This is a genomic window from Streptomyces vulcanius, from assembly GCF_042653945.1.
Taxonomy (GTDB): Bacteria; Actinomycetota; Actinomycetes; order Streptomycetales; family Streptomycetaceae; genus Streptomyces; species Streptomyces mangrovi.
On record NZ_JBHSFK010000026.1, the window covers coordinates 1 to 55701 of the forward strand.

53 protein-coding genes and 2 pseudogenes (1 of these 55 only partly in view) are annotated in these 55701 nt (G+C 71.6%); 25 read left to right on the forward strand and 30 right to left on the reverse strand.

Features of this window, described 5'->3' with window-relative positions:
* Positions 1-97: 97 nt before the first annotated feature.
* Positions 98-1015 (reverse strand): annotated as a pseudogene (locus ACFPIH_RS33425) (NADP-dependent oxidoreductase); the annotation flags it as partial.
* A gap of 169 nt (positions 1016-1184) precedes the next feature.
* On the opposite strand from ACFPIH_RS33425, the gene ACFPIH_RS33430 reads away from it, so the two are divergent.
* The 5 genes from ACFPIH_RS33430 to ACFPIH_RS33450 all read left to right on the forward strand — a co-directional run bounded on the left by ACFPIH_RS33430 (position 1185) and on the right by ACFPIH_RS33450 (position 5585).
* The gene (locus tag ACFPIH_RS33430) at positions 1185-1790 is read left to right on the forward strand and encodes a sulfite oxidase-like oxidoreductase (RefSeq protein WP_381166758.1); all 606 of its coding nucleotides are present in this window, start codon (positions 1185-1187) and stop codon (positions 1788-1790) included.
* A complete protein-coding gene (locus ACFPIH_RS33435) occupies positions 1783-2538 on the forward strand; it encodes a ferredoxin reductase (protein ID WP_385878143.1) in 756 nt (251 codons plus the stop codon). Before ACFPIH_RS33430 ends, ACFPIH_RS33435 begins: the two co-directional genes overlap by 8 nt.
* A gap of 112 nt (positions 2539-2650) precedes the next feature.
* Positions 2651-3238, forward strand: a complete 588-nt coding sequence (locus ACFPIH_RS33440; RefSeq protein ID WP_381166762.1) for an Rv1733c family protein — start codon at positions 2651-2653, stop codon at positions 3236-3238.
* Positions 3239-3324: 86 nt separating this feature from the next.
* Positions 3325-4293: an acetylxylan esterase gene (locus ACFPIH_RS33445; protein ID WP_381166764.1), complete on the forward strand. Its 969-nt coding sequence runs from the start codon at positions 3325-3327 to the stop codon at positions 4291-4293.
* A gap of 125 nt (positions 4294-4418) precedes the next feature.
* On the forward strand, positions 4419-5585 hold the full coding sequence (locus tag ACFPIH_RS33450) for a serine hydrolase domain-containing protein (protein ID WP_381166766.1): 1167 nt from the start codon (positions 4419-4421) through the stop codon (positions 5583-5585).
* A 6-nt stretch (positions 5586-5591) separates the two neighbouring features.
* Here the strand turns inward: ACFPIH_RS33450 and ACFPIH_RS33455 are convergent, their stop codons facing one another.
* The gene (locus ACFPIH_RS33455) at positions 5592-6323 is read right to left on the reverse strand and encodes a class I SAM-dependent methyltransferase (protein ID WP_381166768.1); all 732 of its coding nucleotides are present in this window, start codon (positions 6321-6323) and stop codon (positions 5592-5594) included.
* Positions 6324-6392: 69 nt separating this feature from the next.
* On the opposite strand from ACFPIH_RS33455, the gene ACFPIH_RS33460 reads away from it, so the two are divergent.
* Positions 6393-6800 carry a nuclear transport factor 2 family protein gene (locus ACFPIH_RS33460; protein ID WP_381166770.1) on the forward strand — a complete coding sequence of 136 codons (408 nt, stop codon included), beginning with the start codon at positions 6393-6395 and terminating at the stop codon, positions 6798-6800.
* Positions 6801-6802: 2 nt separating this feature from the next.
* On the opposite strand, the gene ACFPIH_RS33465 is transcribed toward ACFPIH_RS33460, so the two are convergent.
* Genes ACFPIH_RS33465 through ACFPIH_RS33485 form a run of 5 tightly spaced genes read right to left on the reverse strand, consistent with a single transcriptional unit; the run spans position 6803 to position 12724 of the window.
* Positions 6803-8695: a hypothetical protein gene (locus ACFPIH_RS33465; protein WP_381166772.1), complete on the reverse strand. Its 1893-nt coding sequence runs from the start codon at positions 8693-8695 to the stop codon at positions 6803-6805.
* Positions 8696-8744: 49 nt separating this feature from the next.
* Positions 8745-9506, reverse strand: a complete 762-nt coding sequence (locus ACFPIH_RS33470) for an SDR family NAD(P)-dependent oxidoreductase (RefSeq protein ID WP_381166774.1) — start codon at positions 9504-9506, stop codon at positions 8745-8747.
* Positions 9503-10804 (reverse strand): histidinol dehydrogenase, encoded by a 1302-nt coding sequence (hisD, locus tag ACFPIH_RS33475; RefSeq protein ID WP_381166776.1) that lies wholly within the window; start codon positions 10802-10804, stop codon positions 9503-9505. The genes ACFPIH_RS33470 and hisD overlap by 4 nt, the downstream gene beginning before the upstream one ends.
* Positions 10805-10832: 28 nt before the next feature.
* Positions 10833-11756, reverse strand: coding sequence for a VOC family protein (locus ACFPIH_RS33480; RefSeq protein WP_381166778.1), 924 nt, complete (start codon positions 11754-11756; stop codon positions 10833-10835).
* Positions 11753-12724, reverse strand: a complete 972-nt coding sequence (locus tag ACFPIH_RS33485) for a fumarylacetoacetate hydrolase family protein (RefSeq protein WP_381166780.1) — start codon at positions 12722-12724, stop codon at positions 11753-11755. Before ACFPIH_RS33485 ends, ACFPIH_RS33480 begins: the two co-directional genes overlap by 4 nt.
* Before the next feature lie 228 nt (positions 12725-12952).
* Between ACFPIH_RS33485 and ACFPIH_RS33490 the strand changes: the two genes are divergently transcribed.
* The 8 genes from ACFPIH_RS33490 to ACFPIH_RS33525 all read left to right on the forward strand — a co-directional run bounded on the left by ACFPIH_RS33490 (position 12953) and on the right by ACFPIH_RS33525 (position 20690).
* On the forward strand, positions 12953-13258 hold the full coding sequence (locus ACFPIH_RS33490; RefSeq protein ID WP_381166782.1) for an antibiotic biosynthesis monooxygenase family protein: 306 nt from the start codon (positions 12953-12955) through the stop codon (positions 13256-13258).
* Positions 13259-13291: 33 nt separating this feature from the next.
* The gene (locus ACFPIH_RS33495) at positions 13292-14416 is read left to right on the forward strand and encodes an FAD-dependent monooxygenase (protein ID WP_381166784.1); all 1125 of its coding nucleotides are present in this window, start codon (positions 13292-13294) and stop codon (positions 14414-14416) included.
* Positions 14413-15447, forward strand: a complete 1035-nt coding sequence (locus ACFPIH_RS33500; RefSeq protein WP_381166786.1) for an amidohydrolase family protein — start codon at positions 14413-14415, stop codon at positions 15445-15447. Before ACFPIH_RS33495 ends, ACFPIH_RS33500 begins: the two co-directional genes overlap by 4 nt.
* Positions 15444-16412 (forward strand): cyclase family protein, encoded by a 969-nt coding sequence (locus tag ACFPIH_RS33505; protein WP_381166788.1) that lies wholly within the window; start codon positions 15444-15446, stop codon positions 16410-16412. Before ACFPIH_RS33500 ends, ACFPIH_RS33505 begins: the two co-directional genes overlap by 4 nt.
* An 8-nt stretch (positions 16413-16420) precedes the next feature.
* Positions 16421-17785 (forward strand): FAD-binding oxidoreductase, encoded by a 1365-nt coding sequence (locus tag ACFPIH_RS33510; RefSeq protein ID WP_381166790.1) that lies wholly within the window; start codon positions 16421-16423, stop codon positions 17783-17785.
* Between the two features lie 5 nt (positions 17786-17790).
* The gene (locus tag ACFPIH_RS33515) at positions 17791-18747 is read left to right on the forward strand and encodes a fumarylacetoacetate hydrolase family protein (RefSeq protein ID WP_381166792.1); all 957 of its coding nucleotides are present in this window, start codon (positions 17791-17793) and stop codon (positions 18745-18747) included.
* 149 nt (positions 18748-18896) lie between these two features.
* Positions 18897-19871, forward strand: a complete 975-nt coding sequence (locus ACFPIH_RS33520; RefSeq protein ID WP_381166794.1) for a LysR family transcriptional regulator — start codon at positions 18897-18899, stop codon at positions 19869-19871.
* A gap of 39 nt (positions 19872-19910) precedes the next feature.
* Positions 19911-20690, forward strand: a complete 780-nt coding sequence (locus ACFPIH_RS33525; protein WP_381166796.1) for an SDR family NAD(P)-dependent oxidoreductase — start codon at positions 19911-19913, stop codon at positions 20688-20690.
* 15 nt (positions 20691-20705) lie between these two features.
* On the opposite strand, the gene ACFPIH_RS33530 is transcribed toward ACFPIH_RS33525, so the two are convergent.
* The 5 genes from ACFPIH_RS33530 to ACFPIH_RS33550 form a co-directional block, all read right to left on the reverse strand.
* Entirely contained in the window at positions 20706-21632 is a 927-nt protein-coding gene (locus ACFPIH_RS33530; RefSeq protein ID WP_381166798.1) for a hypothetical protein, read from the reverse strand.
* Between the two features lie 137 nt (positions 21633-21769).
* Positions 21770-23287: an MFS transporter gene (locus ACFPIH_RS33535; RefSeq protein WP_381166800.1), complete on the reverse strand. Its 1518-nt coding sequence runs from the start codon at positions 23285-23287 to the stop codon at positions 21770-21772.
* Positions 23284-23709, reverse strand: coding sequence for a VOC family protein (locus ACFPIH_RS33540; RefSeq protein WP_381166802.1), 426 nt, complete (start codon positions 23707-23709; stop codon positions 23284-23286). Before ACFPIH_RS33540 ends, ACFPIH_RS33535 begins: the two co-directional genes overlap by 4 nt.
* Positions 23710-23715: 6 nt before the next feature.
* Positions 23716-24486: an SDR family NAD(P)-dependent oxidoreductase gene (locus tag ACFPIH_RS33545; protein WP_381166804.1), complete on the reverse strand. Its 771-nt coding sequence runs from the start codon at positions 24484-24486 to the stop codon at positions 23716-23718.
* A gap of 82 nt (positions 24487-24568) precedes the next feature.
* Complete coding sequence (locus tag ACFPIH_RS33550) at positions 24569-25765, reverse strand: cytochrome P450 family protein (protein ID WP_381167514.1); 1197 nt, start codon at positions 25763-25765, stop codon at positions 24569-24571.
* A gap of 427 nt (positions 25766-26192) precedes the next feature.
* Between ACFPIH_RS33550 and rho the strand changes: the two genes are divergently transcribed.
* Together rho and ACFPIH_RS33560 are read left to right on the forward strand one after the other, a co-directional pair.
* Positions 26193-27335: a transcription termination factor Rho gene (gene rho, locus ACFPIH_RS33555; protein ID WP_381166806.1), complete on the forward strand. Its 1143-nt coding sequence runs from the start codon at positions 26193-26195 to the stop codon at positions 27333-27335.
* A 156-nt stretch (positions 27336-27491) separates the two neighbouring features.
* Positions 27492-28277, forward strand: a pseudogene (locus ACFPIH_RS33560) (D-alanyl-D-alanine carboxypeptidase family protein); the annotation flags it as partial.
* An 83-nt stretch (positions 28278-28360) separates the two neighbouring features.
* Here the strand turns inward: ACFPIH_RS33560 and ACFPIH_RS33565 are convergent.
* The 15 genes from ACFPIH_RS33565 to ACFPIH_RS33635 all read right to left on the reverse strand — a co-directional run bounded on the left by ACFPIH_RS33565 (position 28361) and on the right by ACFPIH_RS33635 (position 44593).
* A complete protein-coding gene (locus tag ACFPIH_RS33565; protein ID WP_381166808.1) occupies positions 28361-29770 on the reverse strand; it encodes a glycosyltransferase 87 family protein in 1410 nt (469 codons plus the stop codon).
* A complete protein-coding gene (gene mptB, locus ACFPIH_RS33570) occupies positions 29767-31164 on the reverse strand; it encodes a polyprenol phosphomannose-dependent alpha 1,6 mannosyltransferase MptB (RefSeq protein WP_381166810.1) in 1398 nt (465 codons plus the stop codon). Before mptB ends, ACFPIH_RS33565 begins: the two co-directional genes overlap by 4 nt.
* Before the next feature lie 133 nt (positions 31165-31297).
* Positions 31298-32227: a glutaminase gene (locus ACFPIH_RS33575; protein WP_381166812.1), complete on the reverse strand. Its 930-nt coding sequence runs from the start codon at positions 32225-32227 to the stop codon at positions 31298-31300.
* Between the two features lie 45 nt (positions 32228-32272).
* Complete coding sequence (gene aspA, locus ACFPIH_RS33580) at positions 32273-33682, reverse strand: aspartate ammonia-lyase (protein ID WP_381166814.1); 1410 nt, start codon at positions 33680-33682, stop codon at positions 32273-32275.
* Positions 33683-33785: 103 nt separating this feature from the next.
* A complete protein-coding gene (locus ACFPIH_RS33585) occupies positions 33786-34802 on the reverse strand; it encodes an asparaginase (protein ID WP_381166816.1) in 1017 nt (338 codons plus the stop codon).
* A gap of 44 nt (positions 34803-34846) precedes the next feature.
* On the reverse strand, positions 34847-36286 hold the full coding sequence (locus ACFPIH_RS33590; RefSeq protein WP_381166818.1) for an amino acid permease: 1440 nt from the start codon (positions 36284-36286) through the stop codon (positions 34847-34849).
* A complete protein-coding gene (locus tag ACFPIH_RS33595) occupies positions 36283-36960 on the reverse strand; it encodes a FadR/GntR family transcriptional regulator (RefSeq protein ID WP_381167516.1) in 678 nt (225 codons plus the stop codon). Before ACFPIH_RS33595 ends, ACFPIH_RS33590 begins: the two co-directional genes overlap by 4 nt.
* Before the next feature lie 160 nt (positions 36961-37120).
* Positions 37121-37957 carry an undecaprenyl-diphosphate phosphatase gene (locus ACFPIH_RS33600; protein ID WP_381166820.1) on the reverse strand — a complete coding sequence of 279 codons (837 nt, stop codon included), beginning with the start codon at positions 37955-37957 and terminating at the stop codon, positions 37121-37123.
* A gap of 92 nt (positions 37958-38049) precedes the next feature.
* Positions 38050-38415, reverse strand: a complete 366-nt coding sequence (gene crcB / locus ACFPIH_RS33605; protein WP_381166822.1) for a fluoride efflux transporter CrcB — start codon at positions 38413-38415, stop codon at positions 38050-38052.
* On the reverse strand, positions 38412-38792 hold the full coding sequence (locus ACFPIH_RS33610) for a DUF190 domain-containing protein (protein WP_381166824.1): 381 nt from the start codon (positions 38790-38792) through the stop codon (positions 38412-38414). The genes crcB (ACFPIH_RS33605) and ACFPIH_RS33610 overlap by 4 nt, the downstream gene beginning before the upstream one ends.
* On the reverse strand, positions 38789-39244 hold the full coding sequence (crcB, locus tag ACFPIH_RS33615; protein ID WP_381166826.1) for a fluoride efflux transporter CrcB: 456 nt from the start codon (positions 39242-39244) through the stop codon (positions 38789-38791). The genes ACFPIH_RS33610 and crcB (ACFPIH_RS33615) overlap by 4 nt, the downstream gene beginning before the upstream one ends.
* A gap of 56 nt (positions 39245-39300) precedes the next feature.
* Entirely contained in the window at positions 39301-40281 is a 981-nt protein-coding gene (locus ACFPIH_RS33620) for an SMP-30/gluconolactonase/LRE family protein (protein WP_381166828.1), read from the reverse strand.
* Positions 40282-40437: 156 nt separating this feature from the next.
* Positions 40438-40725 (reverse strand): helix-turn-helix domain-containing protein, encoded by a 288-nt coding sequence (locus ACFPIH_RS33625; protein WP_381166830.1) that lies wholly within the window; start codon positions 40723-40725, stop codon positions 40438-40440.
* 146 nt (positions 40726-40871) lie between these two features.
* On the reverse strand, positions 40872-42431 hold the full coding sequence (locus ACFPIH_RS33630) for a glycosyl hydrolase 53 family protein (RefSeq protein WP_381166832.1): 1560 nt from the start codon (positions 42429-42431) through the stop codon (positions 40872-40874).
* Positions 42432-42571: 140 nt separating this feature from the next.
* Positions 42572-44593, reverse strand: a complete 2022-nt coding sequence (locus tag ACFPIH_RS33635) for a beta-galactosidase (RefSeq protein WP_381166834.1) — start codon at positions 44591-44593, stop codon at positions 42572-42574.
* A gap of 161 nt (positions 44594-44754) precedes the next feature.
* On the opposite strand from ACFPIH_RS33635, the gene ACFPIH_RS33640 reads away from it, so the two are divergent.
* The 6 genes from ACFPIH_RS33640 to ACFPIH_RS33665 all read left to right on the forward strand — a co-directional run bounded on the left by ACFPIH_RS33640 (position 44755) and on the right by ACFPIH_RS33665 (position 49849).
* Positions 44755-46074: an ABC transporter substrate-binding protein gene (locus ACFPIH_RS33640; protein ID WP_381166835.1), complete on the forward strand. Its 1320-nt coding sequence runs from the start codon at positions 44755-44757 to the stop codon at positions 46072-46074.
* A complete protein-coding gene (locus ACFPIH_RS33645; RefSeq protein WP_381166837.1) occupies positions 46071-46994 on the forward strand; it encodes a carbohydrate ABC transporter permease in 924 nt (307 codons plus the stop codon). The genes ACFPIH_RS33640 and ACFPIH_RS33645 overlap by 4 nt, the downstream gene beginning before the upstream one ends.
* Positions 46991-47896 carry a carbohydrate ABC transporter permease gene (locus tag ACFPIH_RS33650; protein WP_381166839.1) on the forward strand — a complete coding sequence of 302 codons (906 nt, stop codon included), beginning with the start codon at positions 46991-46993 and terminating at the stop codon, positions 47894-47896. Before ACFPIH_RS33645 ends, ACFPIH_RS33650 begins: the two co-directional genes overlap by 4 nt.
* Positions 47893-48927: a LacI family DNA-binding transcriptional regulator gene (locus ACFPIH_RS33655; protein WP_381166841.1), complete on the forward strand. Its 1035-nt coding sequence runs from the start codon at positions 47893-47895 to the stop codon at positions 48925-48927. Before ACFPIH_RS33650 ends, ACFPIH_RS33655 begins: the two co-directional genes overlap by 4 nt.
* Positions 48928-49044: 117 nt before the next feature.
* A complete protein-coding gene (locus ACFPIH_RS33660) occupies positions 49045-49395 on the forward strand; it encodes a VOC family protein (RefSeq protein ID WP_381166843.1) in 351 nt (116 codons plus the stop codon).
* Between the two features lie 64 nt (positions 49396-49459).
* Positions 49460-49849 (forward strand): MarR family winged helix-turn-helix transcriptional regulator, encoded by a 390-nt coding sequence (locus tag ACFPIH_RS33665; protein WP_381166845.1) that lies wholly within the window; start codon positions 49460-49462, stop codon positions 49847-49849.
* Between the two features lie 61 nt (positions 49850-49910).
* On the opposite strand, the gene argG is transcribed toward ACFPIH_RS33665, so the two are convergent.
* The 3 genes from argG to ACFPIH_RS33680 form a co-directional block, all read right to left on the reverse strand.
* Positions 49911-51365, reverse strand: a complete 1455-nt coding sequence (gene argG, locus ACFPIH_RS33670; protein ID WP_381166847.1) for an argininosuccinate synthase — start codon at positions 51363-51365, stop codon at positions 49911-49913.
* A 72-nt stretch (positions 51366-51437) separates the two neighbouring features.
* Positions 51438-52526 (reverse strand): hypothetical protein, encoded by a 1089-nt coding sequence (locus ACFPIH_RS33675; RefSeq protein WP_381166849.1) that lies wholly within the window; start codon positions 52524-52526, stop codon positions 51438-51440.
* Between the two features lie 69 nt (positions 52527-52595).
* Positions 52596-53456 carry a LysR family transcriptional regulator gene (locus tag ACFPIH_RS33680; RefSeq protein ID WP_381166851.1) on the reverse strand — a complete coding sequence of 287 codons (861 nt, stop codon included), beginning with the start codon at positions 53454-53456 and terminating at the stop codon, positions 52596-52598.
* A gap of 331 nt (positions 53457-53787) precedes the next feature.
* On the opposite strand from ACFPIH_RS33680, the gene ACFPIH_RS33685 reads away from it, so the two are divergent.
* The 3 genes in view from ACFPIH_RS33685 to ACFPIH_RS33695 are tightly spaced (each overlapping or abutting the next) and all read left to right on the forward strand, a layout consistent with a single transcriptional unit that may run on beyond the window.
* Positions 53788-54471, forward strand: a complete 684-nt coding sequence (locus ACFPIH_RS33685; protein WP_381166853.1) for an alpha/beta hydrolase — start codon at positions 53788-53790, stop codon at positions 54469-54471.
* On the forward strand, positions 54468-55307 hold the full coding sequence (locus tag ACFPIH_RS33690; protein WP_381166855.1) for a sulfurtransferase: 840 nt from the start codon (positions 54468-54470) through the stop codon (positions 55305-55307). Before ACFPIH_RS33685 ends, ACFPIH_RS33690 begins: the two co-directional genes overlap by 4 nt.
* Positions 55304-55701 carry the start of an ABC transporter permease gene (locus tag ACFPIH_RS33695; RefSeq protein WP_381166857.1) on the forward strand. It continues 460 nt past the right edge of the window, so 398 of the gene's 858 nt are visible here — the first part of the coding sequence; the start codon lies at positions 55304-55306; its stop codon lies beyond the right edge, outside the window. The genes ACFPIH_RS33690 and ACFPIH_RS33695 overlap by 4 nt, the downstream gene beginning before the upstream one ends.

Here is a 55701-nt window from a genome sequence, read left to right on the forward strand (position 1 = left end):
CGCCCCCGACCCCGGCTTCGGCCCCGAGCCCGACCCCGACCCCGACCCCGACCTCAGTCTCGGCTCCGACCCCCGACCCGGCCTCGACCCCGCCCCCCACCTCGATCACGATCTTGCCCTGCGCATGCCCGTTCTCCACCTCGCGCAGCGCCTCGTCCGCGCGGTCCAGCGGGAAGGTGCCGGTGACGTGCGGGTCGAGGTCGCCGGTGGCGACGAGGGCCGCGACGGCGTCCAGGACGGCCGCGTTGCGGGCCCGGGCCACACGGGCGCCGCCCAGCGCCTCGACCTCCTCGGGCGACGCGCCGGCGGTGATCAGCTTCGCGCGGTCGGTCACCAGGGCGGCGGCAGCGTGCAGCACCTCGCCGCCGACGAGGTCGTAGACGCCCGCCACGCCCTCCGGGGCGGTCGCCCGCGCCCGCTCGCCCCAGCCCGGCCCCGACGTGACGTGGACCGCGCCCAGCGCCTCCAGGAGGGCCTTCTTGCCCTCGCTCGCGACGCCCACGACCCGCAGTCCGAGAGCCCGCGCGATCTGTACGACCGCCACGCCCACGCCGCCGCCGGCGCCGGTGACCAGCAGGGTCGACCCGGCGGGCAGGGCGAGCTGGTGGACGCCGTCGTAGGCGGTCGCGGCGGCCACCGGGAGGGTCGCGGCGTCCGCGAAGGACAGGGCGGCGGGCTTGTGCGCGGTGATGCCGGCCGCGAGCAGCGCGTACTCGGCGTAGCCGCCCGCGACGGCGGTGCCGAACACCTCGTCGCCCGGCGCGAAGCCGGTGACACCCTCACCGGTCTGCTCGACGACGCCGGCCACCTCGCTGCCCAGCACGGAGGGGAACACGCGCTCGGCGGTGTCGCCGGGGCGCCGGTAGCCCTCGCGCAGCTTCCAGTCGACGGGGTTCACGCCCGCCGCGCGCACGGCCACGAGCACCTCGCCGGGGCCGGGGCTGGGCCGGTCCACGTCCACGAACGCCTCGGTCTCCGGTCCGCCGTACCGCGTGAAGACGTACGCCTTGGGCATCTTCTTCCTCACTCTCCTTGCGCTGGCTCCGGGGCACCGGCCCCGGCACCGATGGCAAAGGAGCGGCGCGGTACCGCTATTCCCGGGTGCGCGCAGAGTTCATACGGCCGCAATGATGGGGGCTCTGACCAGGGACGGAGCACCCTCGACGACAGCGTACGGTTGAAGCATGAACGTCACCCGAGGCTTCACGGGGCGCGCCCGTGTCGACAACCCCGGACTTCCGCCGGGCCAGTACGACGCCGGCGACGACTGGCCCGTACTCTCCGCCGAGGTCACGCCCGACCTCACGCCGGCCGACTGGACCTTCCGGATCGACGGGCTGGTCGGGGCGCCCCGGACCTGGGACTGGGACGAGGCGCACACCCTGCCGGGGTCCGCGTACGAGGGCGACATCCACTGCGTGACCAGTTGGTCGAAGTTCGGCGTGCGGTTCGGGGGCGTCTCCCTGGACGCCTTCCTGGACGTCGTACGCCCGCACGCGTCCGCGACGCACGCCGTCGCCTACTCGCACACCGGGTACAGCACCAACCTGCCGCTCGCGGACCTGACCGGCGGGCGGGCCTGGATCGCCTGGGAGTACGACGGGAAGCCGCTGGCGGCCGAGCACGGCGGCCCGGCGCGGCTGCTGGTGCCGCACCTGTACTTCTGGAAGAGCGCCAAGTGGGTCGCGGGGCTGCGGCTGCTCGACCACGACGAGCCGGGGTTCTGGGAGCGGAACGGCTATCACGAGCGGGGCAACCCCTGGGAGGAACAGAGGTACTCCGGTGACTGAGACCGCCACGCCCGCGACCCGGTTCGCCGTGCCCGGCCGGATCGCGGTGTCCCAGCGGGCCGCCTCCGTCTGGCAGACGGCGACGCTCACGGAGATCCGCCGTGAGACCCCGCACGCGGCGACCTTCCGGTTCGCGGTGCCCGCCTGGGCGGGGCATCTGCCCGGCCAGCATCTGATGCTGCGGCTGACCGCCGCCGACGGCTACACCGCGCAGCGGCACTACTCGATCGCCTCCGCGCCGGACGACGAGGGGCATGTCGAGCTGACCCTGGACCAGGTCGAGGGCGGCGAGGTGTCAGGCTGGTTCCACACCGTCGCCCGGCCCGGTGACCGGGTCGAGGTGCGCGGCCCGCTCAGCGGCTTCTTCGCCTGGCCCGGCGACCGGCCCGCGCTGCTGATCGGCGCCGGCTCCGGCGTCGTACCGCTGATGTCGATGGTCCGGCACCGGCGGGCGCGCGACCTGGACGTACCGCTGCGGCTGCTGGTCGACACGCGCAGTCCCGAGGAGCTGATCTACGCGGCGGAGTACGGCGCGGAGACCACGCCCGTGTTCACGCGGAGCGCGCCGGAGGGGGTGCCCGTGGGGCGGCTGACGGCGGCGCGGCTGGCGCCGGCGCTGGCCGAGCGGCCCGCGGGCGGCTGGGAGGCGTACGTGTGCGGGTCCAACGCCTTCGCCGAGCACGCCTCGCGACTGCTGGTCGCGGCCGGGCAGCCGGTGGACCGGATCCGGATCGAACGCTTCGGCTGAGCGGTCCCGCCGCTTCCCGTAGGGGCTTCCCGTGGGGCTTCCTGTTGGCGGTCTTACTCCATTGGGGGTACCACTTTGGTGTGGGCACTCGCATCACGCGAGGAGGTCCGACATGGGAGATCGGGTACGCGGCTGGCGCTGGCGGAACAATCCGCTGCGGCGCCGGTCGGACGTCGTGGAGGCGTGGACCGCGCTGGCGGTCGCCGTGCTGCTGCTGGTCGCCGTGCCGCTGACCGGCGCGGTCGCCGGTTGGTGGGCCCACGACGACGCGCGGGCGGTCGTGGCGGAGCAGCGGGCCGAACGGCACCGGGTGCGGGCCGAGGTCGTCGGCCGGATGCCGGAATCGCTGCCCTCGGCGGACGGCGTCCGGGAGCGCATGTACAGCGTGAAGGTGCGCTGGACGCCGCCCGGCGAGAAACCGCAGACGGCGACGGCCAGGGTGCCGGAGGGCACGCGCCGGGGTGACACGGTGACCGTGTGGTTCGACGCGCGGGGTCGGAGCGTGGCGCCGCCGGCCAACAGCACCGTGGTGTGGCAGCACACGGTCACGATGGGCGTGTGCGCGGCGGGCGGGACGGCCGCCCTGGTACTGCTCGGGCACGGAATCGTCCGCCGGGTGGCGATGCGGCACCGGCTCACGGAGTGGGACCGCGAGTGGGCGCGCTACGAGCCGGAGTGGACCCGGCGCAGGCCCGCGTGAAGCCGCTGACGGGGTCTGGCGAGGGCGTACACGGGCCACGTACGGTGTGATCATTCGTATGGCCACTTAACAAAAGGCGGTCCCTCATGGCCTTGTTCGACCTGCCCGTCGATGAGCTCCGCGAGTACCGCAGCGCCTCCACCGAGCCCGAGGACTTCGACGCGTTCTGGGCCAAGACGCTCCTGGAGGCGCGCGGGCACGACCTGGACGCCCGCTTCGAGCCCGTCGACACAGGGCTGAGCACGGTCCAGGTGTACGACGTGACGTTCGCGGGGTACGGCGGCCATCCGGTGAAGGGCTGGCTGAAGGTGCCAACCGGGGCGGACGGACCGCTGCCGCTGGTGGTGGAGTTCATCGGGTACGGCGGCGGGCGCGGGCTGCCGCACGAGAACCTGCTGTGGGCGTCGACCGGCCGCGCCCACTTCGTGATGGACACCCGGGGCCAGGGCAGCGCCTGGGGCGGCGGGGGCGACACCGCCGACCCGGTGGGCGGCGCGCCGGCGTACCCCGGTTTTATGACGCGGGGCATCGACGCGCCCGAGAACTACTACTACCGGCGGGTGTACACGGACGCGGTGCGCGCGGTTGAGGCGGCCCGCTCGCACCCGCTGGCCGACGCGAGCCGGACCGTGGCGCTCGGCGGGAGCCAGGGCGGCGGCATCACGATCGCGGTCGGCGGTCTGGTGCCGGACCTGGCGGCGGTCGCGCCGGATGTGCCGTTCCTGTGCGACTTCCCGCGCGCCGCGGTACTGACGGACCGTCACCCGTACCGGGAGATCGGCCTGTTCCTCAAGACGCACCGCGGCCGCGGCCAGGACGCGCTGCGCACCCTCTCCTACTTCGACGGCGTCCACTTCGCCTCGCGCGGCAGGGCCCCCGCGCTGTTCTCGGCGGCCCTGGAGGACCAGACCTGCCCGCCGTCGACCGTGTTCGCCGCGTTCAACGCGTGGGCGGCGCAGGACAAGGCGATCGAGGTGTACGACTTCAACGACCACGAGGGCGGCGGCCCCTACCAGGAGGCGGCCAAGGTGCACTGGCTGCGCTCGTACGCCTGAGCCCCCCTCCACACACAGAGTCCTGTCGCCACCGAGTCCTTCCCTCCGGTCCGACCAGTCGGTATGTTCGGCGTGCCCGGGTCGCAGCGTCGCGGTCCGGGGTTCCGGCGGACGACGGAGGATCCATGTCCGAGCACGTGCCACAGGTTCACGGCCACTGCGACGAGCGGTTCGCGGCGGTGCGCGCCGCGTTCGAGGAGAACTTCCGGGAGCGGGACGAGCTGGGCGCCGCGGTGACCGTCACGGTCGACGGGGTGGCGGTGGCGGACCTGTGGGGCGGCTGGGCCGACGCGGCGCGCACGCGCGCGTGGGAGCGGGACACGGTGGTCAACGTGTGGTCGACGACCAAGGGCCCGACGGCGCTGTGCGCGCACATCCTGGCCGACCGCGGTCTGCTCGACCTCGACGCGCCCGTGGCCGCCTACTGGCCGAAGTTCGCCGCGGCCGGCAAGGAGGGTGTGCTCGTACGGCATCTGCTGTCGCACCGCGCCGGACTGTCCGGGCTGCGCGAGCCGCACACCCTGGAGCAGCTCTACGACTGGGAGTTGACCACGGCCCGCCTCGCCGCCATGGAGCCCTGGTGGGAGCCCGGCACTCGGTCCGGCTATCACGCGTTCACCTACGGCTTCCTGGTCGGGGAGGTCGTACGGCGGGTGTCCGGGCTGCTGCCCGGGGCCTTCCTGGAGCGGGAGGTGACCGGCCCGCTCGGCGTCGACTTCACCGTCGGGCTGCCGGAGAAGGAGGCCGGGCGGGCGGCCGAGCTGGTGCATCCGCCCGCCGCGTCGTCGAGCGAACAGGCAGCGATCTTCGCCCAGTTGGCGCCCGCGGCGATCGCCGCCCTGGCCAACCCGCTGCTCGGCGCCACCCAGGCCAACTCGCCCGGGTGGCGGGCGGCCGAACTCCCGGCGGCAAACGGGCACGGCACCGCGCGGGCGGTCGCCGCGCTGTACGGGATCATCGCCGGACGCGGCTCCTACGACGGCCGTCGCGTCCTGTCCGCCGAGGCGGCCGAGCGGGTGCGCGAGGGGCAGGGCAGCTGCCGGGACCTGGTGCTGGGCGCCGGGTTCGAGCACGAGACGGAGGTCGCGCTGGGTGTGTGGCTGAGCGGCGCCAACGGCTCCTACGGCCCCAATCCGCGCGCGGTCGGCCACGACGGCTTCGGCGGTTCCTGCGGGCTCGCCGATCCGGAGGCCGGGGTGTCGCTGGGGTACGTGATGAACCGGATGGGGCCGCGCATCGCGGACGATCCGCGGAAGATGGCGCTCGTGGAGGCTCTGTACAGCGCGCTGTGAGCGTTTTCAGCCGAGCAGGGGCCGACGGGCCTCGACCATGCGGACGCGTGGGCTTCCGTCGCTCCTGGTCCCGAAGTCGGGCAGCGCGCGGAGGTCCACCCGGAACCCGGCGCGCTCCAGCTCCCGTCGCACCTCGCCGAGTCTGAAGGCCCGGTAGTACATGACGAACGGCGGTCGCCACAGGGCGTTGCGCACCCGCATCACCGCGTCGAAGCCGAGGAGCATCCAGAAGGCCGCGCCGGACGGCGGGGGCGGCGCGAGCACGGGGAACGCGAACCGCCCGCCGGGCCGCAGCACACGGTGCACCTCGGCGAACAGCGCGGGCAGTTCACGGGGCAGGAAGTGCCCGAACGCGCCGAAGCTGACGACGAGGTCGAACGCGTCCGTGAAGGGCAGTGCCCGGGCGTCCGCCCGCACCCAGGACGTCCGCGGCCCCGTGACCGGCGCCCGCCGGCGGGCCTCGTCCAGCATGCCCGCGCTGAAGTCGACACCGGTCGTGCTGCGCCCGCACACGGTCGCCAGGACGTCCATCCCCGCGCCGGTGCCGCAGCACAGATCGAGGCCGTCGTCGTAGGGGCCGGTCTCCTTCAGGGCCGCGGCGACGGCGGTCAGGACGGAGTCCGGGGTGCGGAAGGGGGTGTGGTCGAACTTCGGCGCGAGGAGGTCGTAGCCGTGCTCGACGGACGACAGCGCCTGGACGGCGAGTTCGCGCAGCGTGGGGCCTTCGGGACTGAACATCTCCCTCAGCCTACGGCGGCACCGGTGGCTATGCTCGGGCGACTGACCGACTAGAGGTGGGGTGATCCGATGCGCGCGTTCCGTGAGGCGGTCGAGGCCGGCGACATCGACGCGGTGGAGGCGCTGCTCGCCGAGGACGTGGTGTTCACCAGCCCCGTGGTGTTCAAGCCCTACCCGGGCAGGGCGATCACCGCGGCGATCCTGCGCGCGGTGTCCCAGGTCTTCGAGGACTTCCGGTACGAGGGTGAGCTCGAGGGCGGCGAGGGGCGCGACCACGCCCTGGTGTTCGCCGCGCGGGTGGGCGAGCGTGAGCTGACAGGCTGCGACTTCATCCATCTCGACGAGGACGGGCTGATCGACGAACTGACGGTCATGGTACGGCCGTTGTCGGGCGCCCAGGCGCTCGCGGCGGCGATGGGCGCGCGGTTCGAGGAGATCGCGAAGGAGGCGGAGGCCCGCTCGGCCGCCGCCTCCTGACATCAGGCGACGGTGAGCTTCAGGGCGCCGGTGTAGGTGCTGCCGGGGGTGAGCGCGGTGACCGTCCCGTCGACCGTCAGGGTCACCGCCTTGCCGCGCGGGGCCTTGACGGCCGCGTCGGCGGCGAGGGTCAGCGAGGTCAGGTACGAGGTGCCGGTGACCGTCCAGGTGGAGCCGTCGGCCAGCGCCACGACCACGCCGTTGTTGACGGCGGCCTGGACGGTGTTGGTGACGATGCCGAGTTCGTAGAACGTAGAGGCGTCGATGGACGGCACCCGGTGTTTGGCGGCGGTCGCCGAGATCACGCCCTCGACCGAGGAGTCCGTGAAGGTGAGGACCATGTTCTTGCCCTTGCGCATGCCGTTGTAGAAGTCGCCCTTGAGCTTGATGGCGGTGAAGGTGGCGGCTCCGTCGGTGGTGTGGGCGGCGGTGACGTCGAAGGAGGCGTCCTTGCCGGGGTCGGTGGTGGGCTCGGTGTAGACGCCGATGTTCATCATCCTGCCGTCGACGGGGACCGGGCCCGGGTCGTCCAGCTCGATCATCTGCAGGATGACGCCGTCGCGCGGGCTGAGCCGGGTGCCGTCCGAGCCGTCGACCGAGATGGCCGTCTGCTGGCCCTTGTTGAGGAAGGTGGCCCGCTCGGAGTCGACCACCGTGCCGCCGTCGAGGGTGAGGGTGCCGGCGCCGAAGAACATGTAGCCGAAGTGCCCGGAGTGCACGACGGTACGGCGCACCGGGATGCTCGCCAACTCGGCCATGGTGAGCCCGAGTTCGAGTTCGGTGTTGAGGGCGGCGACGGCCGCGCGGGTGCTGGCGCCGTAGTGCACGACGGCGGCGGGGCCCGCGATGATGGTCGCGTAGCTGCCGACGTCGAACCGGGAGCCGAGGACGCGGACGGTGGCGTCGCCGATGGCGTAGGTGCCGTAGCCGTACTCGCCGGTGTTGCCGACGTGGCTGTTGACGGCGGTGAGCTTGAGCCCGCTGCCGCCCTCGACCGACAGGGCTCCCCACGTCTCCGAGAACACGGTGGAGTTGAGATAGGTGGCCGTGCTGTTCGCGCCGATCAGGTTGGTGGCGCGGACGTTGCCGTCGAGGCCGAGCATCCAGGGCACCGACTCCATGTACGGCGTCTCGACGGTGGCCTGGTAGTCGGCGGGCAGCACGCCGTTGCGGCAGTGGACGGAGGAGTTCTTCACCACGACGTTGGCACCGTCGTTGGCGATGACGCCGGTGCGGACCACGCCCTTGTTGGTGATGCGGGCCCCGTCCACGACCAGTTTGGTGGCCGGGCCGTCGCCGACCACCGCGGCGCCGTAGCCCGCGAAGTCGCAACGCCCGTTGCCCGTCAGGGAGATGACAGGCCGCTCCAGCGTGTAGGTGGCGTCCTGGACGTACACGCCGTCGAAGCACTCGCCGGTCGAGGTGATCGACACGCTCCGGGCCAGGGTGTCGGTGAGCTTCCCGCCGAGCACGGCAGCCAGGACGGACCTGTCGCGTACGACGCCGTCAGCGTCGACGTAGAGGGCCTGCCGGAAGGGGAAGGTGAGGGTCTCGTAGGTGACGTCGTTCGCGGTGGCCACGGTGAGGACGACGGCACCGCGGTAGGTTCCGGGCTTTACGAGGGTCGCCGTGCCGCCGGTCTCGGTGAGTGCCTGCCCGGTCTCCACGCCGTCCACGGTGAGGGTGAGGCGGTACCCCTCGGGGGCGGCGAGTGTCCCGCCGTCGGCGATCGACAGCCTGCTCAGACGAGTGGTCGCGGCGACCTCGTACGTCTCGCCGGAGCCCACCGTGAGCTGCCGTCCCGACCTCACCGGCGCGGCCTGGACGGCGCCCACGGGGACCAGCAGGGCGCCGGCCGTGGCGGTGCCGGCGATCAGGAGAGAGCGTCGGGTCATCAGCGTCATGGCATGCCTTTCAGAAGGGAGTGGGGGGAGGAGGCCGGGCTCAGGCCGGTGCGATCATCCCGGCGGACAGGTCGATGTCCGCTCCGCACAGGCCCGGCATCGCGAGCATCGCCAACAGGGCCCGGGCGACCTCGGTTTCCTCGACGAGACGGCCCAGGGCCGCGCGGGAGGCGAAGTCGTGTTCGGCCTCCTCGACCGTGCAGCCGGTCAGTTCGGCGGTGAGCCGGAAGTTGCGGTCCATCCGCGGGCCCCGGACCGGTCCGGGAGAGAGGGAGTTGACGCTCACGCCCGAGGGGCCCACCTCCCCCGCCAGGGTCCGGGTCAGGCCGAGCAGGGCCATCTTCGAGGCCGTGTACGGAGTGCGGTTCAGCAGCGGGCGTTTCCCGCTCACCGAGGCCACGTTGACGACATCGCCCCGGGCCGCCGCCAGCATCGGCGGCAGGAAGGCCCGGCACATCAGGTACACCCCGCGGACGTTGACCGCGAAGACGTCGTCCCACTCGTCGGGCTCGACGTCGACGAGGGGCCGGACCGGTCCTGCCACGCCCGCGTTGTTCACCAGCAACGAGATGTCCTCGTCGGCCAGTTCGGCGGCCAGCGCACGGACCGAGCCGGGGTCGGAGACGTCGCACAGCGCGGTACGGGCTTCGCCGCCGACCAGGTGTGCGGTCTCCGCGAGCGGCCCCTCGGTCCGCCCGGTGAGGATCACCCGCGCCCCGGCTCCGGCGAGGGCGAGCCCGAACGCCCGCCCCAGTGGCCCTCCCCCGCCCGTGACCAGCGCCGTCCGCCCGTCGAGCCTCATGCGGTGTTCCAGGGCAGCTCGTCCCCGGCGGCGCGGGCGGCGCGTACGTCCCCGGAGCGGGCATGGCCCTCGAACAGCTCCACGCGGGAGGCCCGCCCGCACAACCGGCCCAGCAGTGCCTGGGACCCGGTGTCGGTGACCTCCTGGTAGGTGACGGTCTTGAGGTACTTCCCCACCCACAGGCCGCCGGTGTAGCGGGCGGCACCGCGCGTGGGCAGCACGTGGTTCGTGCCGATGACCTTGTCGCCGAAGGAGACGCAGGTGCCCTCGCCGAGGAACAGCGCGCCGTACTGGCTCATCCGCTCCAGCGCGAGGCGGGGTTCGGCGGTCAGCACCTCGACGTGCTCGAACGCGAAGTCGTCGGCCAGTTCGTAGAGTTCGTCGAGGGAGTCGACGACGTGCACCTGCCCGTGGTCGCGCCAGGCGGGTTCCGCGAAGTCCCGGGTGGGCATGCCCGGCAGCAGACGCTCGACCTCGGTGATCGTCCGCTCGGCGACCTCGCGGGAGGTGGTGATGAGCACGGCCGGGGAGTCGGGGCCGTGCTCGGCCTGGGAGAGCAGGTCGACCGCGCACACGAACGGGTCGGCGGTGTCGTCGGCGAGGACGAGGATCTCGGTCGGCCCGGCGAACAGGTCGATGCCGATCTCCCCGAAGAGCTGCCGCTTGGCCTCGGCGACGTAGGCGTTGCCGGGCCCGGCGATCAGGTTCACCGGTTCCATGGTGTCGGTCCCGACGGCCATCGCCGCCACCGCCTGCACCCCGCCGAGCAGCCAGATCTCGTCCGCTCCCGCGAGATGCATCGCGGCGACCGTGGCAGCGGGGATCTCGCCCCGGATGGGCGGCGTACAGGCGACGACACGCGGAACGCCCGCGACCTTGGCGGTCACGATCGTCATATGGGCGGAGGCGGTGAGGGGGTAGCGTCCGCCGGGGATGTAGGCGCCCGCCGCGCGGACCGGGATGTGCTTCTGGCCCAGCCGTACACCCGGCAGCGTCTCCACCTCGAACTCCCCGAGGGAGTCCAGCTGGTGGCGGGCGAAGGAGCGGACCTGGTCCTGGACGAAGCGGATGTCGTCGATGACCTGCTGGGGCACCGAGGCGACGATCTTCTCGACCTCCTCCTCACTCAGCCGGAAGGAGTCGGGGCTCCACCTGTCGAACTTCTCCGAGTACGCGCGCACCGCCGCGTCCCCGCGCTCACGGATGTCCGCGATGACTGCGGTCACGGTCGCCCGCACCTGGTCGAGGGAGGCGGTGACCTCCGCCTTGGGCACGGCGTGCTTCAGGATCTCTGCCACAACTGCGGCCTCTCTACGAATGGTTCGGTCAGACCGGCGGAGCCTGGAAGAGCACGTCGGGGTCGTTGAACTGCTCCTTGGCGACCGACTCGCTCATCGGGTCGGCGGTGCCCCACTGGTCCTGGGTGACCGGGTCGTCCACGTCGTGCCGGCCGGGGTGCCACAGGTCCTCTTCGAGGACGGCGAGTTCGGTGGTGTACTCCACGGTGTTGCCGTGCGGGTCGTGGAAGTACGAGAAGGTGTTGTCGCCCGCGAGATGCCGGCCCGGCCCCCAGGTCAGCCGGGTCCCGGCGCGCAGCGCCCGCCCGGTGCCGCGCATGTACTCCTCGACGCCCCGCATCTCGAACGAGGCGTGGTGCAGGGAGACATGGGGGCCGCGCGCGATGGCGAAGGAGTGGTGCAGGGGGCTGCACCGCAGGAAGTACATGAGGTCGCCCATGTGCGTGGAGTACAGGGTGTCGGTGAGCCGGAAGCCGAGGTGGGTGACGTAGAAGTCCCTGAGTCCTTCCGGGTCACGGGAGTTGACCACGCAGTGGGAGAGGCGCACGGGGACCGCCTCGCGCTCCTCGATCTTCCGGTGGACGCGGGTGGCGACGTCGGCCGACACCTCGACGACCCTGCCGTCGGGGTCGAAGAACCGAAGGCCGTAGCCACCGCCCGGCGTGTCCAACGCCCTTGGCTCATGGATGAGTTGGACACCCGCCCGACCGAGCCGCACGGCCAGTTCGTCGACGGCGTCCACGGAGGCCGCCCCGAACGCCACCAGGTCCATCCGCTTGCGCTCGTCCCTGCGGATGCGGACGACGTACTGCTCGGGGCTGCCCTCGGCGGCGAAGAAGGCGAGACCGCCGTCGTTCGCGACCTCGGTCAGGCCCCAGGTGCCGCCGTAGAAGGCGCGTTGGCGTTCGAAGTCGGGTACGGCCAGGTCGACATGGCGCAGATGGGTGATCATGCTTGGCTGCTCCTGACGGTGTTGCGCTGCTGTCCCAGACCGGTGATCTCCGCCTCGATCAGGTCCCCGGGCTTCAGGAACACACCCCAGTGCGCGCCGTTGCCGGCCGGGGAGCCGGTGAGCAGCAGGTCGCCGGGGCGCAGGGTGGTGGTCGTGGAGACGTACGCGATCAGGCGCGGGATGTCGAAGATCATGTCCTTCGTCGACTCGTCCTGCCGGACGATCCCGTTGTGCCGCAGGGTGATCCGCAGGTCGCCCGGGTCGCCGACGAAGGCGGCCGGTACGAGGAAGGGGCCGGTCGGCAGGAAGGTGTCGGCGTTCTTGGCGGTGAACCAGTCGGTGCCGATGGCCTTGAGGTCGGGCCGGTAGAGACGGTCGCGGGTGGTGAGGTCGTTGCAGACGGTGTACGCCGCCACGTGGTCGTACGCGTCCGCCTCCGCGATGTTCCGGCCCGCCTTGCCGATGACGAGGGCGAGTTCGAGCTCCCAGTCGTGCTGCTCGCCGAGCGCGGGGAGCACGATGTCGTCATAGGGGCCGCACATCGCGCGCGGGGAGCCGAGGAAGACGTACGGGACCCCGCTGCGGATCCGTTCGTCCATCATCCGCTCGGCGTCGGCGCGGGCGTCCTCGGGGGTGGCGCCGTGCAGGCTCTCCTTCTCGGCGGCGACCAGATCGACCACGTGCTTGCGGTAGTTGGCGCCGCTCTGCAGGATCTGTCCGGGTTCGATGGGCGCGAGCACGTCGAGGTCCGGGAGGTCGTGCCAGGTGCCGTCGGTCCGGGCGGCGAGGGCGGTGAGCCGGGGCAGCCGGCTGTCCCAGTCCTCGACCAGGGCGCGGACGGACGGCACCAGGTCGGACAGGTCACGGACGCGGGCTCCGGTGACCAGGCCGGGGAAGGGTGCCCGGCCGGCCCGGAAGGTGCCGAGCGCGAAGGGCCCGGCGTGGGTGGGAAGCGGATCGTCTGGCACGGGCGGCTCTCCTCGTACGGCTCGACGGATTGCCCCTGACGCTAGGCAGCTCGCGCCGGGTGCGGAAATGGACGTTGGCGATGCCTGCCATCACCGGCGCTCTCACCTCTCAGCTGCGCTTCCATCGCCGTACGGGATGGATGACGTCCCCCTTGGCGATGCCTCGATCCGTTGACCCCGCACCGGCCGCCGATCAGGCTCGGAGCCACCCCGAACCGAGGAGAACCCGTGGTTGTCGAGCACGCCGAGCTGACCGTCGAGGAAGGCCGGGAGGAAGCGTTCCAGGAGGTCTTCGGCAAGGCTCGCGAGGTGCTCGCCGAGGCGGACGGATTCCGCTGGGCCGAGCTGCTGCGGGGCGAGGAGCGCCCTGGGACCTTCCTGCTGCTGGTCGGCTGGGACTCGGTCGAGGCGCACACGGTCGGCTTCCGCGAGTCGGAGCGCTTCGGGCGCTGGCGGGCCCTGGTCGGGCCGTTCTTCGCCGCGCCTCCGGCCGTCGAGCACTTCCGTGAACTCGGCGCCCGCTTCGCCGGCTGATCCCGTCCGCCCCGATTACCGCAAGGACCTCCCATGCCCGTACAGAAGGTGCTCGTCGTCGGTGGCGGCATCACCGGAAGCGTGCTGTCGCTCGCCCTCGCCCAGCGTGGCGCCGACGTCGAACTCGTCGAAATCTCCCCCCGGTGGTACGGCGTGGGGCACGGAATCACCCTCCAGGGGAACGCGCTCAAGGCGCTGCGGACCGTCGGTGTCCTGGACCGGGTCCTGGAGCGGGCCGTGCCCTTCGACCGGATGCGGCTGCGGAGCGCGGACGGCGGACTGCTCGTCGAACTGCCCACGCCGCACACCGGGGGCCCCGACCTGCCGTCGACCGCGGGTGCGCTGCGGTCGGATCTGCAGGACGCACTGTGTGACGCCGTGCGCGCGCACGGCGTCACCGTGCGCCTGGGCCTCTCCGTCGACCGGCTGGAGCAGGGCCCCGAGCGGGTGGACGTGACGTTCACCGACGGCACCACCGGGCGCTACGACCTGATGGTCGGCGCCGACGGGATCAACTCCCGGATGCGCGATCTGATCGGGATCGGCACCAGACCCGCCCCGGTCGGCATGTCGATCTTCCGGGTGGTCGCCCGGCGGCCCCCGGAGATGGACTGCGCGGAGGTGTACTACGGCGGCCCGCGCTTCAAGGCCGGCTACAGCCCGATCTCCGCCGACCACTGCTACGCCTATCTCCTCGACGAGAACCTGGACGCGTCCCTGGTCGGGCCGTGCGCCCCGCTGGCGCTGATGCGGGAGCGCGGCGCCGGCTACGGCGGTCTGTGGGGGCGGATCATCGCCTCGCTGCCGGAGGACACGGCCGTCGACTACCGCTGGATCGAGGCGGTGCTGGTGGACGAGGACTGGTACCGGGGCCGCACGGTCGTCGTCGGCGACGCCGCGCACGCCTGTCCGCCGCTGATCGCGCAGGGCGCCGCGATGTGCATGGAGGACGCGGTGCTCCTGGCCGAGCTGGTCACCGGGGCGGAGCCGCCGGAGAAGGCGCTGGCGCACTTCATGGCGCGACGGCTGCCGCGGGTGCGGATGGTGCTGGCGAACTCCCTCCAGCTGGCCGAGTGGGAGATCCACCCGGACACGCCCGGCGCCGACCCGGCCCGGATCATGTCGGAGACCCTGGACTCGCTGACGGCGGCGGCATGAGCGCCGTGCCAAGGGTGCCGGTAGTGCCGAGGGTGCCGGTGGTCGACTTCCATGGCCATCTCGCCGTGCCCGCCGCCGAGGCGCTCGTCGCGGGGACCCCCGGGCTCGCTGCCGAGACGGCCGCCGAACAGCGTGCCCACTCCCCCGCCTCGCTGGCCGTCAATCTGGCCCAACTGGGGCGGCTGCGAGCGAAGTTGACGGACGTGTCCGCGCGCCTTGCCGACCTGGACGCGATGGGTGTCGACGCGCAGGTGGTCGGGCCGATGCCGATGCACCACTACTGGACGGGCCGGGACACCGCGGAGCGGCTGGCCACCACCGTCAACGAGGCGGTCGCCGCGCACTGCGCCCGGGCACCCGAGCGGCTGTACGGACTCGGCACCGTCCCGCTCCAGCACCCCGAGCCGGCGGTGACGCTGCTGGAGCGGGCCGTCGACGGGTACGGGCTGCACGGCATCAGCGTCTCGACGACCGTCGACGGCCGGGAGCTGGCCGACCGGGCGCACGATCCGGTGTGGCGGGCGGCCGAGGCGCTGGGGGCCGTCGTTTTCGTGCATCCCTGGGGGTGCTCACTCGGCGAGCGGCTGGCCACGCACTACCTGGGCAACACCGTCGGGCAGCCAGTGGAGACGGCGGTGGCCCTCTCGCACCTGATCTTCACCGGCGTCCTGGACCGCTTCCCCCGGCTGAAGCTCGTGGCCGCGCACGGCGGCGGCTATCTGCCGACGTACATCGGGCGCTCCGACCACGCCTGGCGGGTGCGGGAGGACGCGCGCGGGTGCGCCGAGCCGCCGAGCGCCTATCTGCGGCGGCTGTGGTTCGACTCGCTCGTCTACACCCCGCGCGCGCTGCGCCATCTGGTGGCGGAGGTGGGGGCGGACCGGGTGGTGCTCGGTACGGACCACCCCTTCGACATGGGTGTGGACGATCCGCTGGCCCGGCTGGACGCCGCCGGGTTCGCCCCGGCCGACCGGGCGGCGATCGCCGGGGGCAACGCCCTCGACCTGCTGTTGAAAGGACGGAACGCATGACTCTCGGTCCCATTGAGGAGGAACTCGCCAAGGCCCGTGCCGCGTACCGGAATTGGGGCCGCTGGGGCGAGGACGACGTGCTGGGCACGCTCAACTTCCTCGACGACGCCATACGGGCCCACGCCGCCGGTCTGGTGCGTCGTGGGCGGTCCTTCTCCCTCGCCCTGGAGTTCAACGAGTCGGGTCCGCAGCGCGGGTTCCGGGGGCGGATCAACCCCGTGCACTACATGAAGGACACCGGGTCGGACGCCGCCGCCGGCACCCAGGGCTTCCCGCACGGCTTCGGCGGGGCCGACGACCATGTGGTGATGCCCCTTCAGGCGTCCACGCAGTGGGACGGGTTGGGCCATATCTTCGACAACAAGCAGGCGTGGAACGGCCGTTCCTGCACGATCGTGAACGGCGACGGCGACACGGTCACCGGCATCGAGCACATGCGGGACGCCTTCACCGGACGCGGCGTCCTGCTGGACGTCGGCCGCGCGGTCGGCGACGAGCACAGCGAACTCCCGGACGGCTTCCCCGTCCTGGAGGAGCATCTGCGGGCCACGATCGAGGCGCAGGGCGCCACCTCGTCGGTCCGTCGCGGTGACCTGGTCCTGGTGCGGACCGGCCAGCTCGGCCGGGTCCGGCGGCTCGGCACGTGGGGCGGCTACGCGGCCGGGGACGCGCCCGGCCTGTCCTTCAGCACGCTGGGCTGGCTGCACCGCACGGAGATCGCCGCCATCGCCTCCGACACCTGGGGGCTCGAGGTACGGCCCTACGAGTTCGCCGCGCCGGCGATGTCCCCGCTGCACCAGATCGCCATCCCCAACATGGGGCTGCCGCTGGGTGAGATGTGGGACCTGGAGGCGCTGGCCGAGGACTGCGCCGCCGACGGGGTGTACGAGTTCCTGCTGGTCGCGGCACCACTGCCGGTGACCGGGGCGGTCGGCGCGCCCGTCAACCCGATCGCGATGAAGTGAGGGCGCGCGTGAACAGGTTCTCCGGCACCCTCCATCTCCCCGGCGACGAGGACTTCCAGGAGGTGTGCTTCGGGCGGGTCTTCAACGCACGGCGCCCGACGGGCCGTACACCTGCCGCGGTGCTTCAGGCGCGGACCGAGGACGACGTCGTCGAGGGCGTACGGCTCGCCCTGGAGCGGGGCTGGCAGGTCGCCGTACGGTCCGGCGGGCACAGCTGGGCCGCCTGGTCGGTGCGCTCGCACGCGCTGCTGATCGACCTCGGGGGTTTCCGGGAGCTGGCGTACGACCCCGGCACCGGGATCGTGACCGCCACGCCCAGCGTCAAGGGCGGCGACGAACTCAACCCGTATCTCGGTGAGTTCGGGCGCTTCTTCAACGGCGGGCACTGCCCCTCCGTCGGCATCGGCGGCTTCCTGCTCCAGGGCGGGCAGGGCTGGAACGCGCGCGGCTGGGGCTGGGCGGCGGAAAACGTCGTGGCGATCGACGTCGTCACCGCCGAGGGCGAGCTGGTGCGTGCCGACGAGCAGCACAACAGCGACCTGTTCTGGGCGGCGCGCGGCGCGGGCCCCGGCTTCTTCGGCGTCGTCACCCGCTTCCATCTGCGCACCCGCCCGCTGCCCAGGCATCTCGCGCACACGGTCCACGCCTACCCCCTGAGCCTCTTCGACGAGGTGATGACCTGGCTGCACGGCATGCACCACACCGTGTCGGACCTGGTGGAGATCGTCGCCCTCACCCAGACCCCGGCCGGAGGCAACGGGCCGGTGCTCCTTGTGACGGGCGTGTCGATGACCGACACCCCCGAGCAGGCCGCCGAGGCGCTGGCCCCACTGCACGCCAACCCCTACGCCGAGCACGCCCTGTTCCGTGTCGAGGCCGAACCCACCACCCTCGCCGAACAGTTGGCCAACCAGCGGACCGCCAACCCGGAGGGCCACCGCTATCTCGTCGACAACGCCTGGCTGACCGGCCCGGCGGGGCGGGTGGTCCCCGCGATCCGGAAGGCGTTCACCGAGCCCCCCACCCCGGGGACCTTCACCATCTGGTTCTCCATGGCCCCGCTGCGCCAACTCCCCGACATGGCCTTCTCGTTGCAGTCGGAGATCTACTGCGCCACCTACGTCGTCCACGACGACCCGGAGCGCGACGCCGAACTGCGGACCTGGCTGGACGAGGCGATGGCGGCGATGCGGCCGGTGACCGCCGGACAGTACCTGGGCGACTCCGACTTCACCGTGCGCCAACTGCGGTTCATGGGGGACGCGCAGTGGCGGCGGCTGAAGGAGATCCGGGCCGTCCGCGACCCCAAGTCGGTGTTCGCGGGCTACCTCAGCGCCGGGACCGTGACCAACACCAACCACTGGGAGCAGTGAGAGCGATGCGTTTCGCGACGTACGAGTACGAGGGCGCGGAGCGCGCCGGAGTGGTGCGGGACGGGGTCGTCCATCCGCTGCCCGAGGGGATCACCGTCCTGACGCTGATCGAGCAGGCGGTACTGCACGCGGCGGGCGCCGAAGCCCTCGAGACCCCCAGTGAGTTGACGGTGGATCAGGTGCAACTGCGACCCCCGCTGTCGCCGCCGTCGATCCGGGACTTCGTGGGCTTCGAGGCGCACATCGAGGGCGTGTCCAAGTCGCTGGACGGTCTGGAGCATGTGCCCGAGGAGTGGTACCGGGCGCCCAACTTCTACTTCACCAACCCGCACGCCGGCCATGGCGCCCAGGACGACGTGGCCGTCCCGGCGGGGTGCTCGGTGCTGGACTTCGAGCTGGAGGTCGGGGCGGTGATCGGACGCGCCGGGCGCGACCTCACGCCCGAGCGGGCCCGCGAGCACATCGTCGGCTATCTGGTCTTCAACGACTGGTCGGCGCGCGACCTGCAGAAACCGGAGAAGAACCTGGGCCTCGGCTTCTCCAAGGGCAAGGACTTCGCCAACACGCTCGGCCCGTACCTGGTGACCGCCGACGAGGTCGAGGACCGGCGCGACCCGGACGGCTTCCTGGACCTGGAGATGACCGCCACCCTCAACGGGGAGCTGATCGGCCGGGACACCCTCGCCAACGTCTCCTGGACCTTCGAGGAGATGGTCGCCTACGCCTCCCGGGACGCCTGGGTGCGCCCCGGGGACGTCCTGGGCTCGGGCACCTGCGGCTGGGGCGCGCTGGCGGAGCACTGGGGCCGGCTCGGGGAGCGCCTCCCGCCACCGCTCACGCCCGGCGACGAGGTGGAGCTGACGGTGGAGCGGCTGGGCACCCTGCGCAACAGGGTGGTGGCGGGCCGTACGGACGTCTACCTCCCGCGAGCGCGCAAACGGGGCCGGACGCCTCGGCCGTAGACGGGGGTGAGCTGCGGGTATCCCCGGGTTCGATGGCTGCTATCGGATCGCTGTGAGTTGTGTCCCGGAGTCTTCCTCGCCGCGCGGCCGGTGGTTACGCTCCGGTCCACCGAGCTTCAAGGACGTGGCGCGGCCGGAAGGGGACACACATGGGTCTCGGAGCGATCGACCTGAATCTTCTGGTGGCGCTGGAAGCCCTCCTGGAGGAGAAGAACGTCACCCACGCGGGGGTGCGGCTCAACACCAGCCAGTCCGCGATGAGCGGCTCGCTGGCCCGGCTGCGCCGGCACTTCAACGACGAGCTGCTGATCCGGGTCGGCCGCGAGTACGAGCTGACACCGCTGGCCGAGCGGCTGCTGCCCGTCGTGCAGGCGTCCCTGCACAAGGCGGAGGAGGCGCTGTCGCTGACCCGGCAGTTCGACCCGGGGCGCAGCCGGCAGCGGTTCTCCGTGGTGATGTCGGACTACGTGATGACGGTGTTCGTGGAGCCGCTGCTGCGGGCCATCGCCCTGGAGGCGCCCGGGGTGCGGATCGACTTCCATCCGATCGTGGACGGTCAGCTGGAGACCGAGACGCATCTGCGCTGCCACGACCTGATGATCGTGCCGCTCGGCTATCAGCTGCCCGGGGTGAGCGAGGCGGTCATGCACGACCGGTTCGTCTGTCTCGTCGACCCGGGCAATCCACGGGTCGTGGACGGGCGGCTCGGGCTGCGCGACCTGGCGGAGATGCCGCATGCGGCCTGTTCCATCGGCAAGAGCCACACGCCGGCCGACCGGCAGCTGGAAACCCTCGGGATCACACCGAAGGTGCAGGTCAGCACGCCGGGCTTCAGTGTGCTGCCGTTCCTGGTGAGCGGCACGGACCTGGTGGCGCTGGTGCCGGAGCGGCTGGCCCGGCGGTACGAGGGTTTCGCGCGCTGTGCCGTCGTCGAGCCGCCGTTCCCGGACGTACCGCTGGTGGAGGCGATGTACTGGCACCACAACCGGCACGCCGATCCGGCACACCGCTGGCTGCGGGAGACCGTCCGCAGAGTGGGGGCCTCCCTGGACGAGCCGGTGATCGACGACGTGGATGACAGCCATGGGGAACACGCGTTTCCGGAGCTGTCAGCGGCTTCCTAGCGTGGGAGGTCACTACGTCGGACCCACACTGGAGGAACCGTGAGCCGTACGCGTCTGGCGGGCCGCACCGTCGTCGTCACCGGAGCAGCGCAGGGCCAGGGAGCGGCCGAGGTGACGGCGGCGGCCCGGGAGGGCGCGGCGGTGGTCGCGACCGACGTCCTGGACGAGGCCGGCGAGAAGCTGGCCGCGTCCCTGCGCGCCGACGGGCTGGACGTGCGCTACCGGCACCTGGACGTGTCGTCGCCGCAGGACTGGGCCGCGCTGGCGGCAGAGCTGGAGGTCGTGCACGGCCTGGTCAACAACGCGGGCATCCCCATGCGCGCCCGGCTGGGTGACGTCGAACTCGCCGACTGGGAGCGGGCGTTCGCGGTGAACACGACCGGCCCGCTGCTCGGCATCCAGGCGCTGGCGCCGCTGATGCCGGCCGGGTCCGCCATCGTCAACGTCGGCTCGGTCGCCGCTCTGACGGCCCATCACGCGGTCGCATACACGGCCAGCAAGTGGGCGTTGCGGGGTCTGTCGAAGGTGGCCGCGCTGGAGCTGGCCCCGCGTGGCATCCGCACGAACCTGGTGCATCCCGGGTACATCGAGACTCCGCTGATGTCGTCCGCGAACCCGGTGTTCGTCGCCGCGCATCTGGCGATGACGCCCCAGGGCCGCCCGGGTTCGGTGGACGAGGTGGCTCCGCTCGTCGTCTATCTGCTGTCCGACGAGGCGTCGTACGTCAACGGGGCGGAGATCACCGTCGACGGCGGGTACGCGGCGCACGGCGGGGTGAAGGCGATCACCAACGCGCTGGACGCGCCGGCGGCCGACTGAGCACCCCGCCCGCTCTCAGTCCCTGAGGTCGTCCAGGGTCGACTTGGCGTCCGTCTTCAGCCAGTCGCTGACCTCGTCCAGCTTCGGCGGGTCCTCGTCCGTGTCGTACGAGGAGAGATAGGCGCTGTAGGTCATGGTGTACGTCACCCAGCCGTCGCGTACGGCCAGCGTGGCGTAGAGCGAGCCGCTGCTGGAGCTCCCGGTGGTGTCGTCGCTGACGAGGTAGGCCTCGTCGCCGATGCCCGTCACGGTGTCCACGTCGTAGCCCGTGTGGCTGTCGTCGTAGTTCTTCCACGTGGCCGTGAACTCGGGCCCGGGGTCGGTCTTCTTGTGCAGGTCGAGCTGGCTGGAGAGGTAGGCGTCGGCGTAGGTCGACGAGGTTTTCTTCAGGCTGATGCTGCAGTAGCCCTGGTCGAGGGCGTCGTCCTCGAGGGTGTTGTGCGTCGGGGAGCCGTCGGTGTCCGGGTACTCGTCCTTGAAGGACGAGTAGTCGGCCGTGTTGCACAGGTTCGCCGGCGCCGAGTAGCCGCGCAGGTCCGGGTCGGTGCCGAACCCGCCGAGCAGGAAGACACCGGCCGCCCAGCCCGCGGAGGCCACCAGCGCGCCGACGGCGGCCCACAGGACGGCTTTGCCCGCTCCGCCGCCTCTACCGGTGGGCGGTGGGCCGACCACGGGGTACGGGCCCTGCTGGACATACGGGTTGACCTGCTGGGGTGCGCCCTGCTGGGCGTACGGATTGGCCTGCGGGGGGCCGCCCTGCTGGCCGACGAGGGTCGGCTGGGCGTAGACGCTCTGCTGGCCGGCCTGCGTCGGGGGCGCGGCGGGCGGGAAGCCCATCGGCCCGCCGGAGGCCGGCGGGGACTGGGGATGCGGATAGGGGTAGGCGCTCGGCTGGGCCGGAGCGTCGGACGGCTGCTGCGGAGGCTCAGGCGGCGTGGACATGGCGTGAAGATAATCCACAGATGGCGCTCAAGTCCCTGGTCGTCACGGATCGTTACTCTCTGGGGACATCTGCGGTAAACCTCGAACAGGCCGGGCTTTCCGCCCGGCCTCTTCGATGGATCGCGCTGTACGACGGGTCAGGCGGCGGCGGTCTGCACCGGTGCGTCCACCGTCACCCGGGCCGTGTTCTTGCGCACCAGCAGCAGCGTGACCAGCGCGCCGAGCAGGGAGGCGCAGCCGCAGATCACCACGCCGATCGCCATGCCGTGGCCGAGGGCGGTCTGGGCGGCGGCGCGGGCGCTGTCGCTGCCGGCGTTGACGACGGCGAGCGGTCCGGCCGCGGCCTCCATACCGGCGTCGGCGCCGCTGAGCTTGCCGGCCAGCGCGGCGGACGCGGCGCTCATCGCGACGGTGCTGATGACGGCGGGGCCGAGGCCCTGCCCGAACTCGCGCACCAGGCTGGTCGCGCCGCTGGCCATGCCGGTCATGTTCAGCGGTACGGCGTTCACGGCTGCGGAGGTGAGCGAGGAGACGACGCAGATGAAGCCGATGCCGAGCAGCAGCACCGGGCCGATGAACGCGGCGAGGGAGGTGGTGGTGATGGGCAGGGCGGCGATCCAGAACTGACCGGCGGCCATCGGCAGCAGGCCGCCCATGAGGAGCCAGCGGGGTTCGACGCGGGTGAGCATCCGGCTCAGGACGGGGGCGAGGAGCAGCGGGACGAGCTGGAGGATCACGAAGGGCATACCGGCCCGCAGGGCGCTGAGGTGCATGACGGCGCCGAGGCGGATGGAGACGCAGTACGCGGTGCCGATGAAGCCGAACATGCCGGCCAGGGCGACCACCGCCGCCGCGGCGAACGACGGGATCCTCAGCAGGTCGAGGTTGAACATGGGTGAGGCGGAGCGCTTCTCGGCGACCACGAAGGCGACCAGGGCGACGGCGGCGAGGGTGAGGGAGCCGACGATGGCCGGGCTGCTCCAGCCCCGCTCACCGCCCTCGATGATGCCCCAGAGCAGGGCGGTGAGCCCGACGGCGACGGTGATCTGGCCGGGCCAGTCCAGGGTGCGCCCCTCGGGCGCCTTGGAGTCGGTGACCATGAAGTGGCTGGTGACGGCGACGACGAGGCCGAGGACGACCGGGGGCACGAAGGCCCAGCGGAAGTCGGCGACGGTGGCGAGGATCCCCGAGGAGAGCGGGCCGGCGGCCGAGGCGAGGGAGATGCTCAGCGCCCAGATGGCGACTGCCCTGGCGCGGTCCTTCTCGACGGGGGTGGCGGCGGCGATCACCGCGAGGGAGCTGGGGAAGAGCGCGGCGGCGCCGATGCCGGCCAGCGCCTGGCCGATCCAGAGCATGGTGATGTTCTGCGAGGTGGCGTTGAGGAGCTCACCGAGCGCCAGGACGACTCCGCCGAGCACCAGCAGCCGCTTGCGGCCGAAGAGGTCGCCCACCACACCGAAATTCAGCTCGAGAATTGCGGTGGGCAGAATGAACGCCAAGGTGACCCAGGCGACCTGGGAACCCGAGGCGCCGAATGCCGCCTGGATTTCCCCGTTGATGGGAGAGGGGACGGTAATGCACAGCTGTGCGGCGGCTACGGCCAGACAGCAGGCTATGAGTGTTCCCCTGTCGAGTCTTTTCAGCACGCTTGTCATTCCGTACTCCGTCGCTCTAGTCGCTCTATGAGTTCGATGAGATTTCCCTCGGGGTCGGTGACCCAGGCCATGCGCACTCCGGGTTCGGGGGACGGTCCGGGGGCGAGGGCCTCGCCCGCTCCGTGGGCCACCAGGGCCGCGTGGACGGGGTCGAGTTCGGGGGTGGTGACCGCGAAGTGGCCGTATCCCTCGGTCAGGGCCGCGGTGACCGGGTCGGGGGCCCGCAGGCCGGGGGCGGAGCCGGGTCTGGCGAGCAGTTCCAGGCGCCAGCCGTGCGGATGCTCCAGGACGACGCCGCTGAGACCGGGCCCGTCGAGCCGGAACTCGAAGACGGTCGCCAGCCCGAACGCCGCCTTGTACCAGGCGGTCTGGGCCGCCAGATCCCGTACGTTGACGCCCACGTGGTCGAGTCGCACGGTCATGTCCGCTCAGCCCGCCATCGCGCTGTCGCCGCCGTCGACCATGAGGTTGGCGCCGTTGACGAAGGCGGCCTCGTCCGAGCAGAGGAAGGCGGCGACCCGGGCGATGTCCTCCGGCTCGGCGACCCGGCCGACCGGGATCCGCGCCTCCAGCTGCGCCCTCGGGCCCTCGGGGTCGTCGAGGAAGGGCGCGGTGGCGGAGGTGCGGGTCATACCGGGGGCGATGGTGTTGACCCGGATGCCGTGCGGGGCACCCGCCGCGCACAGGTGCTTGCTCATCGCCAGGACCCCGCCCTTGGCGGCGCCGTGCGGCACCATCGGCAGGAACGGCGCGCCGCGTACGGCGGCCACCGAGGCGACGTTGAGGACGGCGCCGCCCCCGCGCGCGACCAGGTGCGGCCAGGCGGCGCGGGTGCAGAGGTAGGGGATGTCGAGTTCGTTGCGGAGGGTGAAGTACCAGTCCTCGACGGGCTGGGTGTCGAAGGGCCCGTTCCGCAGGGCCGAGGCGTTGTTGTAGAGGATGTCGATTCCGCCGAAGGCCGCGATTCCGGCGTCGATCCATTCCTTGGCGCCGGTTTCGGTGGACAGGTCGACGGGGGCGAGGGAGCGCATGACTCCCCCGGCCTTCTCCACCAGCGCGACGGTTTCCGCGTCACGGTCCGCGTCGATGTCGCAACCGAATACGGTGGCGCCCTCGGCGGCGAACAGCTGTGCCGCGGCCCGTCCTATTCCGGCACCGGTGCCGCTGATGAAGGCGATTTTCCCGTCCAGTCGACCCATGATTGCCCAAGCCCCTTGTTCATGCCGCCGGAGTGCGGTGGTGGCAGCGTAGGGAGAGCAATTGGGCGGAACAAGAAATGTGTCAGCGCGGGGCCATCGGGGGTTCGTATGGCTGGTATGCGGCGGACGGACCGAGCCTTACCGGGAGGGCCCGCACGCTGTTGCCCACGAAGCCGGCGTGCCGGGTCAGCTCCGCCTCGGGGACGGCGAGGTCGAGGGTGGGGAAGCGGGTGAAGAGGCGCTCCAGGGCGGTGCCGGCCTCCAGACGGGCGAGCGGGGCGCCGAGGCAGTAGTGGGACCCGTGCCCGAGGGAGAGGTTGCGGGCGGTGCGGGTCACCTTGAAGAGGTCGGCGTCGGGGCCGTACGCGACCGGGTCGCGCCCGGCCGCGGAGTAACCGGCGAGCACGGGGGTGCCGCGCGGGATCGTGGTGCCGTCGAGGACCAGGTCACGTACCGGGTAGCGGAACGGGAAGTAGCTGACGGGCGCGTCCCACCGCAGGGTCTCCTCGACCACGTCCGCCCAGTTCGCCTCCCCCTTCCGTACCAGGTCGAGCTGGTCGCGGTGGCCGCACAGGGCGCGTACGGCGTTGGTGATGAGGTTGAGGGTGGTCTCGTGCCCGGCGATGATCATCGTGAGCAGGGTGCCGACGAGTTCCTGCGGGGAGAGCCGGTCGCCGCCCTCGTCGCGCGCCGCGATCAGCGCGGTGGTGAGGTCGTCTCCGGGGTGCTCGGCCTTGGCGGCGGCGATCTCGCTCAGCACGGCGACGAGTTCACGGTTGGCGGCGACGGCCTGTTCGGGTCCGGTGTCGGTGGCCACGACCACGCTGGTGAGGCCGTGCAGCCGGTCGCGGTAGCCGGCGTCCACACCGAGCAGTTCGCCGATGACGCCCATCGGGAGGGGCAGCGCGAAGTGGCGCCGCAGATCGGCCACCCCGTCGACGGCCTCCCGCTCCAGGCGGTCCAGCAGAGTGTCGGTCAACTCCTCGACCCAGGGCCGGAGTTCCTCCACCCGGCGGGCGGTGAAGGCGCTGCTGACGAGGGAGCGCAGCCGGCGGTGGTCGTCGCCGTCGGCGGTGGTCATGCCGGCCACGGTCGTGAAGGTCATCAGCGGCCACCCCTCCGCGATGCGGCCCTCACGCAGGGCCGTGAAGTGCCGTGCGTTCTTGGCGACTTCGGGGTGGGAGAGTAACTCCTTGAGCGCCTGATGCCCGAGTACGGCCATCCCCTCCACCTCCCCTGGCAGCAGGACCGGGGCGACGGCGCCCCGGGCGAGGAGCATCGCGTTGACGGCATGCGGGCAACTGCCGGACGGGGCGAGACGATGAGGTGCGTCGAGCCGTTCATCCACCGGTGACTCCTGGTGACAGAGGGCGGGTTGGCGTCGTGCGGTGCCCGATTCTGCCCGCTCGCGGAAACCCACGGAATAAGCGTCGGTCGGAGCATGTTGACGCCACCGGACACAACCGGCGTGCTACAGTGCCGGTAGCACTTGTGTACGCCCCTCGTCTGGGCACCGGTGCCAGTTCCTCCCCGGTTCGCCGAATCAACCGCCCTTTCTCGCGGTCGGCGTACGGCCTTCCCACAGCGCTTCACCCACGCAGGTGCTGTTTCCCGCCGCCGAGGTGCGCCCCGCGCCCTCCCCTCGCGGTCTTCACCCCCTTCCTTCGCATGTCTCATGTCTTCCGTCCGTGAAAGGACCCACCACCATGACCACCACTCTCGAACACCAACCAGTACAGGAGCGGCCTCCGGTCCGGATCGCCACCGGTGTCCTCGACATCGACGCGAACGGGAAGGGGCACCTGCGGGGCGCCGACTGCCTGCCCACGCCCTCAGACATCCAGGTCCCGGCCGCGCTGATCCGCCGCCACGGACTGCGCAAGGGCGACCTCGTCGAAGGCGTGCGCGGCAGCCAGCGCGCGCTGACCGAGGTCGCGCGGGTCAACGGCCGTACGCCCGACGCGCTGCGGGGCCGGCGGCACTTCCGTGACCTCACTCCCCTGCACCCCCACGAGCGGCTCCGTCTCGAACACCCGGCGGCCGGTCTGGCCGGACGGGTCACCGACCTGCTCGCACCCGTCGGCAAGGGCCAGCGCGGCCTGATCGTCGCGCCGCCCAAGACGGGCAAGACCGTGCTGCTCCAGCAGTACGCCGCCGCCGTCGCCGGCAACCACCCGGACGCCCGGCTGATGGTGCTGCTGCTCGACGAGCGCCCCGAGGAGGTCACCGACATGCGGCGCTCCGTGCGCGGCGAGGTGTACGCCTCGACCTTCGACCAGGCGCCCAAGCAGCACATCGCCCTCGCCGAACTCGTCGTCGAGCGCGCCAAGCGGCTCGTCGAGGCGGGCGAGGACGTCGTGATCCTCCTCGACTCGCTGACCCGGCTGTGCCGGGCCCACAACAACGCCGCCGCCGCCGGTGGCCGCACCCTGAGCGGCGGGGTCGACGCGACCGCGCTGATCGGCCCCAAGAAGTTCTTCGGGGCCGCGCGCGCCGCCGAGGAGGGCGGCTCGCTCACCATCCTGGCCACCGCCCTCGTCGAAACCGGTTCCCGCGCCGACGACTTCTACTTCGAGGAGCTGAAGGGCACCGGCAACATGGAACTCCGCCTCGACCGGGAGCCCGCGTCCCGCCGTGTCTTCCCGGCCGTCGACATCACCACCTCCGGCACCCGCCGCGAGGAACTCCTGCTCTCCCCGGCCGAGTCGACCGCCGTACGCGGACTGCGCCGGGCGCTCCAGCCCCGGGACGGCCAGGCGAACCTGGAGACGCTCCTGCAGCGGATGCGCGAGACCCCGGACAACGCGACCTTCCTGCGGCGCGTCCAGCCGACCCTGCCGGCCGGGTGACGCGGCGCTCCCGAGCCGCCCCGACGTGCGGCATCCGAGTGCACGCGGGACGGTGTTCGGCACGGGCGGCACGGGGATGCCGGGGTTCGTTCCTACGTTGACCGTATGAAGATCGGATTCTCCTCTCGGGTCGCCGTGTCGGCCTGCGCGTGCTCGATGGTGGGTGTCCTGGCGCTGGGGCCCGCCGCGGTCGCCTCCCCCTCCGGAGCGGATCCGGACGCACCCGGCGGCACCCGGGCGCGGACTCCGCGGCCGTCCCTCCTGTACGGCGCCGGTATCCGCGTCAGGCCCCACCGCGACACGCCCGAGGTGCCGGAGGTCTCGGCGCTGTCGTGGCTGGTGTCCGACGCCCGGACCGGCAAGGTGCTCGCCGCGTACAACGCCCACCGCAGGCTGCCGCCGGCCAGCACCCTGAAGACCCTGTTCGCCCTCACCGTGCTGCCGGTCCTGCCCCGCGGCCTCCGGCACCGGGTGTCCGAGGAGGAGCTCGCGGGCATCGGACCCGGCAGCAGCCTCGTCGGGGTCGAGGAGGGGCGGACGTACTCGGTGGCCGACCTGTGGCGCGGGGTGTTCCTCAACTCCGGCAACGACGCCGTGCACGTGCTGGCCGCCCTCAACGGCGGCTGGCGCGCGACGACCGCCGGGATGCAGGAGAGGGCGCGGACACTGGGCGCCCTGGACACCCATGTCCGCTCCCCCGACGGCTACGACGCGCCCGGCCAGGTGTCCTCCGCCTACGATCTCGCGGTGTTCGGCCGGGAGGGTCTGCGCAACGCGGACTTCGCCCGGTACTGCGCCACGGCGGAGGCCGAGTTCCCGGGCGGCGGAGGACGGTCGTACGGGATCGCGAACACCAACCGGCTGCTGACCGGGCACGACGGCGTCGAGCCGTACCCGGGGCTGATCGGCGTCAAGAACGGCTACACCACCCACGCGGGCAACACGCTGGTGGCCGCCGCCCGGCACGGCGGTCGCACACTCGTGGTGACGGTGATGAACCCTCAGGCGGGCGGCGGCCTCACGGTCTACGAGGAGGCACGCGAACTGCTCGACTGGGGGTTCGAGGCCGCCGGGCGGGTCGATCCGGTCGGTTCGCTGGACGCGCTGCGGGGCCGGCCCCGGCCCGGTCCGCAGCCCACGGCGGAAGCCGCCACGGAGCCGGTGCCCGCCTCCCCGTCCCCCGCGACTCCCTCGTCCGCGTCGGCCGCCTCGGCCGGGGAGGACACCGGCCCCGGCTGGTTCGCGACGACGGGGATCGCGGGCGCCGCCGCGCTGGGCGCGGCCTTCGTGGCGCTGGTGCTCGCGGCCGTGGTGCGCCGTTCGCCGTGGAGGTGACCGACCGGCAGGAACAGCAGCAGGGCGAGGGTGACCCAGGTGTAGATGTTGCTGCCGAGGAATCCGTCGACGCCTGAGGCGTCGTCGAACCACAGCCACACCACGCTCGTGCACAGCACCGCGTACAGACCGCCCGCCACACGCGCGTGTCCGGTGCGCACCAGCACGGCGAAGGACGGCAGCAGCCACACCAGGTGGTGCACCCAGGTGACGGGGCTGACCAGGCAGGCGGTGACGCCCGTGAGCGCGAAGGCCGCCTGCCAGTCCCCCGCGGCCACCGCGCCCCGGGTCCGCCGGGCCCACACACCCAGCGTCACGACCACCACGACCGCCCACACGGCGTGGCTGTCCACGCCCAGCCGGGCCAGCACGCCCTGGAGGGACTGGTTGGAGACGTAGTCGAGCCGGCCGACGCGGGTCGTGTCCCACATGGCCTCGGTCCAGTAGAAGCGGGACGCGTCCGGGGCGACGACGGCGGCGAACGCCGTGGCCACGATCGTGACGGCGGTGGCGACGGCGGCGGCCCGCCATCTCCGGGCGACCAGCAGCAGCCCGATGAACAGCGCCGGCGTGAGCTTGATCGCCGCCGCGAGACCGATGCCCACACCGGCCCAGCGCCCCCGGCCGTTCGCGAGCAGCAGGCAGTCGGTCAGCACCAGGGCCAGCAGGACCAGGTTCACCTGGCCGAAGCTGAAGGTGTCCCGCAGCGGTTCGAACAGCGCGAGCACGCAGGCGGCCAGACCGACGCCGTACCAGCCGTGCCGCCGCCAGCGCGGCCCGGCCAGGACCCGGGCGACGACGGCGAGCGCGGCCAGGTTGAGCAGCAGGGCGCCCGCGATCGCGGTGCGCAGGCCGACCAGCGCCATCGGCAGCATCGCGACGGCCGCGAACGGCGGGTAGGTGAAGCCGTACGGCGTCCCCGGCACCCGGTAGTCGTAGACGCGCCCGCCGTGGTGGATCCAGGTGTTGACGGTGCCGTAGTAGACGCGCAGGTCGAACCAGTCCCGCAGCAGCGGAACCGTCGCGGTGAAGACGGCGACGGCCACCGCGAGGCAGCCGAGCAGCAGGATGCGGCCACGGTCGGTCTCGGGTCTTCTCATGCCGTACGGCCCACCGCGACCGGGGTCTGCGCGGCCAGGCGGGCCTGCCACAGGACGACCACCGCGAGCGCGCCGCCGGACACCGCCAGGACCAGTTGGTCGATGTCGGCGGGGCCGCCGTCGGGCAGCACGGCCAGGGCGAGGATGCCCGCCATCGCCGCCATGCGGTGCCGTACATGGGTGCTGGGGGCCGCGGCGGCTATGAGGAACAGGCCCCACAGGGCGTACCAGGGGCGGATGGCGGGGCCGAACGCGGCGACCGTGGCGAGGCTCAGACCGAGCGCGTACACGGGCCGGGGGCGCAGCCGCCACCATATGGCGACGAGGAGGACGGCGGTGAGCGCGAGGCCGAACAGATGCCAGGCGGGGACGGCCAGCGGGGCCAGGTCGCTGCCGAGGTGTTCCAGCAGGGCGCCGGTGGCGCGGCCGAGCAGGCTGGTGAGGGCCCAGTTCTGCGACGAGACGGGGGTGTTGAGCGCGGCTATCCAGCCGTACCCGGTGCCCGCGAGGGCGGTCGCGGCGACGGTGGTGGCCGCGCAGGCGGCGGCGGTCGTCAGGACGGCCGGGACCGGGCGGCGGCCCGCGCGCAGCTGGAGCACGAGGATGGCCAGGAGCCCGAGCGCGGCGGGCGCCTTGACCAGGGCGGCCAGAGTGACCAGCACGGTGGCCGGCACCGGGTGGCGGCCGAGCGCGGCGACCAGGCCGGCCCCGAGCAGGCCGAGCATGATCGCGTCGTTGTGGGCGCCGCCGACCAGGTGCAGCAGCACCAGCGGGTTGAGGACGCCCAGCCAGAGCGCGGCGGCCGGGTCGGCGCCGCTGTGCCGGGCCAGCCGGGGCAGCGCGGCGGCCATCAGCGCGACCCCGCACACGGCCACCAGCCGCATCCCGATGAGCCCGGCGGGCAGTTCGCCGTGCGTCAGCCCGGACAGCGCGGCGGCGACGGCCATGAAGACCGGGCCGTACGGTGCTCCGGTGTGCCGCCACAGCGGGGCGACCTCGTCCGCGAGCGGTCCGCCGAGCTGGGCCGGGCCGTGCGCGTACACGTCGATGTGGGCGTCCACCATGGCGCCCTGGGCGAGATAGCTGTAGACGTCCCGGCTGAACAGCGGCGGCGCGATGAGCAGCGGCGCCGCCCAGACGGCGAGCACCAGCATCAGCGCGCGCGGGGTGGGCGGCTCACAACCGCGCACCAGACGCCCGAGAAGGATCCAGGCCGCGGTCAGCAGCACCAGGCCGAAGTACACGCCGACGAGCCCCAGCACGGCGTGTACCGAGGACGGGGCCAGGAGCTCCCGGGCGGGGAGCGCTCCGGCACTCTCACCTCCCAGCGCGAGACAGGAGGTACCGGCCAGGCCCAGTACCTGACAGCGACGGAGATCGACGGGGAAAGCCATGGCCAACACTCCCTCAGCGTGTCAACGCCGAGTGGCCGGAATATGACACGCCGTCCTCCGGACGGGGGCCTGTGTGTGACCGGCGTGTGATCCCGCCGTCGGACCGACGGGTTTTGGGGTTACGGCCGGTGGCTCAGAACACCGAGACGCCGGTCAGGGTCGTGAAGCGCTCCAGGGCGGCCACCCCGGCGACCGAGTTGCCGCGTTCGTCGAGTCCGGGGCTCCACACGCACAGGGTGCAGCGGCCGGGGACGACGGCGATGATGCCGCCGCCTACGCCGCTCTTGCCGGGCAGGCCGACCCGGTAGGCGAACTCGCCGGCCGCGTCGTATGTCCCGCAGGTCAGCATCACCGCGTTGACCTGCTTGGACTGGCTGCGGGTGAGCAGCCGGGCGCCGTCGGCACGGATGCCGTGCCGGGCGAGGAAGCCGGTGGCGAGGGCGAGGTCGGCGCAGGACGCGGTGAGCGAGCACTGGCGGAAGTACTGGTCGACGAGGACCGGCACGGGGTTGTCGATGTTGCCGTAGGACGCCATGAAATGGGCGAGGGCGGCGTTGCGGTCGCCGTGCGCGGCCTCGGAGGCGGCGACCTCCTGGTCGAAGTCCAGGGCGGGATTGCCGCTCTCGGCGCGCAGGAAGGCCAGGAGTTCCCCCGCCGCGTCCCCGGTACGGGTGTGCAGGCGGTCGGTGACGACCAGGGCACCGGCGTTGATGAAGGGGTTTCGCGGGATGCCGTTCTCGTACTCCAGCTGGACCAGGGAGTTGAAGGGATTGCCGGAGGGTTCGCGGCCCACGTGCTCCCAGAGGGCGTCGCCCTCGCGGGCCAGGTCGAGGGCGAGGGTGAAGACCTTGGTGATGGACTGCGTGGAGAACGGCTCACGCCAGTCCCCCACGCCGTACACCGTGCCGTCCGGCTCGGCGACGGCCATGCCGAAGCTGCGCGGGTCGCGGGCCGCGAGGGCCGGGATGTAGTCGGCGGGACGCCCCCGGCTGGGGGTGTGTTCCATCTCTTCCGCTATGTGCTCCAGGACCGGCCGGAAGGAACGGGACGACGTCGTTGTCATGATCACTATTGTCCCTCCACGCCGGTCCTGGCGCGTCATCGCAGGTCAGGACAGGGCGGACCCGCTGCCCGCGAGCACCTCCGGCCGCAGCAGGTCGGCGAGTCGCTCCGCGGGCAGCAGGCCCTTCTCCAGGACGAGTTCGGCCACGCCGCGGCCCGTGGCGAGTGCCTCCTTGGCGATGTCGGTGGCCGCCGTGTACCCGATGTGCGGGTTGAGGGCGGTGACCAGGCCGATGGAGTTCTCGACGGTCGCGCGCAGTGCCTCGGTGTTGGCGGTGATGCCGTCCACGCAGCGCTCGGCGAGCGTGAGGCAGGCGGCGCGCAGATGCGTGATGCTCTCCGACAGGGAGTGCAGGATGATCGGCTCGAACGCGTTGAGCTGGAGCTGTCCGGCCTCGGCGGCCATGGTGATGGTGACGTCGTTGCCGATCACCTCGAAGGCGACCTGGTTGACGACCTCGGGGATCACCGGGTTGACCTTGCCGGGCATGATCGACGAACCGGCCTGCACGGGCGGGAGGTTGATCTCGCCGAGTCCGGCGCGCGGACCGGAGGACAGCAGCCGCAGGTCGTTGCAGCTCTTGCTGAGCTTGACGGCGACGCGCTTGAGCACGCCGGACATCTGGACGAACGCGCCGCAGTCCTGGGTGGCCTCGACCAGGTTGGCGGCGGTGACCAGCGGCAGCCCGGTGATCTCGGCGAGGTGGCGGCGGGCGGACTCGGCGTACCCGGCGGGGGCGTTGAGGCCGGTGCCGATGGCCGTGGCACCCAGGTTGATCTCATGGATCAACTGGACGGCCTCGTCAAGACGGTTGCGGTCCTCGTCAATCATGACGGCATAGGCCGAGAACTCCTGACCGAGCGTCATGGGCACCGCGTCCTGCAACTGTGTACGGCCCATCTTGAGCACGTCACGGAACTCGACGGCCTTACGTGCGAAGGAGTCCTGCAGTACGGCCATCGCCTTGAGCAGTCCACGGACCGCGAAGACCGTCGCTATCTTGACGGCGGTCGGGTAGACGTCGTTGGTGGACTGTCCGAGGTTGACGTCCTCGTTGGGGTGCAGGTACCGGTACTGCCCCTTCTCGTGCCCCAGCAGTTCCAGCGCCCGGTTGGCGACGACCTCGTTGGCGTTCATGTTGGTCGAGGTGCCGGCACCGCCCTGGATGACGTCGACGACGAACTGGTCGTGCAGCCTGCCGTCCCGGATCTCCCGGCAGGCGGCGACGATCGCGGCGGCCTTCTCCGGCGCCAGCAGCCCGAGCTCCTGGTTCGCGAGGGCGGCGGCCTCCTTGACGGCGGCGAGGGCGTCGATCAGATGCGGGTAGGCGGAGATCGGCGTACCGGTGATGGGAAAGTTCTCGGTGGCACGCAGGGTGTGAACACCCCAGTACGCACCACCGGGAACATCCCGGTCACCCAGCAGATCATGCTCACGGCGGGTAAGGGCGGTCATGAGGGCTCGGGCCTCTTTCTGAGCTACGGCGATGACAACGCCCCTTCTTTTGAGGGGCGCGGGGAACTGCGCGACCAGCCACAGCCGGCCCGCAGACAAAGCACTACGTGCGGACCGGCACCGTCACCGGATCCAACGCCCGCACCGGCCGCACGCAGCCAACCACCCGCCCGCCCCCGAGCAACGGCTCCCCCGCGAACTCCCCGAGGAGAGCCGGGTCGACGCCAACCCGCCCAAGCGCCGCCGCAACAACCGGCACACGCGCCCGATTCGCACCGTCGGAGATCTTGACGGCGACGGCACGCCCGTCGGGCAGGGCCGCGACCTCGACGCCCTCGAAGCCGTCCTTGGCGAGCAGTCCGGGGACGGCCCGCATCAGGGCGGCGACGTCCCGGCCGGCGCCGGAGGCCATCTCGGCGTGGTCGCGCATGGCGTCCGCCACCCGGGCCTCCGGGGTGCCGGGGGCGGCCGTGGTGATGCGGGCGGCGGCCCGGGCGAGGCCGTGCAGGGAGACGGAGAAGAGCGGGGCGCCGCACCCGTCGACGGTGACCCGGGCGATCCGCTGTCCGGTGAGGTCCTCGACGATCTCGGCGATCGCCTGCTGGAGCGGGTGCTCCGGGTCGAGGTAGCCGTCGAGGGACCAGCCGTTGAGCTTGCAGGTGTACAGCATGGCCGCGTGCTTGCCGGAGCAGTTCTGCGCGAGGCGGGAGGGCGCGCGGCCCTCGCGTATCCACGCGTCGCGGATCGCCGGGTCGTACGGCAGGTCCTCGACGTTGCGCAGGGCGTCCTCCGTGAGACCGGCCAGCTCGAGGATCCGCCGGGTCCCGGCGAGGTGGCGTTCCTCGCCGGAGTGGCTGGCGGCGGCCAGCGAGAGCAGTTCGCCGTCGAGCGGCAGCCCCGCCCGCAGCATGGCGACGGCCTGGACGGGCTTGAGCGCCGAGCGCGGGTAGAAGGCGGCCTCGATGTCGCCGAGCTGGAGTTCGACCGTGCCGTCCGCGCGGAGGACGACGACGGAGCCGTAGTGGACGCCCTCGGTCACCCCGTCGCGGACGAGGTGGGCGACGGGCGTGTGGAGGGGTTCACGGATCGTGGGGGCGTCGGCGAGGGAACTGCTGTACATCACTGCCTGGATCGTCGGTGGGGTGTCGGGGGTCGGCGCCGGGGTCACGCGTCGGCCTTGGCGGAGGTGCGCGCGAGGTTGCGGCGGATGGCGTACCAGCCCGCGACGAGCACTCCGGCGATGAGCGGCAGGCACAGCACGGTGGTGCGTCCGGCGCCGCCGTCGGCGTACATGAGGACGAGGACCGAGGCGAGGAAGGCGAGCGTCACGAGCTCGGTCCAGGGGGAGCCCGGGAGCTGGTAGCCGGGGCGGGTCAGCTCGCCCTTCTGGGTCTTCTGCCAGAAGAGGAGGTGACAGATCATGATCATGCCCCAGGTGGAGAGGATGCCGATCGCCGCGAAGTTCAGGACGATCTCGAAGGCGTCCGCCGGGACCACGAAGTTCAGGCCGACGCCGAGGACACACATACCGCTGGTGAGGAGGATTCCGCCGTACGGGACCTGGCTGCGGCTCATCTTCGCGGTGAACTTCGGGGCGGAGCCGTTGACGGCCATGGAGCGCAGGATGCGGCCGGTGGAGTACAGGCCGGAGTTCAGCGACGACATCGCCGCCGTCAGGACCACCAGGTTCATCACACCGCCGGCCGCCGGGATGCCGATGTTGGACAGGACCGTCACGAAGGGGCTCTCGCCGGACGTGTACTTGTTCCACGGCAGCAGCATCGACAGCAGGACCACCGAGCCGACGTAGAACAGGCCCACGCGCCACATGATCGAGTTGATCGCCTTCGGCATGATCTGCTCGGGGTTCTCGGTCTCGCCCGCCGCGACACCGACCAGTTCGACCGACGCGTAGGCGAAGACGACGCCCTGGATGATCAGCAGCATGGGCAGCAGGCCGTTGGGGAAGACGCCGCCGTTGTCGGTGATCAGGGACGGGCCGGGGTTCGCACCGTCCACGGGGTGCTGGGTGACCAGCAGGAAGATGCCGATGCACATGAAGATCACCAGCGCGCTGACCTTGACGATGGCGAACCAGAACTCCAGTTCGCCGAAGATCTTCACCGAGATCAGGTTCACGGTGAGGACCACGGCCAGGGCGATCAGCGCGATCACCCACTGCGGGATGTCGGAGAACATGCCCCAGTAGTGGGTGTAGGTGGCCACCGCGGTGATGTCGGCGATACCGGTGGTGGCCCAGTTCAGGAAGTACATCCAGCCCGCGGTGTAGGCGCCCTTCTCGCCGAGGAACTCCCGGGCGTACGACACGAAGGCGCCGGAGGAGGGGCGGTACAGGACGAGTTCGCCGAGGGCGCGTACGACCAGGAAGGCGAAGACGCCGCAGACGGCGTAGGCGATGAAGAGGGAGGGCCCGGCGTCGGCGAGGCGGCCGCCCGCGCCGAGGAAGAGGCCGGTGCCGATGGCGCCGCCGATGGCGATCATGTTGACGTGCCGGTGTTTCAGCGACTTGCTGTAGCCGTGGTCTCCGGCGTCCACGTGGGGGGACGAGGGGCGCGTCTCGTCTTTGAGGTGCTGTTCGCTCACGCCTCGGGTCCGCCTTCCAGGGGGGTGCTCGTGCGCGGGGCGCGCACGATGTCGGTGAGAGTCGTCTCGACGCGGTCGAGGTGGTGGCTCATCGCCTCCACCGCGTCGTGCGCGGAACCGTCGATCAGCGCCTCGACGATGGCCCGGTGCTCGCGGTTGGACTGCTCGCGACGGCCGCCCAGTTCGTTGAGGAAGGCCGACTGACGCGCCAGTGCGTCACGGATCTCCTCGATGACCCGGCGGAACACCGGGTTCTGGGCGGCCTCGGCGACGGCCAGGTGGAAGAGGGTGTCCATCGCGACCCACGCGGTGGTGTCCGTCTCCCGCTCCATGCGGTCGAGCAGATGGGCCAGGTGGTCCAGGTTCTCCGGGGTGCGGCGCCGTGCCGCGTACCCGGCGACCGGGATCTCGACGTGACGGCGCACCTCCAGCAGATCGCTGGCCGCGTAGTCGCCGAAGGTGGGGTCCTCGACGGTGTTCGCGATCACGAAGGTGCCCTTGCCGGTCTTGGCGACCGTGAGGCCCATGGTCTGCAGGGCGCGCAGCGCCTCCCGCAGCACGGGCCGGGACACCTCGAGGGTGCGGCAGAGCTCCGCCTCGGAGGGGAGCTTGTCGCCGACGGCGTAGTCGCCGCGTTCGATGGCGCCGCGGAGGTGGCCGAGCACCGCTTCCATCGCGCTGACGCGCCGCGGTACTCCACCACCTGTCTGGCTGTCTGACAGGTTCACGAATGAGATGTTCCGGGTGACGTGCGGGTGCTGTCAAGGGAGGTGAAATGAAAAATTCAGGCGGCGGAAGTCTGCATTCGGACTTCTCGCCGCCTGCGCGGTGCGGTCAGCCGTTCAGCGTGCCGGTGGCCAGGAGCCCGAAGAGCAGCAGGCCGACGACGATCCGGTAGATCACGAACGCGTTGAAGGAGTGCTTGGCGACGAACTTCAGCAGCCAGGAGATGGAGGCGTAGGCCACGACGAAGGAGACGGCCGTGCCGACGACGAGCGGGGCGACGCCCGCGCCGGTGCCCAGCGCGTCCTTGAGCTCGTAGATACCGGCGCCGGTCAGGGCCGGGATGCCGAGGAAGAACGACAGCCGGGTGGCGGCGACCCGGTCCAGGTCGAGGATGAGCGCGGTGGACATGGTGGCGCCGGAGCGGGAGAAGCCGGGGAAGAGCAGCGCGAGGATCTGGGAGCTGCCGACCAGCATCGCGTCCTTGAACGAGGTGTCGTCCTCGCCGCGCTTGTGCCGGCCCATCTGGTCGGCCGCCCACATCACCCCGCTGCCCACGATCAGGGAGCCCGCGACCACCCAGAGCGAGGCCAGCGGCCCCTCGATGAGCGGCTTGGCGGCCAGGCCGACGGCGACGATCGGGATCGTCGCGTAGATCACCCACCAGGCGAACTTGTAGTCGTGGTGGTGCCGTTCCTCCTTGTCGCGCAGGCCGCGGCCCCAGGCGGAGACGATCCGGACGATGTCCTTGAAGAAGTACACCAGCACGGCGGCGATGGCCCCGACCTGGATGACGGCCGAGAAGCCGACTACGGCGTCGTCGTCGACCGGGATGTTCATCAGCCCCTCGGTGATCTTCAGATGCCCGGTGGAGGAGACGGGGAGGAACTCGGTCACTCCCTCGACGGCTCCGAGAACGACGGCTTGACCGACGGAGATGGCGCTCATGGAATCCAGTTCTGCGTGAGGCGACAACTGCGGTGGACAGTCCTACCAGGCGGGGGTGCGGTCGCCCGCCGGACGGGCGTGCGGTGGGCCCGTCACGGCCACACCGCCTGGCCTATGGCCACCCCGCCGAACGCCGCCGCGAGGCCCGCGACCACGCTCGCGACGACGTTGAGGGCAGCGTAGAGGCCCGCGCCGGTCTCGGTCAGCCGCAGCGTCTCGTACGAGAAGGTCGAGTACGTCGTCAGCGCCCCGCACAGGCCGGTACCCAGGAACAACCGCAGGTCGGGCCCGGCCGAGGCGGCGCCGGTCAGGGTGCCCAGGACCAGACAGCCGACCACGTTGACGGCGAACGTGCCCCAGGGGAAGACCGAGTCGTGCCGGGACTGCACCGCGCGGTCGGTGAGATAGCGCAGCGGGGCGCCGATCATGCCGCCGCCGACGACCACCAGCCAGTTCACAACGACTTCTTACCCTTCGCGTCCGGTTCGGCCTGGTTCGGGGCGCGGCCCGTGTACTGGATGACGTGGCACTCGTCGAGGACGACGAGTCCCTCCGTCACCAGTTCGTCGAGCTCCGGCAGGAAGGCCCGGATCCGCTCCTCGGTGTCCACGACCACGATCGCGACCGGCAGGTCCTCGCTGAGCGAGAGCAGCCGGGAGGTGTGGATCCGCGAGGACGCGCCGAAGCCCTCGATCCCGTGGAAGACGCTGGCCCCGGCGAGTCCGGCCGCGTGGGCGCGGTGCACGATCTCCGTGGAGAGGGGCCGCCGGTGCCAGGTGTCGTTCTCGCCGATGAACACGGTCAGGCGCAGGGCGTCGCCGGTCAGTCTCGTCATCGTCGCCTCCTCGCGAAGACCTGGCGGGTCGCCGTGGCCGCGAGCCACACCGCCGCGAGCGCCGCGCACAGGGTCGCGGCGAGATAGGCCAGGGCCGTCGCGGTACGGCCCCCGTCGGCGAGGCGCTGGATGTCGACGGCGTACGTCGAGAAGGTGGTGAAGCCGCCGAGGACGCCGGTGCCGAAGAACGGGCGCACCAGCCGGTGGACGGTCAGGACCTCGGTGATCAGCACCAGGAACACGCCGATCACCGCGCAGCCGACGATGTTCACCCAGAAGGTGGTCCACGGGAAGCCGCCGGTCCGGGTGGGCCACCACAGCGCGGCGGCGTAGCGGGCGGCGGCGCCGATCCCGCCGCCCGCGGCCACCACGGCGACCACCGGGAGCTGGTCCGTCCCGGTGGTCCTGCGCGGGGCGCCGGTACGGAGGCTGTCGGCCTCCGGCGCTGTCATGTCGTACGTCTCCTGCCCGGCCGTGGATCATGGCTGGGCACCAGCGTAGCGCCGTCCTAGGCGCCGTTCTCCTTGGTCACCGGTGCCTCGCAGACCGCGAGGCCGCGCTCCCGCAGGCTGCCCAGGACCAGCCGGCCGCCGGTCTCGCAGACGCTGGTGACCATGCGGAAGCCGGAGCGGCGGCGGGTGAGGTGCTCGACGATCCGGCCGTCGTCGTCGACCGCGAGGACACCGGTCGTGCCCGAGGGACGGAAGGGGGCACGCAGGGCGAGTCGGGCGGCGCGGCGGCGTACGGCGGGCCCGGCGCGGTGGAGGAGGTCGAGGGGTGGGATGCGCGGGCCGGCCAGGGCGACCCAGACCGGGCCGTCGGGGGCGCCGCGCCACAGGTTGTCCGGGTAGCCCGGCAGGTTCTCGACGAAGGGTTCGGCGTGTCCGGCTCGGGGGCCGGTGAGGTGGAAGCGGGTGAGACGGCGGGCGCCGGTCTCGGCGACGACAAGGAAGGAGTCGTCGCCGCTGCGGGCCAGGCCGTTGGCGAACTGCAGTCCATCCAGGACGACTTCGGCCTCCTTCTCATCCGGGGCGAGACGTAACAGGCGTCCTGTTCCGGTGTGTTGGACGAGGTCGCCCATCCAGTCGCGTAAGGGATGGAGCCGGCTGGAGACGGTGAAGTAGACCGTGCCGTCGGGCAGGGCGACGACGTTGCTGCAGAAGCGCAGCCGCTCCCCCGCCGCCGACTCGGTGAGGACGCGGACGTTCCCGGTGCCGCCCTCGGGGTCGATCCGCAGTACGGCGCCGTCGGCGTCGCACACCAACAGGTCGCCGTCCGGGAGGAGTTCGAGGCCGAGCGGTCGGCCGCCGATCTCGGCGACGTGCTCGACCCGGGCCGAGGGCGGGTCGTCGAGGCCGTGGACGCGCAGGATCCGCCCGTCCGACACCCCCGTCAGTACGCGCCCTCTGGGGTCGGCGACGACGTCCTCGGGGCCGTGCCCGGGGAGAGTGACGTACCTGAGGGGGACGAGGGCCGCCCGACGGTCCATGAGGTGCCGCCTTCCTGAAGGAGGCGGCCATCGTCGCAGGCGGGCGCGTCGGGTGGCGGGTCCTGCCCCGGGTCTTTTGCCGGGGCTTTCCGGAAACGGTTCTGCTGGGTCCCCTCTCCTGTCCCGGGGCCCTCTGCCGCCGCTTCACACCGCCCTTCACCAGCCCTTTTCGAACATCCGCGCCACCTCGGCGATGCGCATCTCGTCCCGCTGGTAGTAGACGTGCCACCGGATGCGCCGGGCGCGCAGCACACCGAGGGAGGTGAGCAGACCGAGGTGGGTGTCGGCCACCCGACGGCGTACGCCCATCTTCGCCGCGATCGCGGACGCGGTGACGCCGTCCTCGACGAGGTCGCCGTGCCACTGCGGCGGGAAGTGGCGGGCCGGGTCCTTCAGCCACTCCAGGATGTCCAGGCGCCTCGCACCAACGGGAGTCCTCAGCATCGTCGTCCCCCTCCGTCCGGGCCTCCTCTTACCGCGTCTTCCCACTCTTCCGCAGGAGGTACCGCCGTGTCCCGAAGTCGGAGAGCCTCGGCTTGGATCGAACACCCCTGTCTGACAAAGGTGTTCGATCCATGCGGGTTGACGGATCAGCGGTGGCTGAACCACGCCGTCGAGGACAGGGCCCTGTCGTCGTAGCCGAACAGGGCCTGGTTCTCCCAGCCGTTGCCGGAGGTGGCGTCGTCCGGGTCCCAGCCGTTGCCGTTCACTGCGGTCCAGGTCGCCTCCCAGTAGAAGACGCCGAGACCGCGGCCGTTCGGGACGGCCTCCACGATGTTCGCGACGGCGTTCATCCAGGCGAGCTGGCCGGCCGCGGACGCCGGGTAGCCGGAGACCAGTTCACCGGTGGTGTCGATCTGGTTGGTGAGCGAGTCGTCGCTGTCGAGACGGAAGGGGTAGGCCGTCTCGGCGATGAAGACCGGCTTGCCGTAGCGGGAGGCCGTGTCGTCGAGGGTGTTCTGGGCGGCGGCCAGGGAGCCGTGCCAGTAGCCGTAGTACGACAGGCCGATCACGTCGTAGTTGATGCCGTAGGTCTTCGCGTTGTCGAACCACCAGCGGACCGTGCCGTCGTCGCCGGCGTTGGCGAGGTGCAGGGCGACCTGGGTGCCGGAGGAGACCGCCTTCACCGCGCTGTAGCCGGAGTTGAGCAGACCGGCGAGCTGCGACCAGTTGTCCGTGGAGCCCTCGGACCACAGCATGCCGCCGTTGATCTCGTTGCCGACCTGGACCATGTCGGCGGTGGTGCCCTGCGCCTTCAGTGCGTTGAGCACGTCGTACGTGTGGTTGTAGACGTCGGTCCTCAGCTGGCTGTAGCTGTAGCCCGCCCAGGCGGCGGGCTTGGTCTGCTTGCCGGGGTCGGCCCAGGTGTCCGAGTAGTGGAAGTCGACCTGCAGCTTCATGCCGGCGGCCTTGATCCGCTTGGCCATGGCGAGGACGCGTGCCTTGTTGTTGTAGCCGTCGGCGGGGTTGACCCAGACCTTCAGGCGCGCGTAGTTCATGCCGGCGTTCTTCAGGATCGTGACGGCGTCGCCGGTGGTGCCGGAGCTGGTCCTGTAGACGCCGCCGAAGGCCTCGCTCTTGGCGAGTGACGATATGTCGGCGCCCTTGATGGCGAGACCTGTTGATCCGGAGGTGAAGGTCAGGTCGTCGACATTGATCCAGTTGCCCGCGTTCGCGTCACTGTTGACACTGATCGTGCACTGGTTGTTCGTCACATTGATCGACGTGACGATCCGGACCCAACTGCTGCTGGACACCGGCAGATCGGTGCGCTGCTCGCTGCTTCCGCAGTTCTTCAGGGCCAGGTAGGCGGAGTTCTGGCCGCCGCCGGAGCGCACCCACGCGGTGAGGGTGTAGGTACCGTTGGTCAGCCCGGACAGGTACTGGTAGGTCTCCACCTTGTAGGCGGCGGACGAGTAGTGGGACAGGCGGTAACTGCCGCCGTGGCCACCGGACTCGGTGTACGAGGCTGCGGTGGCGCCGTACTCGGACCAGCCGGCCGGGGTGGCCGCGCCGGCGCCGTCGGACTCGAAACCGCCGTTGGTGAGGGTGCTCGCCGCCTGGGCGGTCTGCGCGGGCAGCGCGGTGAGGGCGAGCCCGGCGAGGAGCGGCAGGAGCAGGGCTCTGAGCGTGCGTCTGGGATGGAACATCGTCGTCCGTCGTCCCTTCGACGTGATGGGGGTGGGGTTCCCGCGGAGCGACCTGCCCGGGCGAGACGCCCAGGGCGAGATGCCCACGGGAGTCCCCCTCCGCCCGCGGCTCGCGGCTCCACGGGCGGAGGGGAGTCTGGTCAGCCGTCGAGCCGGACGACCCGGACGGCTCCCGCCGGGACCGCGAGGCGGCCGACGGCGCGCTCGCCCGTCAGCAGCTCGGTGCCGGACGCGTCCAGCGGCACCTTGGCGTCGGTGGCGGTGTGGTTGATCGCGAAGAGGTAGCGGCCCGACTCGCCCGAGCGGCGTACGACCTCCAGGTCTCGGGGCAGGTCGGCGCGCGGGGTGATCGCCGCGTCCTCGGCGGCCCGGCCCAGCAGGGCGTCCAGGCCCTCGTGGCCGAGGCGGGTGGAGACGTACCAGGCGGTGCCCCGGCCGAGGCGGTGGCGGGTGACGGCGGGCCGGCCCGCGGTGAGGCCGTCGGCGTACGTCCAGACGGTGTCGGCGCCGCGCGGGACCAGGAACTCGGTCCACACGTCGCCGGCCGGTTCGGAGCCGTCGGGGCCGGTCAGGCGCACGCTCTCGCCCGGCAGCAGGGGGGCGAACTCCTCGACGGTCAGGCCCAGGACGTCCCGCAGCGCGCCCGGGTAGGCGCCCTCGTGGACGGCGTCGTGCTCGTCGACGATGCCGGAGAAGAACGACACGACGAGGGTGCCGCCGTTCTCGACGTACTCCCTGAGGTTGTTCCCGGCCGCCTCCGTCATCAGGTACAGCGCGGGGACCACGACCAGCGGGTATGTCGACAGGTCGGACTCCGGGTGGGCGAAGTCGACGGTGAGGTGGCGGTCGTAGAGCGCCTCGTAGAACGCGTCGGCGCGCTCGCGCGGGTCGGCGTCCTCGGTGGGGCGCCAGGCCAGGTTCTGCGCCCACCAGGAGTGCCAGTCCCAGAGCACCGCCACGTCCGCCTCGGTGCGGGTGCCCCGGAGGGCGGCGAGGGAGTCGAGGGACGCGCCGAGTTCGACGACCTCGCGCCACACGCGCGTGTCGGTGCCGCCGTGCGGGACCATCGCCGAGTGGAACTTCTCGGCGCCGCGCCGGGACTGCCGCCACTGGAAGAACATGGCGCCCTCGGAGCCCCGGGCCACATGGCCGAGGGAGTTGCGGGCCATCTGGCCGGGGGCCTTGGCGGGGTTGCGCGGCTGCCAGTTGACGCCCGAGGTGGAGTGTTCGAGGAGGATCCAGGGGGCGCCGCCGGCGACGGAGCGGGTGAGGTCGGCGGCCATCGCGAGGTTGACGTGGGTGCGGCGGCCGTCGGTGATCAGATAGTGGTCGTTGGTGACGATGTCGACCTCGCGGCCCCAGGCCCAGTAGTCGACGGAGTCGCACTGGCTGAGGGCCGTCATGAAGTTGGTGGTGACCGGGACGCCGGGCGCGAGGCGGTGCAGGATGTCCCGCTCCGCGACGAAGTTCTCGCGCATGGTGGCGTCGGCGAACCGCTTGTAGTCCAGGGCCTGGCCGGGGTTGCCGACGGTCGGGGTGGCGCGCGGCGGGTTGATGTCCGCGAAGCCCGGGTAGCGCTGGCCCCAGAAGGCGGTGCCCCAGGCCGCGTTGACCGCGTCGACCGTGCCGTACGTCGTCTCCAGCCAGCGGCGGAAGTGGGCGGCGCAGGAGTCGCAGTAGCAGGCGGAGACGGGGACGCCGTACTCGTTGTGCACGTGCCACATCGCGAGCGCGGGGTGGTCGCCGTAGCGCTCGGCGAGCCTGGTGGTGATGTTCGCGGCCGCCGCCCGGTAGTCCGCGTTGCTGTGGCAGACGGCCCCGCGGGAGCCGAACTCCAGGCGTACGCCCTCGGGGGTGACGGGCAGGGCCTCGGGGTGGGCTCGGTAGAACCAGACCGGCGGGACCACGGTGGGGGTGCCCAGGTCGACGCGGATGCCGTTCTCGTGGAGCAGGCCGACGATCCGGTCCAGCCAGCCGAAGTCGTACTCCCCGGGTGAGGGCTCCAGGAGGGCCCAGGAGAAGATCCCGACGCTCACCATCGTGACGCCGGCCTCCCGCATCAGCCGGACGTCGTCCTGCCAGACGCTTTCCGGCCACTGCTCGGGGTTGTAGTCCCCACCGAAGGCGAGCCTGGTGAGGCCCCTGGGGGTGGTCTCCGGCATGGATTTTCTCCCGCTTAATCGATCATTTGGGAACGTGCACACACCGTGGCGGCGGTGCGAGGCCAACATAACCGCACAGCAACAACCATTGACAAGTGTCCGGGATGTTTCTCTACTGTGAACGCTCACAGACACCAGAACCCAGGTCAGGGGAGAGATCCATGCCCAACACGAAGCGCCGTCGCCTCGTGACATCCGTGGTCGCCGTAGCCCTCGGCGCCACCGCCCTCGCCGCCTGCGGCTCCTCCGACGACGACAGCGGTGCCGAGTCCGGTCCGGTCTCGCTGACGTACTGGACCTGGACGCCCGGCATGGACAAGGTCGTCGACCTCTGGAACAAGGGCCAGGGCAAGAAGGACCAGATCAGCGTCACGGTGAAGAAGCAGGCGTCCGGCGACACGCTGGTCACCAAGATCCTCACCGCGCACAAGGCGGGCAAGGCCCCCGACCTGGTCCAGGCCGAGTACCAGGCCCTGCCGACGCTGGTCAGCAATGACGCGCTGGCGGACATAGCGAAGAACGTCGGTGACGCGAAGGGCAAGTTCGCCGACGGTGTCTGGCAGCAGACGACGCTGGGCACGGACGCGGTGTACGCGGTGCCGCAGGACATCGGACCGATGATGTTCTACTACCGCGCGGACCTCTTCAAGAAGTACGGCCTGACGGTCCCCACCACCTGGGAGCAGTTCGCGGAGACCGCCCGCGCGCTGAAGAAGAAGTCCCCCGGCACGGACCTGACCACGTTCTCCGCCAACGACTCCGGGCTCTTCGCGGGCCTCGCCCAGCAGGCCGGCGCCAAGTGGTGGACCACCTCCGGCGACAAGTGGCAGGTCGGGATCAACGACGCGGCCACCAAGAAGGTCGCCGACTTCTGGGGCGGCCTCGTCAAGGAGGGCGCCATCGACAACCAGCCGATGTACACCCCGGCCTGGAACAAGGCGCTCAACACCGGCAAGCAGATCGCCTGGGTCTCCGCCGTGTGGGCACCGGGCACCCTGACCACCGCCGCGCCCGACACCAAGGGCAAGTGGGCCATGGCCCCGCTCCCCCAGTGGTCGGCCGGTGAGAACGTGACCGGCAGCTGGGGCGGCTCCTCCACCGGCGTCACCACGGACTCCCAGCACAAGGAGGCCGCCGCGAAGTTCGCCGCCTGGCTGAACACGGACAGCGAGGCCCTTCAGGCGCTGGCCAAGGAGGGCGGCATCTACCCGGCGGCCACCAACGCCCAGACCAGCGGCGCCTTCACCACCCCGCCGGACTACTTCTCGAACCAGGCGGACTTCTACACCAAGGCCGCCGAGATCGCGAAGACCACCGCGCCGTCCGCCTGGGGCCCGAACGTGAACGTCGCCTACACGACCTTCAACGACGCGTTCGGCTCCGCCGCGAAGAACAAGTCGGACTTCTCCGCCGCCCTGGACAAGATGCAGGACGACACGGTCGCCGACCTCAAGAAGCAGGGCTTCGAGGTCTCCGAGTGACCAGCGCACACCGGAAGTCGTACGGGGTCAAGGGGGCCCCGTACGCCTTCCTCCTCCCCGCCACCGCGCTCTTCGCCCTCTTCTTCGCGCTGCCCATCGGGTACGCGGTCTGGATCAGCTTCCACAAGGTGAAGGTCTCCGGGCTCGGCCTCGGCGCCGGAGCCCGCAAAGAGGTCTGGGCCGGCGTCGAGAACTACACCGACGCCCTCACCGACAGCGAGCTGCTCGACGGCGCGCTGCGCGTCCTCGGCTACGGCTGCATCGTCGTCCCGGTGATGCTGGGCCTGGCGCTGCTGTTCGCGCTGATGCTCGACTCCGAGAAGGTGCGGCTCGCCCCGTTCACCCGGCTCGCGATCTTCCTGCCGTACGCCATCCCCGGCGTGGTGGCGGCGCTGCTGTGGGGCTTTCTGTACCTGCCGAGCGTCAGCCCCTTCTACTACGTGCTCGACGCCCTGGGCCTGCCGCAGCCGGACCTGCTGGACGGCGGGCCGCTGTACCTCGCCCTCTCCAACATCGCGGTGTGGGGCGGCACCGGCTTCAACATGATCGTCATCTACACCTCGCTGCAGGCCATTCCGGCCGAGGTGTACGAGGCGGCGAAGCTGGACGGCGCCACCCCGCTGCAGACCGCGCTGCGGATCAAGATCCCGATGGTGGCGCCCTCGCTGGTGCTGACCTTCTTCTTCTCGATCATCGCGACGCTCCAGGTGTTCAACGAGCCGACCACCCTCAAGCCCCTCACCAACTCCGTGCCCACGACCTGGAGTCCGCTGATGAAGGTGTACCAGGACGCCTTCGGCAAGGGGGACATCTACCAGGCGGCGGCCGAGGCCACGCTGATCGCCCTCGCGACGCTGCTGTTGTCCTTCGGCTTCCTGCGGGCCGCGAACCGCCGTAGCAAGCAGGAGGCAGCGCGATGAGTTCTCTTGCCGTACAGAAGGCTCCCTCGGCGGCTGGTACCACCGGTGCCGCACAGGGCCGCCCGCCGCTGCGCAGCCGGGTCGCGCTGGTCCCGACGGTCGCGCTGCTCCTCGGCGCGGTCTACTGTCTGCTGCCGGTCGCGTGGGTGGTGATCGCGTCCACCAAGTCGGGCAGTGAGCTGTTCTCCACGTTCACCTTCCTGCCGGGCACGGGCCTCACCGACAACGTCAAGGACCTCAACGCCTACCGCGACGGCATCTACTGGCAGTGGATGGGCAACTCCGCCCTGTACGCCGTCCTCGGCGCGCTGCTGTCGACGTGCGTGTCGGCGTTCAGCGGGTACGCGCTGGCGACGTACCGCTTCCGTGGCCGCGAGACGATGTTCAACGTGCTGCTCGCCGGTGTGCTGATGCCGCCGATCATCCTCGCCGTCCCGCAGTATCTGCTGATGGCGAAGGCGGACCTCACGGACTCCTACTGGGCCGTGCTGCTGCCGCAGATCCTCTCCCCCTACGGTGTCTATCTCGCGCGCATCTACGCGGCGGCGGCCGTGCCCTCCGACGTGGTGGAGGCAGGCCGAATGGACGGGGCGAGCGAGTGGCGGATCTTCACCCGGATCGCGCTGCCGATGATGGTGCCGGGCATGGTGACGGTGTTCCTGTTCCAGTTCGTGGCCATCTGGAACAACTTCCTGCTGCCGTACATCATGCTCAGCGACGACGAGAAGTTCCCGCTCACGCTGGGTCTGTTCACCCTCCTCGAACAGGGGGCCAACACTCCGGCGCTGTACTCGCTGGTGATCACCGGAGCCTTCCTTGCGGTGTTCCCGCTCGTGGCGCTGTTCCTGGTCATTCAGCGGTTCTGGAGCCTGGATCTGCTGTCCGGAGCCGTAAAGTCATGACCATGAACAACGGTGCGGGGGGCCGGCGCAGACCGCCGACGATCCACGACGTGGCGCGGGAGGCGGGGGTCTCCCGCGGCACCGTCTCCCGGGTGCTCAACGGCGGTCACTACGTCAGCCCTTCGGCCCAGGAAGCGGTCAACGCCGCCATCCGCAGGACGGGTTACGTCGTCAACCGGCACGCCCGTTCACTGATCACCGGCCGTTCGGACTCCGTGGGCTTTCTGCTGACGGAGCCTCAGGAGAGGTTCTTCGAGGACCCCAACTTCAATGTCCTGCTGCGTGGTTGTACGCAGGCGCTGGCCGCGCACGACGTCCCGCTGCTGCTGATGCTGGCCGGCACCGAGGACGAGCGGCGGCGTATCACGCGGTACATCACGGCAGGGCATGTCGACGGGGTGCTGCTGGTCTCCAGCCACTCCGGGGACCCGATCGCCACCGAGCTGCGCGAGGCGGGCGTCCCCCTGGTGGCGTGCGGCAAGCCGATCGGGATCGGGTCCAAGGTGAGCTATGTGGCCGCCGACGACCGGGACGGCGCCCGGGACATGGTGCGCCATCTGCTGGCGCAGGGCCGGCGCCGGATCGGTGTGGTGACCGGTCCGCTGGACACCCCGGGCGGTGTGGAGCGGCTCGCCGGGTACCGGGAGGTGCTCACCGAGGCGGAGATCGCCTACGACGAGCGGCTCGTCGTCTCCGGCGACTACAGCCGGATCAGCGGCGAGGCGGGGGCCGAGCGGCTGCTGGCGCAGGCCCCGGACCTGGACGCGGTGTTCGTCGCGTCCGACCTGATGGCACAGGGTGTGCTGTCCGCGCTGCAGCGGGCGGGCCGGCGGGTGCCGGAGGACATCGCGGTCGGCGGCTTCGACGACTCCCCCGCGGCGACCTCGGTCAGCCCGTCGCTGACCACGATCCGCCAGCCCTGGGACCGGATCAGCAGCGAGATGGTCAGGGTGCTGCTCGCCCAGATCGGGGGCGAGGACCCGGCGGCGGTGATCCTGCCGACGGAACTGGTGAAACGCGAGTCGACGTGATCTCGAGGGTGGGCCGCGTTCGGTCAGGATCGGAGAAGCGGCCCACCCCTGCCTCGCCTTAGCGTGAAACCACCGACGCGATCCCGTCGGACCACGCACCAGCGAGGAGTGACCATCATGACCACCACCGGGCTGCAGACGATCATCTACCCCGTCAAGGACGTCGACCGGGCGAAGGCCCTGTTCGGCGCGCTGCTGGAGGTCGAGCCGTACGCCGACGAGCCCTACTACGTCGGCTACAAGGCCGCCGGGCAGGACGTCGGCCTCAACCCGAACGGCCACGCCCAGGGCCTGACCGGGCCGGTGCCGTTCTGGCATGTCTCCGACCTCCGGGAACGCCTCGCGGCCCTGGTGGCGGCGGGCGCCGAGGTGGTCCAGGACGTGCAGGACGTCGGCAACGGCCGGCTCATCGCCTCCGTGAAGGACCCGGACGGCAACCTGGTGGGGCTGCTCCAGGACCCCTCCTGAAACTTCTTGCACCCGCACTAGTTGCACGGTAAACGAATGGCGCGAACGGTGTTACGGTGCGGGTATGGCAGCGAAAACGGCCGGGGCGGGCTTGGAAGAACGCTGGCGGGACATCCTGTCGGTACACGCGCGCACGATGTGCGAGATCGACCGCGCACTGCATCCCCACGGCCTCGGCGCCAGCGACTTCGAGGTGCTGGACATCCTCGTCACCGAGGCACCCCGGCCGGGCGACCAGTGCCGGGTGCAGAACCTGGTCGGGCGGGTGCACCTCAGCCAGAGCGCGCTGTCGCGACTGATCGGCCGGCTGGAGAAGGACGGCCTGGTGGAGCGGGCCGTCTGCCTGGAGGACCGGCGCGGGGTGTGGGTCACCCTCACCCCCAAGGGCCGCGACCTGCACGGCGAGGTGCTGCCGATGCAGCGGGCGGTGCTGGAGCGGATGCTGGGCGGCTGAGCCGCGGTCAGGGCGACTCAGCCGGGCCTCCGACGAAGCCGTACGCCGGCCCGTCAGTCCGTCAGTCCGTGCCGGACTCCATCGCGGCGCGGTCCAGCAGCGCGTCCTCCTCGGAGACCTCGCCGCGGGAGGCGATGGCCTCGGCGCCGCCCTCCGGCATCTCCGGCATGGTGCCGATCAGCCCGGTCGCGGCGGCCTGGGAGGCGCCGATGACGGGGCTGCCGGTGCCGATCAGGCCGAGGCCGACGTACTGCTCCAGCTTGGCGCGCGAGTCGGCGATGTCGAGGTTGCGCATGGTGAGCTGGCCGATCCGGTCCACCGGGCCGAAGGCCGAGTCCTCGGTGCGCTCCATGGACAGCTTGTCCGGGTGGTAGCTGAACGCCGGGCCCGTGGTGTCGAGGATCGAGTAGTCCTCGCCGCGCCGCAGCCGCAGGGTGACCTCACCGGTGATGGCGGCACCCACCCAGCGCTGGAGGGACTCGCGGATCATCAGCGACTGCGGGTCCAGCCAGCGGCCCTCGTACATCAGGCGGCCCAGTCGGCGGCCCTCGTTGTGGTACTGGGCGACCGTGTCCTCGTTGTGGATCGCGTTGACCAGCCGCTCGTACGCCGCGTGCAGCAGCGCCATGCCGGGCGCCTCGTAGATGCCGCGGCTCTTGGCCTCGATGATCCGGTTCTCGATCTGGTCCGACATGCCCAGGCCGTGCCGGCCGCCGATGGCGTTGGCCTCCATCACCAGGTCGACGGGGGAGGCGAACTCCTTGCCGTTGACCGTCACCGGGCGGCCCTGTTCGAAGCCGATCGTCACGTCCTCGGTGACGATCTCGACCTCGGGGTCCCAGAACCGTACGCCCATGATCGGCTCGACGGTCTCGATGCCGGTGTCCAGGTGCTCCAGGGTCTTGGCCTCGTGCGTGGCGCCCCAGATGTTGGCGTCGGTCGAGTAGGCCTTCTCGGTGCTGTCCCGGTAGGGCAGGGCGTGGGCGAGCAGCCACTCCGACATTTCCTTGCGGCCGCCGAGCTCGGTCACGAAGTCCGCGTCCAGCCAGGGCTTGTAGATCCGCAGGTGCGGGTTGGCGAGCAGGCCGTAGCGGTAGAACCGCTCGATGTCGTTGCCCTTGAAGGTCGAGCCGTCGCCCCAGATCTGGACGTTGTCCTCGAGCATCGCCCGCACCAGCAGGGTGCCGGTGACGGCGCGGCCGAGCGGGGTGGTGTTGAAGTACGCCCGCCCGCCCGAGCGGATGTGGAACGCCCCGCAGGTGAGCGCGGCCAGACCCTCCTCGACCAGCGCCGCGCGGCAGTCGACGAGGCGCGCGATCTCGGCGCCGTAGGTCTTCGCCCGGCCGGGCACCGACGCGATGTCGGGCTCGTCGTACTGGCCGATGTCGGCGGTGTAGGTGCACGGGACGGCGCCCTTGTCGCGCATCCACGCGACCGCGACCGAGGTGTCGAGACCGCCGGAGAAGGCGATGCCGACGCGCTCGCCGGCGGGGAGGGAGGTGAGGACCTTGGACATAGGAAGAGTATGCAGCATTACGCATGGTCATGCAAAGGGGGGGGGGTGCATCACATGCATCACACGGGTTCTTCAGGGTGCCTCCCCCGGCTGCCGGTCCGCCGGGCGGCGCGGCGGGATCGGCTTCGTGGGGAAGTCGCGGGGGCCGGTCCAGAGGGCGGGGACCGCGTCGCAGCGGCGGCAGAGTTCGTAGGCGACGGTCTCGTAGTTCACCCGCCAGCCCCGGAAGTGCGGCCAGGCCTCCTCGGGGGTGCGTTCGGCGCGGAAGCCGGTGGACTCCAGCATCGACACGGCCGCCTCGAACTCGTCGTAGGTGAGCCGGACCGGGGTGTCCGGGGAGGGGTCGGAGTCGAAGGGGAAGCGGATGGAGCGGGCGATGTCCCGCAGCGCGGTGAACCCGGCGCGCAGCACGAGCCGCGCGGCCGGCGGGGCGCTGTGCGGCGCGAGCGAGAGGTGCATGGCCGCCGCGTCCATCACGGCGACGAGTCCGACCAGCCAGTTGCGGTACGGGCGCGGGGAGCGGAACGCCAGCAGCACGGGGTAGGTCGCGTGGCTCTCCCCCATGTCGGCGGCGAGCCGCTCCCAGGACCGGTACAGCTCGGGCAGCGCGGTCTCGGTGTCGACCAGCCACTGCCGGGCCAGCAGCTCGGGGCCCCAGGCGGGCTCTCCCGCCCGGGACTGCAGCAGGGTCACCTCCAGTTCGCGGCGGTTGTAGGCCGCGTAGAGGGTGGGCAGGTAGGCGATCTGGAGGGCGATGACCACCGGGCCGGTGACGGCGGCGGCGAAGTCGAGGGCGGAGAGCCGCAGCCGGGCGCCGCTGGCGAAGCCGAGGGTGAAGAGGCTGGAGCCCGCCTCCCGGAAGGCGGTGGTCCAGTCGAGCGGGGACAGCGCGTACAGCAGCATGCCGTAGCCGGCGAAGGCGCCGCCGAGCCAGGTCAGCAGCATGCCGACGAGCATCAGCGGGGCGAGCCAGGTCTGCCAGCGGTCGATGGTGTCGTAGCCGCGGCCCCGGCTCGGCAGGTGCAGCAGCAGGCGCAGAAGCCACCACAGCCGGTACACGACCACGGAGTACAGGCCGCGCGGGACGACGAGGGTGCGCAGGACGCTGCCGAGGACCAGGGCGAGGACGAGTCCGCCGGCCACGCCGGAGAGCCAGATCATGCGGTCATTCTGGATCACGCGCCAAGGCCGTGAGTCACGCCGTGAGCCACACCGTGCGCTCGCCCCCGGTCACGCGCCACGGGCGGCCAGCAGCGCGCGTACCGTCCCGAACGCCGCGTCGACCGTGGCCGGGTCCATGCCCGGGCGGGCCAGCGCGCTCATCGGGATGGGGGTGACGGCGGGCAGGTCGGGGCACGGGGTGAGGCCGTCGGGGGCCGGGCCCACGGAGGCGAGCAGGGCCACGCCCTGGCCGGTGCGGGCGATGTCGAGGACGCCCGCGAGATAGCCGGCGTCGCCGACGACCGTGGCGGGCACGCCGTGCGCGGCGAGGGTGGCGATGGCACGGCGGCGGATCGCGCACGGGTCCTCGATGGCGACCAGCGGCACCGGCACGGGGGCGGGCGGGGGCCGCCAGCCGGGGGTGGCGTGCCAGGTGAGCGGGAGTCCGCCGACCGGGGTGCCCTCGGTGGCGGCGGCCTCGGTGACGTACACCGCGACGTCCACGCTGCCCCGCTCCACGGCCTCCACCAGCCGGGCGGAGCGGTCGATGCGGTAGCGGACCCGGCAGCCCGGGCGGACCTCCAGCACGGCGGCGGTCAGCCGGGGCAGGAACTGGTCGGCGGCGTGCTCGGTGGAGCCGATGGTGACGGTGTCGGCGTCGACGTCCAGGAGAGTGCGTACGGCCTCGTCGTGGACGGCGAGGATCCGGCGGGCCTGCTCCAGCAGGAGCCGTCCGGCGGGGGTGAACCGGGTGCCGCGGCCCTCCCGTTCGACGACCGGACGCCCCAGCGTCTTCTCCAGCTTGCGCACGTGCTGGCTGACCGCGGACTGGCTCAGGGCGAGGGCCTGGGCGGCACGGTGGAAGCCGCCGCAGTCGGCTATCGCGGTCAGACTGCGCAGGGCCACGATGTCGAGCACGGGTTGGGGCATGCCGGTGACGCTAGTCGCTGCGCCCTCCGATCGCGACAGCTGATCGGTTTCGATGCGGAATCATCGTTGGACGCCTCCGGTCACGGTCGGTCATGATGAACGCATGCTGCCCGCGACCGCTTCCGCTGCCCTTCTGACGCAGCGCCGAGTCATCGACTTCGGCGTGGCGTGCAGCGCGCGTTGTCGCTGAACTCTCCGGCTGTTCTTCCCCTCTCGCGTCTCGGACTCGCTGATCACTGACTCGTGACAGCGGCCCCGGCCTGCCTTTTCCCCTGTCCTCCCTGTCCTCCCCCTGTCCTCCCCCTGTCCTCCTCATGGGAGTTGCCCCCTCATGCCTGTTTTCTCCTGGGACGAACCCGAAGGTCTCGCCCCGCGCGGCACGCTGATCGTGCTGGCCGGGCGCGGCGAACACGGCGGTGTGTACGAGCGGTTCGGCCGCCGGCTCGCCTTCGACGCCTACCGTGTGCGGGCCCTCGGCGACCCGTCCGCCGATCCGGCCGTACTCGACGAGGTCGCGAAGCTGCTCGCGGACGAGTCGCTGCCCGGCCCCAAGGTGCTGGTCGGCTCCGACACGGGCGCGTCGTACGCCGTCCGGACAGCCGCCGAGCAGCCGCCGGGCCTCGATGCCCTGATCCTGGCCGGTCTGCCCACCGGCGCCTGGAGCGCGGGGAGTTGGGAGGAGGAGGCCGAGGCACGCACCGCCTGCCCGACGCACCGGGGCCGGCTCACGAACGACCCGGACTTCCGGCGCGGCGCCCTCGGCGAGGCTCCGGTCACCCACAGCCTGGACCTCGTACGGGTTCCGGTACTCGCGCTGCACGGCTCGGACGACCGGGTGAGCCCCGTGGACGCGGCCTACACCGGCAGCGCCGTCCGGCCGGTGATCCTCCACGGCGGCCGGCACGACGTCCTCAACGACGCCACGCACCGCACGGTCGCCGCGACGATCGTGCTGTTCCTGGAGCGGCTGCGGCTCTCGCCGGAGCTGCCGCTGATCGCGGAGGGCGGGGCATGAGCGTCACGACGACGGTCGCGGAACTGCGCACCCTGCTCGACTCCGGCCGGCCGCCGGTGCTGCTGGACGTCCGCTGGGCGCTGGGCGACCCGCACGGCCGCGACCACTACGCCGAGGGGCACATCCCGGGCGCGGTGTACGTCGATCTGGACCGCGAGCTGGCCGCACCGCCCGGCCCCGAGGAAGGCCGGCATCCGTTGCCGGACCTCGCCGATCTCCAGGCGGCGGCCCGTCGTTGGGGCGTCGACGGCGACCGGCCCGTCGTGGTGTACGACGACCTCGGCAACACGGCGGCGGCACGGGCCTGGTGGCTGCTGCGCTACGCGGGGCTGGCCGAAGTGACACTGCTGGACGGGGCGTTGAGCGCGTGGCTGGCGGCCGGGCAGCCGTTGGAGTCCGGGCTCCCGGCGGACCCGGTGCCCGGCAACGTGGTGCTCCGCGCAGGCGGACTGCCCGTCACCGACGCCGACGGCGCCGCCGAACTCGCCGCCTCAGGACTGCTGTTGGACGCCCGTGCCGCCGAGCGCTACCGGGGCGAGGTGGAGCCGGTCGACCCACGGGCCGGACACATCCCCGGCGCGGTCTCGGCGCCCACCGGGGAGAACCTGGCGGCGGACGGCACCTTCCTGCCGGCGGCCGTGCTGCGCAAACGGTTCGAGGAGCGGGGGGCCGCCGACGCGGGGTGGATCGGCGTCTACTGCGGCTCCGGTGTCACCGCAGCCCACGAGATCGCGGCGCTGGAGATCGCCGGTTTCACCGCGGCGCTCTTCCCCGGTTCATGGTCGGCGTGGTCGGCCGATCCCGCCCGCCCCGCGGCGAAGGGAGGCCGGCCATGACGACGACACCCCTGGTGCGCGACGCTCCCGCTGCCGGGCTCTCCACGCGGGTGACGATCCGCGGCACCGCCAAGTCCGCCGGCCGCTTCACCGTCCCCCGTTCCCTGCGCCGGTCCGCCGGACCGGTCGGTCTGGTCCTGCTGTGGTTCCTCGCCTCGGCCACGGGCCTGCTCCCGGAGTCCGTGCTGGCCTCCCCGGTCGACGTGATCAGACAGGCCGTCGACCTCACGAAGAGCGGCGAACTCCCCAGCGCCATCGCCGCGTCGGGCCGCCGTGCCGCGACCGGCTTCCTGATCGGCGCGGCCGTCGCGCTGAGCCTCTCGCTGCTGGCGGGGCTGTTCCGGCTCGGCGAGGACGTCATCGACTCCTCGATGGGCATGTTCCGGGCGATCCC

Coding starts and splice junctions, on each gene's coding strand:
- ACFPIH_RS33430 (WP_381166758.1), top strand. CDS start 1,185: ATGAACGTCACCCGAGGCTTCACGGGGCGCGCCCGTGTCGACAACCCC.
- ACFPIH_RS33440 (WP_381166762.1), top strand. CDS start 2,651: ATGGGAGATCGGGTACGCGGCTGGCGCTGGCGGAACAATCCGCTGCGG.
- ACFPIH_RS33445 (WP_381166764.1), top strand. CDS start 3,325: ATGGCCTTGTTCGACCTGCCCGTCGATGAGCTCCGCGAGTACCGCAGC.
- ACFPIH_RS33450 (WP_381166766.1), top strand. CDS start 4,419: ATGTCCGAGCACGTGCCACAGGTTCACGGCCACTGCGACGAGCGGTTC.
- ACFPIH_RS33455 (WP_381166768.1), bottom strand. CDS start 6,323: ATGTTCAGTCCCGAAGGCCCCACGCTGCGCGAACTCGCCGTCCAGGCG.
- ACFPIH_RS33460 (WP_381166770.1), top strand. CDS start 6,393: ATGCGCGCGTTCCGTGAGGCGGTCGAGGCCGGCGACATCGACGCGGTG.
- ACFPIH_RS33465 (WP_381166772.1), bottom strand. CDS start 8,695: ATGACCCGACGCTCTCTCCTGATCGCCGGCACCGCCACGGCCGGCGCC.
- ACFPIH_RS33470 (WP_381166774.1), bottom strand. CDS start 9,506: ATGAGGCTCGACGGGCGGACGGCGCTGGTCACGGGCGGGGGAGGGCCA.
- ACFPIH_RS33480 (WP_381166778.1), bottom strand. CDS start 11,756: ATGATCACCCATCTGCGCCATGTCGACCTGGCCGTACCCGACTTCGAA.
- ACFPIH_RS33495 (WP_381166784.1), top strand. CDS start 13,292: ATGCCCGTACAGAAGGTGCTCGTCGTCGGTGGCGGCATCACCGGAAGC.
- ACFPIH_RS33500 (WP_381166786.1), top strand. CDS start 14,413: ATGAGCGCCGTGCCAAGGGTGCCGGTAGTGCCGAGGGTGCCGGTGGTC.
- ACFPIH_RS33505 (WP_381166788.1), top strand. CDS start 15,444: ATGACTCTCGGTCCCATTGAGGAGGAACTCGCCAAGGCCCGTGCCGCG.
- ACFPIH_RS33515 (WP_381166792.1), top strand. CDS start 17,791: ATGCGTTTCGCGACGTACGAGTACGAGGGCGCGGAGCGCGCCGGAGTG.
- ACFPIH_RS33520 (WP_381166794.1), top strand. CDS start 18,897: ATGGGTCTCGGAGCGATCGACCTGAATCTTCTGGTGGCGCTGGAAGCC.
- ACFPIH_RS33530 (WP_381166798.1), bottom strand. CDS start 21,632: ATGTCCACGCCGCCTGAGCCTCCGCAGCAGCCGTCCGACGCTCCGGCC.
- ACFPIH_RS33535 (WP_381166800.1), bottom strand. CDS start 23,287: ATGACAAGCGTGCTGAAAAGACTCGACAGGGGAACACTCATAGCCTGC.
- ACFPIH_RS33540 (WP_381166802.1), bottom strand. CDS start 23,709: ATGACCGTGCGACTCGACCACGTGGGCGTCAACGTACGGGATCTGGCG.
- ACFPIH_RS33545 (WP_381166804.1), bottom strand. CDS start 24,486: ATGGGTCGACTGGACGGGAAAATCGCCTTCATCAGCGGCACCGGTGCC.
- ACFPIH_RS33550 (WP_381167514.1), bottom strand. CDS start 25,765: ATGCTCCTCGCCCGGGGCGCCGTCGCCCCGGTCCTGCTGCCAGGGGAG.
- rho (WP_381166806.1), top strand. CDS start 26,193: ATGACCACCACTCTCGAACACCAACCAGTACAGGAGCGGCCTCCGGTC.
- ACFPIH_RS33565 (WP_381166808.1), bottom strand. CDS start 29,770: ATGAGAAGACCCGAGACCGACCGTGGCCGCATCCTGCTGCTCGGCTGC.
- mptB (WP_381166810.1), bottom strand. CDS start 31,164: ATGGCTTTCCCCGTCGATCTCCGTCGCTGTCAGGTACTGGGCCTGGCC.
- ACFPIH_RS33575 (WP_381166812.1), bottom strand. CDS start 32,227: ATGACAACGACGTCGTCCCGTTCCTTCCGGCCGGTCCTGGAGCACATA.
- aspA (WP_381166814.1), bottom strand. CDS start 33,682: ATGACCGCCCTTACCCGCCGTGAGCATGATCTGCTGGGTGACCGGGAT.
- ACFPIH_RS33585 (WP_381166816.1), bottom strand. CDS start 34,802: ATGTACAGCAGTTCCCTCGCCGACGCCCCCACGATCCGTGAACCCCTC.
- ACFPIH_RS33595 (WP_381167516.1), bottom strand. CDS start 36,960: ATGGAAGCGGTGCTCGGCCACCTCCGCGGCGCCATCGAACGCGGCGAC.
- ACFPIH_RS33600 (WP_381166820.1), bottom strand. CDS start 37,957: ATGAGCGCCATCTCCGTCGGTCAAGCCGTCGTTCTCGGAGCCGTCGAG.
- ACFPIH_RS33610 (WP_381166824.1), bottom strand. CDS start 38,792: ATGACGAGACTGACCGGCGACGCCCTGCGCCTGACCGTGTTCATCGGC.
- crcB (WP_381166826.1), bottom strand. CDS start 39,244: ATGACAGCGCCGGAGGCCGACAGCCTCCGTACCGGCGCCCCGCGCAGG.
- ACFPIH_RS33620 (WP_381166828.1), bottom strand. CDS start 40,281: ATGGACCGTCGGGCGGCCCTCGTCCCCCTCAGGTACGTCACTCTCCCC.
- ACFPIH_RS33625 (WP_381166830.1), bottom strand. CDS start 40,725: ATGCTGAGGACTCCCGTTGGTGCGAGGCGCCTGGACATCCTGGAGTGG.
- ACFPIH_RS33630 (WP_381166832.1), bottom strand. CDS start 42,431: ATGTTCCATCCCAGACGCACGCTCAGAGCCCTGCTCCTGCCGCTCCTC.
- ACFPIH_RS33635 (WP_381166834.1), bottom strand. CDS start 44,593: ATGCCGGAGACCACCCCCAGGGGCCTCACCAGGCTCGCCTTCGGTGGG.
- ACFPIH_RS33640 (WP_381166835.1), top strand. CDS start 44,755: ATGCCCAACACGAAGCGCCGTCGCCTCGTGACATCCGTGGTCGCCGTA.
- ACFPIH_RS33650 (WP_381166839.1), top strand. CDS start 46,991: ATGAGTTCTCTTGCCGTACAGAAGGCTCCCTCGGCGGCTGGTACCACC.
- ACFPIH_RS33655 (WP_381166841.1), top strand. CDS start 47,893: ATGACCATGAACAACGGTGCGGGGGGCCGGCGCAGACCGCCGACGATC.
- ACFPIH_RS33660 (WP_381166843.1), top strand. CDS start 49,045: ATGACCACCACCGGGCTGCAGACGATCATCTACCCCGTCAAGGACGTC.
- ACFPIH_RS33665 (WP_381166845.1), top strand. CDS start 49,460: ATGGCAGCGAAAACGGCCGGGGCGGGCTTGGAAGAACGCTGGCGGGAC.
- argG (WP_381166847.1), bottom strand. CDS start 51,365: ATGTCCAAGGTCCTCACCTCCCTCCCCGCCGGCGAGCGCGTCGGCATC.
- ACFPIH_RS33675 (WP_381166849.1), bottom strand. CDS start 52,526: ATGATCTGGCTCTCCGGCGTGGCCGGCGGACTCGTCCTCGCCCTGGTC.
- ACFPIH_RS33680 (WP_381166851.1), bottom strand. CDS start 53,456: ATGCCCCAACCCGTGCTCGACATCGTGGCCCTGCGCAGTCTGACCGCG.
- ACFPIH_RS33685 (WP_381166853.1), top strand. CDS start 53,788: ATGCCTGTTTTCTCCTGGGACGAACCCGAAGGTCTCGCCCCGCGCGGC.
- ACFPIH_RS33690 (WP_381166855.1), top strand. CDS start 54,468: ATGAGCGTCACGACGACGGTCGCGGAACTGCGCACCCTGCTCGACTCC.